The sequence below is a fragment of the Actinomadura craniellae genome, assembly GCF_003289645.1.
Classification (GTDB): domain Bacteria; phylum Actinomycetota; class Actinomycetes; order Streptosporangiales; family Streptosporangiaceae; genus Actinomadura_D; species Actinomadura_D craniellae.
Window position 1 is genome coordinate 57,672 of record NZ_QLYX01000004.1, and the last position, 56,380, is coordinate 114,051.

Annotated in this window: 55 protein-coding genes and 2 tRNA genes (2 of these 57 only partly in view); 24 read left to right on the forward strand and 33 right to left on the reverse strand. The window is 69.9% G+C overall.

Features of this window, described 5'->3' with window-relative positions:
* The 4 genes in view from pglX to DPM19_RS09760 are tightly spaced (each overlapping or abutting the next) and all read left to right on the forward strand, a layout consistent with a single transcriptional unit that may run on beyond the window.
* Positions 1-2,459, forward strand: the 3' portion of a protein-coding gene (pglX, locus tag DPM19_RS09745) for a BREX-6 system adenine-specific DNA-methyltransferase PglX (protein ID WP_199484968.1). It extends 1,825 nt beyond the left edge of the window; only the last 2,459 of its 4,284 coding nucleotides appear in the window; its start codon lies beyond the left edge, outside the window; the stop codon is at positions 2,457-2,459.
* Entirely contained in the window at positions 2,456-5,380 is a 2,925-nt protein-coding gene (gene pglZ / locus DPM19_RS09750) for a BREX-6 system phosphatase PglZ (protein WP_158566746.1), read from the forward strand. Before pglX ends, pglZ begins: the two co-directional genes overlap by 4 nt.
* Entirely contained in the window at positions 5,377-6,714 is a 1,338-nt protein-coding gene (brxD, locus tag DPM19_RS09755; protein WP_111865233.1) for a BREX system ATP-binding protein BrxD, read from the forward strand. Before pglZ ends, brxD begins: the two co-directional genes overlap by 4 nt.
* Positions 6,711-9,464, forward strand: a complete 2,754-nt coding sequence (locus DPM19_RS09760) for a DEAD/DEAH box helicase (protein ID WP_199484969.1) — start codon at positions 6,711-6,713, stop codon at positions 9,462-9,464. Before brxD ends, DPM19_RS09760 begins: the two co-directional genes overlap by 4 nt.
* Positions 9,465-9,552: 88 nt before the next feature.
* Here the strand turns inward: DPM19_RS09760 and DPM19_RS09765 are convergent, their stop codons facing one another.
* Positions 9,553-10,119: an ImmA/IrrE family metallo-endopeptidase gene (locus tag DPM19_RS09765; protein WP_111865238.1), complete on the reverse strand. Its 567-nt coding sequence runs from the start codon at positions 10,117-10,119 to the stop codon at positions 9,553-9,555.
* Positions 10,120-10,123: 4 nt separating this feature from the next.
* Entirely contained in the window at positions 10,124-10,501 is a 378-nt protein-coding gene (locus DPM19_RS09770; protein ID WP_111865241.1) for a helix-turn-helix transcriptional regulator, read from the reverse strand.
* Between the two features lie 214 nt (positions 10,502-10,715).
* Here DPM19_RS09770 and DPM19_RS09775 point away from each other — a divergent pair, with 214 nt between their 5' ends.
* From DPM19_RS09775 to DPM19_RS09785, 3 genes are read left to right on the forward strand one after another with little or no spacing between them, the layout of a single operon-like run.
* The gene (locus DPM19_RS09775) at positions 10,716-10,982 is read left to right on the forward strand and encodes a hypothetical protein (RefSeq protein WP_111865244.1); all 267 of its coding nucleotides are present in this window, start codon (positions 10,716-10,718) and stop codon (positions 10,980-10,982) included.
* Positions 10,983-10,984: 2 nt separating this feature from the next.
* Complete coding sequence (locus tag DPM19_RS09780) at positions 10,985-11,365, forward strand: hypothetical protein (protein ID WP_199484970.1); 381 nt, start codon at positions 10,985-10,987, stop codon at positions 11,363-11,365.
* Between the two features lie 29 nt (positions 11,366-11,394).
* On the forward strand, positions 11,395-12,753 hold the full coding sequence (locus DPM19_RS09785; protein WP_199484971.1) for a ThiF family adenylyltransferase: 1,359 nt from the start codon (positions 11,395-11,397) through the stop codon (positions 12,751-12,753).
* Between the two features lie 317 nt (positions 12,754-13,070).
* Here the strand turns inward: DPM19_RS09785 and DPM19_RS09790 are convergent.
* The 7 genes from DPM19_RS09790 to galU form a co-directional block, all read right to left on the reverse strand.
* Positions 13,071-13,144, reverse strand: a tRNA-Ala gene (locus tag DPM19_RS09790).
* A gap of 64 nt (positions 13,145-13,208) precedes the next feature.
* Positions 13,209-13,802, reverse strand: a complete 594-nt coding sequence (gene sepX, locus DPM19_RS09795; protein ID WP_111865250.1) for a divisome protein SepX/GlpR — start codon at positions 13,800-13,802, stop codon at positions 13,209-13,211.
* A 177-nt stretch (positions 13,803-13,979) separates the two neighbouring features.
* On the reverse strand, positions 13,980-14,603 hold the full coding sequence (locus tag DPM19_RS09800) for a GNAT family N-acetyltransferase (protein WP_111866301.1): 624 nt from the start codon (positions 14,601-14,603) through the stop codon (positions 13,980-13,982).
* Positions 14,604-14,667: 64 nt separating this feature from the next.
* Complete coding sequence (locus DPM19_RS09805; RefSeq protein ID WP_199485010.1) at positions 14,668-15,162, reverse strand: MogA/MoaB family molybdenum cofactor biosynthesis protein; 495 nt, start codon at positions 15,160-15,162, stop codon at positions 14,668-14,670.
* A complete protein-coding gene (gene moaC, locus DPM19_RS09810; RefSeq protein ID WP_111865256.1) occupies positions 15,147-15,620 on the reverse strand; it encodes a cyclic pyranopterin monophosphate synthase MoaC in 474 nt (157 codons plus the stop codon). The genes DPM19_RS09805 and moaC overlap by 16 nt, the downstream gene beginning before the upstream one ends.
* Entirely contained in the window at positions 15,617-16,798 is a 1,182-nt protein-coding gene (gene glp, locus DPM19_RS09815; RefSeq protein ID WP_111865259.1) for a molybdotransferase-like divisome protein Glp, read from the reverse strand. The genes moaC and glp overlap by 4 nt, the downstream gene beginning before the upstream one ends.
* 11 nt (positions 16,799-16,809) lie before the next feature.
* On the reverse strand, positions 16,810-17,715 hold the full coding sequence (gene galU, locus DPM19_RS09820; protein ID WP_111865261.1) for a UTP--glucose-1-phosphate uridylyltransferase GalU: 906 nt from the start codon (positions 17,713-17,715) through the stop codon (positions 16,810-16,812).
* A gap of 33 nt (positions 17,716-17,748) precedes the next feature.
* On the opposite strand from galU, the gene DPM19_RS09825 reads away from it, so the two are divergent.
* The 8 genes from DPM19_RS09825 to mscL all read left to right on the forward strand — a co-directional run bounded on the left by DPM19_RS09825 (position 17,749) and on the right by mscL (position 26,889).
* On the forward strand, positions 17,749-18,330 hold the full coding sequence (locus tag DPM19_RS09825; protein ID WP_111865264.1) for a 5-formyltetrahydrofolate cyclo-ligase: 582 nt from the start codon (positions 17,749-17,751) through the stop codon (positions 18,328-18,330).
* A 69-nt stretch (positions 18,331-18,399) separates the two neighbouring features.
* Positions 18,400-19,401, forward strand: a complete 1,002-nt coding sequence (locus tag DPM19_RS09830) for an NAD(P)-dependent oxidoreductase (RefSeq protein WP_111865267.1) — start codon at positions 18,400-18,402, stop codon at positions 19,399-19,401.
* 50 nt (positions 19,402-19,451) lie between these two features.
* Positions 19,452-20,933, forward strand: a complete 1,482-nt coding sequence (locus tag DPM19_RS09835; RefSeq protein ID WP_111865269.1) for a potassium/proton antiporter — start codon at positions 19,452-19,454, stop codon at positions 20,931-20,933.
* Positions 20,934-21,019: 86 nt separating this feature from the next.
* Positions 21,020-21,355 carry an FmdB family zinc ribbon protein gene (locus DPM19_RS09840; protein WP_111865272.1) on the forward strand — a complete coding sequence of 112 codons (336 nt, stop codon included), beginning with the start codon at positions 21,020-21,022 and terminating at the stop codon, positions 21,353-21,355.
* A 408-nt stretch (positions 21,356-21,763) separates the two neighbouring features.
* A complete protein-coding gene (locus tag DPM19_RS09845; protein WP_111865275.1) occupies positions 21,764-23,899 on the forward strand; it encodes an MMPL family transporter in 2,136 nt (711 codons plus the stop codon).
* A 124-nt stretch (positions 23,900-24,023) separates the two neighbouring features.
* The gene (locus DPM19_RS09850) at positions 24,024-24,842 is read left to right on the forward strand and encodes an S-methyl-5'-thioadenosine phosphorylase (protein ID WP_111865277.1); all 819 of its coding nucleotides are present in this window, start codon (positions 24,024-24,026) and stop codon (positions 24,840-24,842) included.
* Positions 24,843-25,139: 297 nt separating this feature from the next.
* Entirely contained in the window at positions 25,140-26,309 is a 1,170-nt protein-coding gene (locus DPM19_RS36745) for an SAF domain-containing protein (protein ID WP_199484972.1), read from the forward strand.
* 151 nt (positions 26,310-26,460) lie between these two features.
* The gene (gene mscL, locus DPM19_RS09860) at positions 26,461-26,889 is read left to right on the forward strand and encodes a large conductance mechanosensitive channel protein MscL (protein WP_111866304.1); all 429 of its coding nucleotides are present in this window, start codon (positions 26,461-26,463) and stop codon (positions 26,887-26,889) included.
* Positions 26,890-26,973: 84 nt separating this feature from the next.
* On the opposite strand, the gene DPM19_RS09865 is transcribed toward mscL, so the two are convergent.
* Both DPM19_RS09865 and DPM19_RS09870 read right to left on the reverse strand, forming a co-directional pair.
* On the reverse strand, positions 26,974-28,032 hold the full coding sequence (locus DPM19_RS09865; RefSeq protein WP_111865280.1) for a M15 family metallopeptidase: 1,059 nt from the start codon (positions 28,030-28,032) through the stop codon (positions 26,974-26,976).
* Positions 28,033-28,111: 79 nt separating this feature from the next.
* Positions 28,112-28,402 (reverse strand): hypothetical protein, encoded by a 291-nt coding sequence (locus tag DPM19_RS09870; RefSeq protein WP_146778800.1) that lies wholly within the window; start codon positions 28,400-28,402, stop codon positions 28,112-28,114.
* Between the two features lie 405 nt (positions 28,403-28,807).
* On the opposite strand from DPM19_RS09870, the gene DPM19_RS09875 reads away from it, so the two are divergent.
* The gene (locus tag DPM19_RS09875) at positions 28,808-29,203 is read left to right on the forward strand and encodes a PPOX class F420-dependent oxidoreductase (RefSeq protein WP_111865285.1); all 396 of its coding nucleotides are present in this window, start codon (positions 28,808-28,810) and stop codon (positions 29,201-29,203) included.
* Between the two features lie 58 nt (positions 29,204-29,261).
* On the opposite strand, the gene DPM19_RS09880 is transcribed toward DPM19_RS09875, so the two are convergent.
* Entirely contained in the window at positions 29,262-29,699 is a 438-nt protein-coding gene (locus DPM19_RS09880; protein WP_111865288.1) for a hypothetical protein, read from the reverse strand.
* A 220-nt stretch (positions 29,700-29,919) separates the two neighbouring features.
* Positions 29,920-31,221 (reverse strand): Vps62-related protein, encoded by a 1,302-nt coding sequence (locus DPM19_RS09885; RefSeq protein ID WP_158566747.1) that lies wholly within the window; start codon positions 31,219-31,221, stop codon positions 29,920-29,922.
* Between the two features lie 399 nt (positions 31,222-31,620).
* Between DPM19_RS09885 and DPM19_RS09890 the strand changes: the two genes are divergently transcribed.
* A tRNA-Arg gene (locus DPM19_RS09890) sits at positions 31,621-31,693 on the forward strand.
* 189 nt (positions 31,694-31,882) lie between these two features.
* Here DPM19_RS09890 and DPM19_RS09895 read toward each other — a convergent pair.
* Complete coding sequence (locus DPM19_RS09895) at positions 31,883-32,077, reverse strand: hypothetical protein (RefSeq protein ID WP_146778801.1); 195 nt, start codon at positions 32,075-32,077, stop codon at positions 31,883-31,885.
* Positions 32,074-32,343: a hypothetical protein gene (locus tag DPM19_RS09900; RefSeq protein WP_111865296.1), complete on the reverse strand. Its 270-nt coding sequence runs from the start codon at positions 32,341-32,343 to the stop codon at positions 32,074-32,076. The genes DPM19_RS09895 and DPM19_RS09900 overlap by 4 nt, the downstream gene beginning before the upstream one ends.
* A gap of 273 nt (positions 32,344-32,616) precedes the next feature.
* Here DPM19_RS09900 and DPM19_RS09905 point away from each other — a divergent pair, with 273 nt between their 5' ends.
* Positions 32,617-33,717, forward strand: coding sequence for an XRE family transcriptional regulator (locus DPM19_RS09905; RefSeq protein WP_111865299.1), 1,101 nt, complete (start codon positions 32,617-32,619; stop codon positions 33,715-33,717).
* A gap of 43 nt (positions 33,718-33,760) precedes the next feature.
* Here the strand turns inward: DPM19_RS09905 and DPM19_RS09910 are convergent, their stop codons facing one another.
* Both DPM19_RS09910 and DPM19_RS09915 read right to left on the reverse strand, forming a co-directional pair.
* Entirely contained in the window at positions 33,761-34,480 is a 720-nt protein-coding gene (locus DPM19_RS09910; RefSeq protein WP_111865301.1) for an ABC transporter permease, read from the reverse strand.
* Between the two features lie 29 nt (positions 34,481-34,509).
* Positions 34,510-35,394 (reverse strand): ABC transporter ATP-binding protein, encoded by an 885-nt coding sequence (locus tag DPM19_RS09915; protein ID WP_111865304.1) that lies wholly within the window; start codon positions 35,392-35,394, stop codon positions 34,510-34,512.
* A 162-nt stretch (positions 35,395-35,556) separates the two neighbouring features.
* On the opposite strand from DPM19_RS09915, the gene DPM19_RS09920 reads away from it, so the two are divergent.
* Entirely contained in the window at positions 35,557-36,699 is a 1,143-nt protein-coding gene (locus DPM19_RS09920; protein ID WP_325050207.1) for a histidine kinase, read from the forward strand.
* Positions 36,696-37,298, forward strand: coding sequence for a response regulator transcription factor (locus tag DPM19_RS09925; RefSeq protein WP_111865307.1), 603 nt, complete (start codon positions 36,696-36,698; stop codon positions 37,296-37,298). The genes DPM19_RS09920 and DPM19_RS09925 overlap by 4 nt, the downstream gene beginning before the upstream one ends.
* Before the next feature lie 2 nt (positions 37,299-37,300).
* On the opposite strand, the gene DPM19_RS09930 is transcribed toward DPM19_RS09925, so the two are convergent.
* Positions 37,301-38,170, reverse strand: coding sequence for an NAD(P)-dependent oxidoreductase (locus DPM19_RS09930; RefSeq protein WP_111865310.1), 870 nt, complete (start codon positions 38,168-38,170; stop codon positions 37,301-37,303).
* Positions 38,171-38,311: 141 nt separating this feature from the next.
* Here DPM19_RS09930 and DPM19_RS09935 point away from each other — a divergent pair, with 141 nt between their 5' ends.
* A complete protein-coding gene (locus DPM19_RS09935) occupies positions 38,312-38,692 on the forward strand; it encodes a winged helix-turn-helix transcriptional regulator (RefSeq protein ID WP_111865313.1) in 381 nt (126 codons plus the stop codon).
* A 100-nt stretch (positions 38,693-38,792) separates the two neighbouring features.
* Here DPM19_RS09935 and DPM19_RS09940 read toward each other — a convergent pair whose 3' ends face one another.
* The 4 genes from DPM19_RS09940 to DPM19_RS09955 form a co-directional block, all read right to left on the reverse strand.
* Complete coding sequence (locus DPM19_RS09940; RefSeq protein WP_111865315.1) at positions 38,793-39,323, reverse strand: hypothetical protein; 531 nt, start codon at positions 39,321-39,323, stop codon at positions 38,793-38,795.
* Between the two features lie 189 nt (positions 39,324-39,512).
* Positions 39,513-40,058: a hypothetical protein gene (locus DPM19_RS09945; protein WP_146778802.1), complete on the reverse strand. Its 546-nt coding sequence runs from the start codon at positions 40,056-40,058 to the stop codon at positions 39,513-39,515.
* 303 nt (positions 40,059-40,361) lie between these two features.
* On the reverse strand, positions 40,362-41,210 hold the full coding sequence (locus DPM19_RS09950; protein ID WP_111865321.1) for an LLM class flavin-dependent oxidoreductase: 849 nt from the start codon (positions 41,208-41,210) through the stop codon (positions 40,362-40,364).
* A 128-nt stretch (positions 41,211-41,338) separates the two neighbouring features.
* Positions 41,339-41,677 (reverse strand): hypothetical protein, encoded by a 339-nt coding sequence (locus DPM19_RS09955; protein WP_111865324.1) that lies wholly within the window; start codon positions 41,675-41,677, stop codon positions 41,339-41,341.
* A 381-nt stretch (positions 41,678-42,058) separates the two neighbouring features.
* On the opposite strand from DPM19_RS09955, the gene DPM19_RS09960 reads away from it, so the two are divergent.
* On the forward strand, positions 42,059-42,397 hold the full coding sequence (locus DPM19_RS09960; RefSeq protein ID WP_111865327.1) for a hypothetical protein: 339 nt from the start codon (positions 42,059-42,061) through the stop codon (positions 42,395-42,397).
* A gap of 161 nt (positions 42,398-42,558) precedes the next feature.
* Here the strand turns inward: DPM19_RS09960 and DPM19_RS09965 are convergent, their stop codons facing one another.
* The 8 genes from DPM19_RS09965 to DPM19_RS10000 form a co-directional block, all read right to left on the reverse strand.
* On the reverse strand, positions 42,559-43,374 hold the full coding sequence (locus DPM19_RS09965) for a sulfurtransferase (protein ID WP_111865331.1): 816 nt from the start codon (positions 43,372-43,374) through the stop codon (positions 42,559-42,561).
* A gap of 121 nt (positions 43,375-43,495) precedes the next feature.
* Complete coding sequence (locus DPM19_RS09970; protein WP_111865334.1) at positions 43,496-44,821, reverse strand: ABC transporter permease; 1,326 nt, start codon at positions 44,819-44,821, stop codon at positions 43,496-43,498.
* On the reverse strand, positions 44,818-46,080 hold the full coding sequence (locus DPM19_RS09975; protein WP_233510016.1) for an ABC transporter permease: 1,263 nt from the start codon (positions 46,078-46,080) through the stop codon (positions 44,818-44,820). The genes DPM19_RS09970 and DPM19_RS09975 overlap by 4 nt, the downstream gene beginning before the upstream one ends.
* On the reverse strand, positions 46,077-47,609 hold the full coding sequence (locus DPM19_RS09980) for an ABC transporter ATP-binding protein (protein ID WP_111865336.1): 1,533 nt from the start codon (positions 47,607-47,609) through the stop codon (positions 46,077-46,079). The genes DPM19_RS09975 and DPM19_RS09980 overlap by 4 nt, the downstream gene beginning before the upstream one ends.
* 81 nt (positions 47,610-47,690) lie before the next feature.
* Positions 47,691-48,746, reverse strand: coding sequence for a BMP family lipoprotein (locus DPM19_RS09985; RefSeq protein WP_233510017.1), 1,056 nt, complete (start codon positions 48,744-48,746; stop codon positions 47,691-47,693).
* A gap of 167 nt (positions 48,747-48,913) precedes the next feature.
* The gene (locus DPM19_RS09990) at positions 48,914-50,218 is read right to left on the reverse strand and encodes an amidohydrolase (RefSeq protein ID WP_111866312.1); all 1,305 of its coding nucleotides are present in this window, start codon (positions 50,216-50,218) and stop codon (positions 48,914-48,916) included.
* Positions 50,219-50,342: 124 nt separating this feature from the next.
* A complete protein-coding gene (locus DPM19_RS09995; protein ID WP_111866315.1) occupies positions 50,343-51,509 on the reverse strand; it encodes a glutamate--cysteine ligase in 1,167 nt (388 codons plus the stop codon).
* Positions 51,510-52,061: 552 nt separating this feature from the next.
* The gene (locus DPM19_RS10000) at positions 52,062-52,274 is read right to left on the reverse strand and encodes an SCO4848 family membrane protein (protein WP_111865340.1); all 213 of its coding nucleotides are present in this window, start codon (positions 52,272-52,274) and stop codon (positions 52,062-52,064) included.
* 65 nt (positions 52,275-52,339) lie between these two features.
* On the opposite strand from DPM19_RS10000, the gene DPM19_RS10005 reads away from it, so the two are divergent.
* Positions 52,340-53,578, forward strand: coding sequence for a D-alanyl-D-alanine carboxypeptidase family protein (locus DPM19_RS10005; RefSeq protein WP_111865343.1), 1,239 nt, complete (start codon positions 52,340-52,342; stop codon positions 53,576-53,578).
* Here DPM19_RS10005 and DPM19_RS10010 read toward each other — a convergent pair.
* Genes DPM19_RS10010 through trpS form a run of 3 tightly spaced genes read right to left on the reverse strand, consistent with a single transcriptional unit; the run spans position 53,575 to position 56,141 of the window.
* The gene (locus DPM19_RS10010) at positions 53,575-54,525 is read right to left on the reverse strand and encodes a YihY/virulence factor BrkB family protein (RefSeq protein WP_233510018.1); all 951 of its coding nucleotides are present in this window, start codon (positions 54,523-54,525) and stop codon (positions 53,575-53,577) included. The two genes, DPM19_RS10005 and DPM19_RS10010, sit on opposite strands and share 4 nt — an antisense overlap.
* A 52-nt stretch (positions 54,526-54,577) precedes the next feature.
* Positions 54,578-55,111 (reverse strand): 2'-5' RNA ligase family protein, encoded by a 534-nt coding sequence (locus tag DPM19_RS10015; RefSeq protein ID WP_233510019.1) that lies wholly within the window; start codon positions 55,109-55,111, stop codon positions 54,578-54,580.
* Positions 55,101-56,141 carry a tryptophan--tRNA ligase gene (gene trpS, locus DPM19_RS10020; protein WP_111865345.1) on the reverse strand — a complete coding sequence of 347 codons (1,041 nt, stop codon included), beginning with the start codon at positions 56,139-56,141 and terminating at the stop codon, positions 55,101-55,103. The genes DPM19_RS10015 and trpS overlap by 11 nt, the downstream gene beginning before the upstream one ends.
* 192 nt (positions 56,142-56,333) lie before the next feature.
* On the opposite strand from trpS, the gene galE reads away from it, so the two are divergent.
* Positions 56,334-56,380, forward strand: the start of a protein-coding gene (galE, locus tag DPM19_RS10025; RefSeq protein ID WP_111865347.1) for a UDP-glucose 4-epimerase GalE. Its footprint extends 904 nt past the window's final position; only the first 47 of its 951 coding nucleotides appear in the window; the start codon lies at positions 56,334-56,336; its stop codon lies beyond the right edge, outside the window.

Below are 56,380 nucleotides of genomic sequence, written 5' to 3' on the forward strand. Positions count from 1 at the left end.
GCGGCTTGGAACTGGTCCGCCACGGCGGCGTATCGGCGATGCTCACGATGCGAAACTGGATGTTTATTAAGCAGTACTCGGAACTGCGTGAGTATCTCTTGGGGAACTTTGACCTGCGCGGGCTGGGCGACTTCGCAGTGGGAGCTTTCGACGAGGTGCCGAATGACGTCCTGAGCGTGACCGTGAGCGTCCTCCACCGATCGCCCCACAGGTCAGAGCCAAGCATGGCTCACCAACCCACGCCACCAGGAGACAACTCCTACGATCGTGCGCGAACTCGACGCAAGCACGCCGCAACCCTCTGCCAAGAGGGGCGCTACACCTTCGACCCGGCCGCGCTCAAGGTCGTACCGGAGTGGCCTCTGGTTTATTGGTGGAGCAACGAACTGCTTGGACTAGCGGCAAATGGGAAACTAATTGGAAAAGTCGGCTCCCTGCCAATCGGGCTGCAGACAGGGAACAACGACCGATTTCTGCGTCGCCCTTGGGAGGTGCAACCATCTACGATAGACACAAATCGCAAATTCCAAGCCTGCATTAACGACCAAAAGCCTTGGAAGGCATACGTCAAGGGCGCAGCCGGCACCCGCTGGCTTGAACCACTATCTTTCGTAATATGGTTCGCCAGGTCATCACATCCCGCTTATGGGACCCTGCCAAGCGCTCGCTACGGGCAAGGTTCGACCTACTACTACCATGAAGGTGTCGCATATAACACAAAGGGCAATACCTTCTCTGCACGGGCAATCCGTTTCGCTTCAGTTTTTGACGTGGAGGGCCGAGCACTATTTGGCATGCCCCAAGCTCAGGCACTTGCACTACTCAACTCTCCCATTGCACGATACGTCGCCACGTCTCTCAATCCCACCATTCATTTCACTGCAGGCGACGTTGCCCGCATTCCTACCCTGGATATTGATGGCGCTCAAGTCATCTTTAGCCATCTGGATAGCGCGTTCACCCTGCACGAATCTCACCGTGAACAGTCCATCGAGTTCCTGCGCCCCGGGCCCTCCCCATGGCGCCACGCCCAGGACTGGGCCCAGGCTGCCGTTGACCGCCCCGAAGGGGCACCACTTCCCGAGTACACCGAGCAGCTAGACCCTGAGCGCGGCAACGACCACCTGAGCTTTGCTCTCGGTGTCGCTCTTGGTCGCTTCGGCCTGGCCGATACTCCCGCCGAGGGCATCCTCAACCCCGCCACCGCGGACCTCTCACACGCGCTCCCGCATGGGATCCTCTTTCTCGACACCACTCTTGACTCCGGGGATCACAGCGACAGCCTTGGCCATCCCGCGGCCAAACCGCTGCATGCCGCCTGGGCAGAACACGCGCCAGCGACCGGCACCAGGCGGAGTCTGCGCAACTGGCTGGCCCTCGATTTCTTCAAGGATGTCCACAAGGGCACGTACGGGAACCGGCCCATTCACTGGCCGCTCTCCTCGTCGGGCAAGACCTTCGTGGCCTGGGTAAACATTCACCGGATGAACGACCAGACTCTGCGGGTGCTGCTCGCCGACCACCTCGCGCGGACGCTCATCCGTCTTGACGGCGAACTGGCGGACCTGCGCGCCACCCGTGACAGCGCTGACAAGAAGGCCGCGCGGGACGCCGAGCGGCAGTATGATCGGGTGCTGAAGGCTCGAAGTGAGCTGCAGGAGTTCATCGCTAACGTCGAGCAGTGCGCCGACCGAGGGGCGCCGCCAACTGACGGCAAGTGTCCTGCGCGCGAGCGGGACGCCCGCTACGCTCCCAACCTCGACGACGGCGTGATGATCAACTCCGCCGCGCTCTGGCCGCTGCTCGACCCGCAGTGGAAAGACCCGAAGAAGTGGTGGAAGGAACTCGCCACCGCGAGCGGTCGGAAGGACTACGACTGGTCCCACCTGGCGATGCTCTACTGGCCGGGCCGGGTCGACCGGAAATGCCAGCAGGACCCGAGCCTTGGCGTCGCGCACGGCTGCTTCTGGCGGTACCACCCCAAGCACGCCTGGACCTGGGAGCTGCGGCTCCAGGACGAAATCGGTCCTGACTTCCGCATCGAGGAGCCGCCCTACCGCCCCGGCGGCCGTCACGTGGACGACATTGGCGATGGACCCCACCGCGATGCTTTCCTGCGTGACCAGCCCAAGGCCGCTCTCGCCGCCATCGAGCAGGAGGCCACGCGGCGCATGGGCCGCAGCAAGAACCGGCGGGTCGTGCCCGAGATCCGCATCCTTGAGACGGGTCTCTGGTCGGCCCACGCCGAGGCCATCTGGGAGATGGAGCTGTGCCTGGCCGAGCAGCAGGGCGCAGAGATCCGCGTCCTCGCACCCGATGAGGCCACGGCCCGTGCGACGTTCGAGGCGGCGCATCCCAAGCGGGTGCAGTACCGCAAGAGCTTCCTGGCCAGCCTCGTCCCGCCCGTCGAGCTATTCGACGACGAAAACGCGGACGAGAGCGAGGAGGACGACGCGTGACGACCACAGTTACCTCCCCGCCATCGTCGGGGCTCAGCGGCCCCGTGTCCGCGGTCCTGGAAGCGGACCTGCGCTCGCGGGTGCGTCGACATGGCATCGTTGTCTGGCTCGACCAGGCCGGGACCTACAGTGAGTTCGTCGAGCGCCTCCAGGCGCTGCGTGCCGACGGTGCCTTGCCCTACCAGGTCGAGGCCTTCCGGGGCAGCCACCTGGCGCTCATGATGGCGCTTGACGGCGTGGCCGCCGGCACGGAGAAGGCACCTCTTGTCATCCACCTGCCGGGGTTCACCGAGGAAACCGTGCGGCAGACGCCGCTCTTCGAGCTCTACGCGGCCGGCGTGCGGTACCGCAAGGCGCTCGACACCCTCGTCACTGAGGCCGCCTCGGGACAGGTGCGCCCCGACCAGATCAACTCCTTCCGGGCCCAGCCCGGCATGACGCTCGCTGGTGCCGACGCCTGGCTGGGCACGCTCCTCGACGGCGCAGAGGGCAGCATCGGGACACAGCTCCGGGCTAAGAGCCCAACGGCCGTCCTCGATGACCTGCTCACTGGGGGAATCATCGCCGGGCAGATCAGCGAACTCGATGTCGAGGACGCGCTCTGGGAGCGGTTCGCCGCCTGGATCGGCCTCCCCCCCTCCTGGCGCGATGCCACGCTCCCTCCCTCTCAGCCCCGCGCCGGGGACGTGGCGTTCGCCGCGGCAAGCTGGGCGCTGTGTGTGGAGTACACGAATGATCTGAGGCGTGCACCGGCTAGCGACCATCTGTCGTCCGCTGCTGCCCTGCCGACCCCGGTTATCGATACCTGCCGCACCGTGGCTGCTCATCTCCGGGAGTACCACGCGGGCTTCTACCAGCGGACGGCCGACGAGACGGAGGCGCTGCTCGCCGATGAGGTCGAGCAGGCCCAGGCCGAGGACCTCGGCGCCATCGACACGTTCCGGTTCGAGGAGGACAAGGTTCTCAAGGCGGCGCTGGCTGCGCTGGGCCGCGCGGCCTACGACCAGGCTGCCGAATGGGCTGACCCACGCGTGGAACCCACGTCGGCTGACACATCCTTCTGGCTCCGCGATGACCCCGCACGGCAGTCCGCCTGGCAACTCGTCCACGAGGCGGCTCGTCTCGGCCAGGAGATCACTCGTGCAGGGATGCGGATCGGCGTAAGCACGAGCGCCGACGCAGCCATTGAGACTGCCATGGCGGCCTATGCCGAGCGTGGCGCCACAGTCGATCAGGCGCACCGGCTGCTGGAGCAGCGGCGGGTGGCTCTGCTCTACCCGCTGCTTCCCGAGTTCGAGACCCTGCGGGCGCGCCTCGACGGAATGCGCCGCGCCTGGCGTGAGTGGGCCGATGCCTGGGCTCGCGAGTTCAACGCGCTCTGCACAGCCCATGGCTTCCTGCCAGGCACCTCGCACCAACAGCGGACGCTCTTCGACGAGGTGGTCCGGCCATTGGCCCAGGAACCCGGCGCTACCGCGTACTTCGTTGTCGATGCCCTGCGGTTCGAGATGGGCGAGGAGCTCTATCGCCAGATAGCGGGCACCCCGGCCACCACTGCGGCGCTGCGGCCCCGGCTCGCTGAGCTCCCCACCGTGACAGAGGTGGGGATGAACGTGCTCGCACCCGTCGCGCGCAACGGCCGCCTGCAGGTCTCGCTGGCCAGCGACGCCGGCGGGATTAAAGGCTTCCAGACGGGTGAGTTCCGGGTCTGCAACCCCGAGACGCGCAAGCGGGCAATGCACGACCGGGTCGGCGGCGCGACCTGCTCGTGGCTCACCCTTGAGGAGGTTGTCAGCCGCGACACTGCTTCGCTCAAGCGGTCGGTCTCTCAGGCGCGGCTGGTCGTGGTGCACAGCCGGGAGATCGACGAAGCCGGCGAGAAGGGCATTGGCCCTGCCGTGTTCGACATCGCCCTGCAGAAGCTTCGCGCTGCTTGGCGCGTGCTGCGCGAAGCGGGCGTGCGCCGGTTCGTGTTCACTAGCGACCACGGGTTCCTCCTGCTGGACGGCGACACCGCAGCCGCTCAGGCTTATGGCCGCCGGATCGACCCGCAGCGGCGGCACGTCTTCTCGCCGGTGGCGGCCGACCATGCGGGCCAGGTCAGGGTCGCGCTGGCGGACCTCAGGTACGAGGGCACAGGCACGAGCGTCGTCTTCCCGGAGAGCACGGCGGTCTTCGACACCGGCCGGCGGCCGGTGGACTTCGCGCACGGTGGTAACAGCTTGCAGGAGCGTGTCATCCCGGTACTTACCGTGGTGCACCGCACGGCGGCCGGCGGGAGCGGCATCAGGTACGGCGTTACCGCCGAGGCCCGCGAGGGCGTGGCGGGGATGCACTGCATCGAAGCCAGGGTCGAGGTCCTCGAGCAACAGTCCCTGGACTTCGGAAGTCTGCAGGAAATCGAACTTGCCGTTCGCGTCCCTGACGCCGAGGACGTGCAGGTCGAGCTCTGCCAGACTCGTGGCAGGGCGCGGATTGCGGGCAGCGCAGTCGTCGCCGCCGTCGGCGAGCCCTTCGAGCTCTTCTTCCGGCTTTCCGGAGCCACGGACACACGCACACTCATCGAGATCCTCCATCCGAGCGCCGTCGCGGACGTGGTGCCGTGCGTGCCGGACGCCCGCTTCCCTGTCACCACGATGCGGGCACCCGCGTCACCGGCCGCCACCCCGCCGACGACCAGCCCGGTAGCCAGCACGAGATGGCTGGAGCAATTCTCCGACCCTGGGATCCGGCAGGTGTTCGAGCATCTGGCGGTGCATGGCGCAGTCACGGAGAACGAGGCCGCCGCTATGCTGGGAGGCCCCCGCGGCCTGCGCCGCTTTGCCCTCCAGTTCGAGTCCTACGCCCAGAAGGCCCCCTTTGTCGTGCGCATCGACGTCGTGGCCGGGGTGAAGCGATACGTACGGGAGGGAAGCGGATGAGCACACTGACCCAGAAGGACGTCACGCACATCTTCGAGGCACTGCGCAAGGGCCTCGTGCCAGAACGGGGACTCGATGCGTTCGCGGTCGGCATCGAGAAGCAACTCGGGGAACTGCACCGGCAGTTCAACCTCGTGGAGGACGGCGAGGGCACTGTCAAGTTCCTGCGCGGGGGCTACGGCTGCGGGAAGACCTTCATGGCACGCCTCGCCGTGCTCGACGCGCAGGCCCAGGGGTTCGCGACCAGCTTTGTTGTCGTCTCCGACAATGACCTTAAGTTCCACCGATTCGACGACGTGTACCGCAAGGTGCTGACTGAACTGGGCACCGCGTCGTGCCCGCGCGGGGCCCTGGGCGATGTTCTCGACCGTTGGATCGGACAAGTGGAAGAAGCGCTCATCGCGGCCGGGGAGGACGACGCAGACCCAGCGTTCGATGCCACGGTGGCGAAGCGCCTCGACGAGGACCTTGCGGCTATGACGGGCGGCCGGGCGCCTCAGGACTTCGTCCGCGTCATCCAGGCTATCTTCGAGCTGAAGCAGCAAGGAAACGTGGCGGAGGCGGGAGCTCTCATCTCCTGGTTGTGCGGCAGCGGCAACGTCGCCGCCTCGGTCAAGCGAGCCGCGGGCATCAAGGGGGACATCGAGAGCCGCGATGCCCTTGACTACCTGCGGGGAGTCCTGGAAATTGTGAAGGCCGCCGGGTACAAGGGGCTGATCGTCGTCATCGACGAAGCCGAGACCATCCTCCGGATGCGTTCGGACTCGCGGCACAAGTCCCTCAACGGGATCCGGCAGATCGCCGACGCCTCGGGCTCCTATCCGGGCATGCTCTGGGTCTTCACCGGCACCCCAGAGTTCTTCGACACGAGGCAGGGAGTCGCCGGCCTCGCCCCGCTCCACGACCGGATCCGGTTTCTGAAGCAAGGCCGCTTCGCCAGCCTGCGCCAAGCCCAGCTCGAACTTGTCCCCTTCAACGCCGAGCGGCTCCGCTCCGTCGCGCTCCGCCTGCGTGAGCTGTTTCCCACCGCTGACCACGGCCGCCTCGACCAGAAGATCAGTACAGCCTTCGTGGAGCGTCTCGTCGCGGAGGTGTCAGCTGGCTTCAAGGGCGACGTTGGCGTGGTACCACGCCAGTTCCTGCGTGAGTTCGTCACGCAACTCGATCTAGTCGAGGAGCACGCAGACTACGAACCCATGTCCGAGTATGGCTTCCAGGCCACGGACCTCAGCCCCGAGGAGCAACACGTGCTCTCCGGGACCGCACTCGTCGGCCTTGACCCTGCCCTCAACGACGAAGCAGACGGGTTGGTGCCGGCCGAGGACGTGTGGTGAGTGTCTTCGCCCGTTTCGCCCCACGCCTACAGCAGGCGATCGTGTCCCGGCTCGGCTGGTCGAGCCTGCGCCCCGTACAGGAAGAGGCAGGAGCGGCGCTGCTCGCCGGCGACAACGCGATCATCCTGGCCCCCACCGCTGGCGGCAAGACCGAGGCGGCGGTCTTCCCGGTCCTCTCGCAACTCGCCGATGACGAGCCGGACGGAATAGGCGCACTGTACGTCGCTCCGATCAAAGCGCTGCTGAACAACCAGGCGGACCGGCTTGGGCTCTACACCGAGATGATCGGCCTGCGGAGCTTCGCTTGGCATGGTGATACGCCGAACCACTCCCGGCGCCAGTTCCTCGGAGAACCCGCCCAGCTCCTGATGACGACACCGGAGTCACTTGAGGTGATGCTCCTCTCGGCGCGGGTGGATGAGAGCAAGCTCTTCGCCGACCTACGGACCGTGATCATCGACGAGATCCACGCGCTGGCCGGATCCGACCGCGGCGCCCACTTGATGAGCGTGATCGAACGTCTGGCGCGCATTTCCCGGCATGACGTCCAGCGGGTCGGGCTGTCCGCGACCGTGGGCAATCCCAAGGCCATCCTTACCTGGATGCAGGGCACGTCCAGCCGGAGCGGGCGCGTCGTCAGCCCGCCGAGCCAGCCAAGGCCCCGGCAGATCCTCGTCGTCCACCGCCGGGACCTCCCTGAGCTCTCCCACGACGCGGCGCGGGTCGCGGCGGGCCGCAAGAGCCTGCTCTTCTGCCAGTCCCGGTCCACGACGGAGGCCGTCGCCGAGCACATGCGGCGCGCTGGCATCGCCGTGTTCGTCCATCACAGTGCCGTATCCCGGGAAGAGCGCCAGCTCGCAGAGGAACGCTTTCATCACAGCGGCGACGCCTGCATCGTGTGCACCTCAACGCTGGAGCTGGGAATCGACGTCGGCGACCTCGACCGGATCCTGCAGGCTGAGGCGCCAGACACCGTGAGCTCGTTCTTGCAGCGCATGGGGCGAACGGGGCGGCGACCGGGGCAGGCGTCTAACACCACGTTTCTCTGCGAGACAACCGAGGGAGTGCTGCAAGCTATCGCCTTGGTCGAACTGGCCAAGGCTGGCTGGGTCGAGTCAGTTGAACTCGACCACCGCTGCTGGCCGGTGCTCATCCACCAAGTGCTTGCCATGGCACTTGCAGGGGACGGGATCACCGGCGAAGATGCCTGGGAGCACCTGGCGCGCGTGCCTGACTTCCAGGGCATCCACCGGGCCGAATACGACCGCCTTCTGGCGTGGATGGTACGAGATGGCTCGCTCCGGCTCGCCGGCGGGCGGCTGGTCCTAGGGCCGAAGGCGGAACGCCGGTTCGGCCGCAAAAACTTCATGGAGCTCTTCGCGGTCTTCTCCAGCCCGCAGACCTACACGGTACAGGCCGCCAATGGCCGCCCCCTGGGCTCGCTCAGCCAGGCGTTCGTCGACCGACTCGTCGATGGGATCAGCAGCTTCCTGCTTGGCGGGCGTGCATGGGCCGTCCTCCACGTACGGCACAATGACCGCCGCGTCATCGTCGAGGCGGCACCCCGCGGTCGCCAGCCCACGTGGGGAGGGTTCCTCCCCCAGTTCCTCGGCCTCGACCTCTGCCAGCACATTCGGTCGGTGCTGCTCAGCGAGACGCACTACCCGTACCTCGATGACGCCGCATGGGAGGTCCTCACCGATCAGCGTGCTTTCATGCGTGAAGTAATCAGCTCCGAGCGCGGCAACGCGGAGTTCGATAACGGGGAGATCCGCTGGTGGACCTTCGCGGGCGGGCGCATCAACGCGACCCTCCGGTATGCGCTCGAAGCGGTCGCAGGAGACTGGCAGGTCAGCTCCGACAACTTCCTGGTCAAAATACGCGGCGCGGCCGTTGGCAGAGACCGCTTCCGTAACGCGCTCGGCAGGCTAAGGGAACCCGAGTTCTGGGAGGATGAGCGCCTCTGGGCGCAGGTCGCCGAGTCTCTCCCGGGCTACCGCCTCAGCAAGTTCCAGCCGCTGATGCCGCCGTGGATCGAGCGCGAGGTAGTCGCGAGCTACCTGCTTGACGTCGGCGGAGCCTGGCGGTGGCTCTCGAAGGGCGAGACCCACCTCCCACGGCTGCCCGACAGCATCCGGACTCTGACGGTAAGCGATGCGGAGCGAATCACCCAGCTTCCGGAGGCACCAGCGGAGCTGCCCCTCCTACGCCGCGAGGAAGACCGGCCGCTGATCTGGGTCCGGACGCCGTCGCAGCTCACGGAGGCGGTCGCTGCCCTGGCATCCGAGTCCGTCGTCGGCCTTGATGTCGAGACAACGCTGGCGAGGCGCACCCTCTGCCTGATTCAGATAGCAGGCCGCGAGGCAACCTATCTCATCGATGCGCTTGAGCTACCCGACCTAGAGCCCCTCAGCCAGCTGCTCGCGAGCGGCGAGACGACGAAGCTGATCCACTACGCTTCGTTCGAACGTGAGGTCCTCGGCCGGCAGGGCTTCGTGCTGGACGGCGTGGTTGACACTCGCGAAGTATCGATCCGGCTCCGGCGCGGCGCGAGCGGACACAGCCTACGCGAAGTCTGCGCACGCGAGCTTGGCGTGGAACTCGACAAGAGGGAGCAGACCGGCGACTGGACCCGGCGGCCTCTTGCCGAGAGCCAGGTAACCTACGCCGCCCTAGACGCCGAGGTGCTACTCCGCTTGTTCGCGCACTTCGAGGAGGTCACGCATACCCTTCCGACTGCCAGCCCCTAAGCCGGATAGTCGAGTCCCGCCATTCTATAGAGGCGAACACCCAGATGACCATAGGATTCACCAGCGTCGAGCTACCACCGAGCAGACCTTATCTACCCTTTTTAGCCCGATAGCGCTGTACGACCTTCCGAGGGCCCATCATGCACATCTGAGCAAATTGAACACTTACTCCGAAGTGCTCCGCGACAGCCTCATTGGGTTGATCACGAAAGGCCATCTTGAATGCTGCATCCTCGGGGACAAGTAGTTCCTGAGCGAGATAGGTTGCCTGTTTTTCTAGGGTCGCGTTGAACATCGCGCACCCATCGTCGCCTAGTACAATCTCTTGAAACTCATGCTCAAGCAGGTGATGACCGAGCTCATGAGCCATGTTGGAGCGCTGCCTCACGAGCTCGTGGCCCGTGTTGACGAGCATGAACCTGGCACTACCGACTGGCATAAGGGCCGCCGACCAGACCTTTGGTCGGATGACTTCGAAGTGCTTCACAGCATCGGGTGAACAGCCGCTGGCTATGAGTTCACCGATCGGGTAAACACTGATCCCGTGTTCTTTGGCGAGCATATAGGGATCAAAGCGCTGCATCGGGGTTAACCCGAGGGCCGCTCGTTCCTCGGCAGCCACTTCCTTCATCGCCGGTTTGGTCCAACGAGCCATGCGGCTAAGCGTCTCGCCTTCCCCGCTCATCCGCAAACCGGCGCATGGCGGAACCAATGAGTTCTTCTAGGTACTTCTTATCTTCGCTGTTCAAGTCTTTGCGAGCCCTCAGAAGGGGCACGAACTCCACCATTAGGTCAGGCTGCTCACGATCATCTGCTTCACCAGATTGGATCATGAAGCGCTCGGCAGGGACCCTGAGCCAGCTCACCATCTTCAAGAAGGCGTCGACATCGGGCTTCTGGTGGTTACCCATACGGGAGAACGTAGACGGGCTAACTCCGACCTCCCTCGCCATCTGGCGCCACGAGATGTCCCGGCTGACGCGCGCGGCATCCAAGGCCGCATACAGAGCAGCCAGATTGATCTTGGTCTCGGCCATACCCCCCCCCTCCGCCTTACCTATTTCTATCACTGTTTTACTTTTCGAACGCTTCATCGTGCAGCACTGGCCAGCTTCGGCCCTCACTCCGACCTTGATCCCCTGGCTCCGACTGTTCTTCCCAGCCGTCACACGCGTGTGCTAGCGTCCAAGTGTTCGAGATGCAAAACACTGATCCGAGCACGTCACACTCGTGTCCGAAAGGAAGATCCAGATGACCGAGATGGTCGAGACCGCAGCCGCCCAGCGGCCGAACCCGGTGCGCATCACCGTCAACCACCAGCCCGTGGTCCTGCCCGACCGCGCGACGACCGGCATGGGCATCAAGCTCGAAGCGATCCGGCAGGGCGTTCTGATCGAGCCGAACTTCGTGCTGTCGGTCCGGCAGGGCAACCACTTCGTTCCGGTCGGGGACGACGAGGCGATCAACGTGCACCGCGACGAGGACTTCCTCGCCGTCGCCCCGGACGACAACTCCTGACCTTGATTAACCCCAAGGTCATCGAGGCCATTGACGCCGTCCGGGCGCACTTCACCGGCAAGCCGGTCGAGGTCGTCCCGGACGGCGCCGGGGGCGCCCACGTCATCATCAAGGAGATCGAGGTCGGTCCCGTCTACACGCCCAACAGCACGTGGCTGGGCTTCCAGATCAACTCCGCCCATCCGCACTCCGACGTATACCCGCACTACGTCGGGCGCCTGACACGTACCGACGGCGCGCCCCTCGGCGAAGCGATCAGCGAGTGCGAATACCAGGCCCATCCGGCCCTCCAGCTGTCTCGCAGGTCGAACAGGCGGGACCCGGCAATCGACACTCCGGCCAATAAGGCAGAAAGGATCCTCAGATGGCTTCTCGACCGATGAACCCGCCCGCAAGCGGGTGGAGCCTCACCATGACCCACGATCAGTGGGAAACCCTGTCCGGACACCTCTTCGGAGACAGCGACGCGCACGGCGCGGTCCTCCTCGCCGGGACCGCGCCCGGGCCCCGCGGTCTGCGGCTCCTCGGCCGGGAACTGCTCCTGGCCCAGGACGGCAAGGACTACGTGACCAGCATCCACGGGCGTCACGCACTCGACGCGGCGTTCGTACGGGACGCGGCCGAGCGCGCCCACCAAAAGGGACTGGCGTACCTCTCCGTCCACAACCACGGCGGACGCTCCCGAGTCGCCTTCTCTCAAGTCGACCTCGCCTCCCACCAGCGGGGCTACCCAGCCCTCGCCCAGCTCACCGGCCAGACCGTCGGGGGGCTCGTCTTCACGCCTTATGCCGCCGCCGGAGACCTGTGGTTCCCCGATGGAAGCCGGAGCGACCTCGCGGAGGTCAACATCCTGTCCTCCAACCTCCTACGGCTGCGGCCCACCCCCGCCCGAGCGTCCTGCGGTCACGAAGACGGGCGCTACGACCGGCAGGCCCGGCTCTTCGGCGACGCCGGACAGGAGACCCTCGGCCAGCTCCGGGTCGCCGTCGTTGGCCTCGGCGGTGTCGGCAGTGTCCTGGTCGAACTCCTCGCCCGCAACGGCGTCGGTCGCCTCGTCCTCATCGACAACGACCTCGTCGACGTGACGAACTTGCCCCGTCTCATCTCGGCCGAGCTGTCCGACATCGGCAAGCCCAAAACCGAACTAGCGGTTCGCAACGCCCGGCGTGCCAACCCCGACATCAAGCTCACCACCATCAACGAGCGTGCCGAGCACCCGACAGCGAAGGACGAGCTCGCGCTCGTCGACTGGATCTTCCTCGCCGCCGACGGCCCGGCCGCCCGCTACACCGCCACCGAGGTCGGAAGCCGTTTCCTCGTCCCCGTCACCCAGATGGGTGTGAAGATCCCAGTCGATCCCGACAGCGGAGACGTCGGCCTGATCCACGTGGCTACCCGGCCGCTCCTGCCCGGCCGCGGGTGCTTGTGGTGCAGCGGTTTCATCGACCCGACCGACCTCGCCGTCGACCTGCACCCCGATCGCGAAAGGCAGACCGCCCGCTACGTCGCAGGAGTCCCGGCCGCCAGCGTGATCGGTTTCAACACCATCGCCGCAGCCGAGGCCCTCAACCACTTCACGCTCGCCGCCACTGGCCTACACGACGAGTCCAACGGACCGCCGGCCTGGATCCTCCACCGACCTCGCACCAACGAGCGCGACCATATCCTCCCCCGGCCGCGCCCCGACTGCGACTTCTGCAACCCACACGAGCTGCTCGGCCAAGGCCGCACCACCGCGCCTCAACTTGCGGCGCAGCGGGTCGTTAGATGAGTGGTGTCCATCGCCCCCGACGATGGACACCACCGATCCGATGAACCGCCGCACGGCAGATCGACAGCTCCTCCTCCGAAGGACGCTGCGGGCGAGACACACCGCTGACGCATTTTGCGGTACGCAGCCAGTCACCAGCCCGCCGAGCAAGACGTTCAGACCCACCGCCGAGTTCCTGGCCTTACTCTCCGCTGGAGCCAGAGGTGGCCGGATCGTGCCACCGGGTGCCGTACAGTTTCGGTGGCAAGCCGGTGGCAAACGATCAAAAGCCCTCTCGGAGTGATCTCCGAGAGGGCCTGTGACCTGCGGTTCCTGGGTGGAGATGAGGGGATTTGAACCCCTGACCCCCTCGATGCGAACGAGGTGCGCTACCGGACTGCGCTACATCCCCAAGGACTCCGCAAGGTTAGCAAACTTCTCGGGGTGCTCGCGCCGGGGTTTCCGTCCGGTGGGGGTCAGTCGCCGACGGCGCGGCGGTCGTCGGCGTACTGGTCGAAGACCTCGCGGGTGCGCAGGACGAAGTCGAGGACTTCGGCCTCGCGGGCGCGTTCGGCCTCCTCTTGGGCGGCGGCGCGGGCTTGGGCGCGGGCTTCGGCGCGGGCGGCGAGGGCGGCGCGGCGGCGGGCGGTGTCGATGCCGGCCGCGACGCGGAGCAGGGCGAGGTGGGCGGTGAAGAGGACGATCGACGGCGCGATGGCCCACCAGGGGATCAGTCGGGTGAGTACCGCGGCCAGGGAGCCGCACAGCAGCAGGAGCAGGCCGAAGGTGCGCCGGCGGCGGCGGGCGATGACGGTGGCCCGGCTGACCCGGCGGCGGGGCCGGTCGGTGGGGTCCTCGTACGGTTCGGCGTGGAAGGTCGTGGTCTGCTCGACCGTCTCGGGGAGGGTCGTCTGCTCGGCCGTCCCGGGGAGGGTGGCGTCCGGGTCGGGGGTGCGGCGGGCGCGCAGCCGGGAGAAGCCGGTGACCTCGGTGTCGCGGCGGAGCCACATGGGGACGAGGACGACGGCCCAGACCGCGACAATCGCGAGATAGAGGAGTGTGCTGCTCACTCAGCCCCCCTCCGGCAAGGCACGCGAAGGTCGCCCGCTGACCTTAAGCGTGCGCATGCTCACGTCCCGCACGGTAGGACCCGCTGTCAGCGGTTGACGAGCATACGGGGCGGTGTGTCGCAAGATCGCGCGTAACGCAACCCACTGTTTACTCAATCTTTCGAGATAACTGATCCGTTACGCGGTTGACTGGCCGAACGCCCGTTTTCCGTGTGTGCGCCAGCGGGCGCGCAGTCCGCCGGGCACATCCTCGGTGGTGAGGGCGTAACAGATATGGTCTCGCCAGGCCCCGTCGATGTGCAGATACCGGCGGCGAATTCCCTCTTCCCGGAAGCCGAGTTTTTCGACGACTCGGCGGCTGGCGGAGTTCTCCGGCCGGATATTCGCCTCCAGCCGGTGCAGCCCGACGGTGAAGAGGCAGTGGTCGACGGCGAGCGCCACGGCGGTGGGGATGACCCCCTGCCCGGCGGCGGCCCGGTCGATCCAGTAGCCGATCTGCGCCGACCGGGCGGAGCCCCACACGATGGCGCCCACGGTGAGCTGGCCGACGAATTCGCCCTGGTAGGTGACGACCCAGGGCAGGGAGAGCCCCTGCCGGGCCTCGCGGCGCATGGTGTGCACCATGCTGACGTACGGCCCGATCCCGCTGCGGAACAGCGGGGTCTCGGGGTTGGTCGGCTCCCACGGGCGCAGCCAGTCGGCATTTCGCACGCGCAGCTCGCGCCAGGTGGCCGCGTCCCGGTGCCGCAGGGGGCGCAGTGCGACCGGGCCCTCGGTCAGTGTGACCGGCCATCCCTGCATGCGTTCCACAACACCAATGATTCCCTGCTCGACAGCACGAACGCCATCAATTGTCAGGCACAACTCAGGAAACGCGTGGGTGGTCTCCGCCGCGAATCTGGTCGATCGCGTGAATAAGTACCGGGCCAAGTACCGCCATACCGTCGCGCACCCCTCCGGTGGAGCCCGGGAGATTGACGATGAGCGTCCGTCCGGCGATTCCGGCGACCCCGCGGGAGAGGATCGCGGTGGGCACCTTGTCGCGCCCCGCCAGCCGGACGGCTTCGGCGATTCCGGGCACTTCACGCTCGATCACCCGCCGGGTCATCTCGGGGGTGAGGTCGAGCGGGGTGAGGCCGGTACCGCCGGTGGTGACCACCACGTCGTAGCCGTCCGCCACCGCCGCGGTGAGCGCCTCGGCGACCGGTTCGCCGTCGGGGACGACCCGGGGGCCGGACACCTCGCAGCCCGCGTCCGCCAGCAGCGCCGCCAGGACGGGGCCGGACCGGTCCTCGTACACCCCGGCCGCGGCCCGGTTGGACACGGTGACCGCCAGCGCCCGGATCACGGCCGCCGCCAGACACCGGTCTTGCCGCCGGTCTTCTCCTCGACCCGGATCTCGGTGACGACCGCGGCCGGGTCGATCGCCTTGACCATGTCGACGAGGGCCAGCCCGGCGACCGAGACGGCGGTGAGCGCCTCCATCTCCACCCCGGTGCGGTCGGCGGTGCGGACCCGGGCCTGCACCGCCACCCCGGCGTCCTCGACGGCCAGGGTCACCTCGACGCCGTGCAGCGCGATCGGGTGGCACAGCGGCACCAGGTCGGGGGTGCGCTTGGCGCCCTGGATGCCGGCGATGCGGGCCACCGCCAGGGCGTCGCCCTTGGGGACGTCGCCGGACCGCAGCGCCGCCACGCACCCGGCCGACAGCCGGACGAAGCCGGTGGCGGTGGCGGTCCGCACGGTGACGTCCTTGGCGGAGACGTCGACCATGCGGGCCGCGCCGGAGGGGTCCAGGTGGGTGAACTCGGAGTTCATGGCAGTGCGAGCACCTCCACGGGGTCGCCGGCGGCGAGCGAGGTCACGTTCTCGGGCACCACGATCAGCCCGGAGGCGCGGGCCAGCGACCCGAGCTGGTGCGAGCCCTGCCCCTCGGTCGGTGTGACGGTGCCGTCCCGGAGCACGGCGCGCAGGTAGTGCCGCAGGCCAGGCGGCGAGCTGACCGGTTCGGTGAGGGTCGCGGTGACGGTGGGCAGCGGTTCGGGCGGCAGGCCCTGCATGGCGCGCAGCGCGGGCCGGACGAACACCTGGAAGGAAACGTAGGCGCTGACCGGGTTGCCGGGCAGGGTGAAGATGGGCACCCCGCGCAGCAGGCCGAACCCCTGGGGTTTGCCGGGCCGCATCGCCACCTTGTCGAAGCGGACCGTGCCGACCCCGGTCAGCACCTCCTTGACCACGTCCCGGGCGCCCATCGACACCCCGCCCGAGGTGATCAGGGCGTCGGCCCGGCCGAGCTGGTCCAGCAGGGTGTCCAGCAGGCGGCGGGGGTCGTCGTCGACGGTGGGCTGCCGGTAGCCGACCGCCCCGGCCTCGGTGACGGCGGCGGTGAGCATGAAGCTGTTGGAGTCCCAGATCTGGCCGGGGGCGAGCTCGCCGCCGGGTTCCCGCAGTTCGCTGCCGGTGGACAGCACCACCACCCGGGGCCGGGGCCGGGCGCGGACCCGGTCGCGGCCGACCGCGGCGAGCATGCCGATGCGGGCGGCGGTGAGCCGGGCCCCGGCCGGCAGCACCTCCTGCCCGGCGTGGACGTCCTCGCCGGCCCGCCGGATGTGGTTGCCGGGCGGCGCGCTGCGGCGGATCTCCACCGTCACCGTGCCGCCGTCGGTCCACTCCACCGGGACGACGGCGTCGGCGCCGGCGGGCAGCGGTGCCCCCGTCATGATGCGGGTGCACAGGCCGGGCCGGATGGCCGAGACGCCCTCGTCGCCGGCGGAGATGTCACCGACGACCGGCAGCTTGACCGGCACGTCCGCCAGGTCGGACGCGCACACCGCGTACCCGTCCATGGCCGAGTTGTCGAAGGGCGGCAGCGGGACGGGCGCGGTCACCGGCTCGGTCAGGACCGCCCCCGCCGCCTCCGACACGGCGAGGTCCAGTGACGGCTGTACGGGCACCGCCGCCAGGATCTCCGCCAGGTGCTGTTCCACCGAACGCATGGGTCCCCCGTTCACGCGTCGTACTTGCCCACGAACTCCCGCAGCCAGGGCACGAACTCGTCGGCCAGGTCGGGCCGCTCGGCGGCGAACTGGACGACGGTGCGCAGGTACTCCAGCTTGTTGCCGGTGTCGTAGCGGCGTCCGCGGAACAGTACTCCGTGCACCGGGCCGCCGTCCTCGGGCGGGGTGGCGGCCAGGGTCCGCAGCGCGTCGGTGAGCTGGATCTCGCCGCCGCGGCCGGGCGGGGTCTTCTCCAGGACGTCGAAGACCGCCGGGTCGCAGACGTACCGGCCGATGATGATCCAGTTGCTGGGCGCCTCGCCGGCGGCGGGCTTCTCGACCAGGTCGGTGATGCGGACGACGTCGTCCTCGGCGGTGGCCTCGATCGCGGCGCAGCCGTAGGAGGACACCTGGTCGGGCTCGACCTCCATCAGCGCGATGACGCTGCCGCCGTGCCGCTGCCGGACGTCGATCATCCGGGTGAGCAGCGCGTCACGCTCGTCGATCATGTCGTCGCCGAGCAGGACCGCGAACGGCTCGTCGCCGACGTGCTGGCGGGCGCAGTGCACGGCGTGGCCGAGTCCCTTGGGGTCGCCCTGCCGGACGTAGTGCATGATCGCAAGGTCGCTGGACTCGCGGACGGCGGCCAGGCGGCCGTCGTCGCCCTTGGCGCGCAGCGCCTCCTCCAGCTCGTAGGCGCGATCGAAGTGGTCCTCGATGGACCGCTTGCTCCGTCCAGTGATCATCAGTACGTCGGTGAGGCCGGCGGAGACCGCCTCCTCCACCACGTACTGAATCGCCGGCTTGTCGACGATGGGCAGCATTTCCTTGGGGGTCGCCTTGGTGGCGGGCAAGAATCGGGTTCCGAGCCCGGCGGCCGGAACGACCGCCTTGGAAACCGGTGTGAAGTCGGCCATGAAGAGACCCTAACCACCTGGGAGGAACCGAGCGTGCAGGACATCGGCTTTAAACAGAAGCTTCGCACCCGCGTCATCAGGGATCGGGCGGGTCTCCACGAAAAGGACCGTGCCAGCGCGGGAAGGGCGATCCGCGAGACGTTGCTCACCTTGCCGGAACTGGAAATGGCGTCCTCCATAGCGGCATACGTCTCGATCGATACCGAACCGGACACCCGGGCGTTGATCTTCGGGTTGTGGAAGCGGGGGGCGTACGTGCTGCTGCCGCGCCTGCTGCCCGACAACGATCTCGACTGGGCCACCTACGAGGGGCCGGACTCCCTGGCCCCGGGGCGGCACGGGCTGCCGGAGCCGACCTCGCCCGGCCGGGGGCCGGGTGCGGTCAAGGCGGCGGACGTGGTCATCGTCCCGGCGCTGGCGATCGACCGTACGGGGATGCGGCTGGGGCGGGGCGGGGGTTCCTACGACCGGGTGCTGGACCGGGTGGGGCCCGGGATCCTGACGGTGGGGCTGGTGTACGACGGCGAGCTGGTCGAGGAGGTGCCGGCCGAGCCGCACGACCGGCGGGTGCGGGCCGCGATCACCCCGTCGGAAGGATTGATACGGTTCGACTGATTGATCACACCTTGTGCGGATATATCGGCAGTTCAGGCGCGCTACGTGCCCAGATGATGGGAGGACGCCATGGAGAACGACCGTCCCTGGCGCGTGCTGTCGATGCTGCCGCTGCCCGAGGAACTGGTCCGCAGGATCTTCGCGTCCCTCGGTGGCACCGCCGAGCTGACGTTCCCGGCCACCCGCGACCAGGCCGCCCTGCACGCCGCGCTGGCCGACGCCGACGTGGTGATCGGGGACTACACCGGGGAGCTGCCCCTGGACGCGGCGGCGGTGGCCGCGGCGCCCAGGCTGGCGTTCGTGCAGATGCCGCAGGTGGGGGTGGACAGCTGCGACCTGCCCGCGCTGACCGCGGCGCGCGTCCCGGTGGCCAACACCGCGGGGGCCAACGCCCGGTCCGTGGCCGAGTGGGCGGTGGCGGCCGCGTTCGCCCTCTGCCGCGACCTCGCCCCGGCCGACCGGCGGATGCGGGCCGGGGAGTGGCCGCAGGCGGAGATGCTGGCCCGCAACCCGCGCGAGATCCACACCCAGCGGGTCGGGGTGCTCGGCCTGGGCGCGATCGGCGCCGAGGCGGCCCGGCTGTTCGCCGCGCTGGGCTGCGACGTGGCCTACTGGTCGCGGACGCCCAAGCCCGAGGCGTCCGCCCGCTACCTCGAACTCGACGCGCTGCTGGCCCGCTCGGACATCCTGGTGCCGGCGCTGCCGCTCACCGCCGAGACGCGCGGCCTGCTGGACTCCGGCCGGCTGGCGCTGCTGCCGCAGGGGGCGCTGCTGGTGAACGTGGCGCGGGGCGGCATCGCCCCGGACGACGACGTGCTGGCCGCGCTGGACTCGGGCCGGCTCGCCGGGGCGGCGCTCGACGTGTTCGAGAACGAGCCACCCGCCCCGGATCACCCGATTCGGCGCCATGAGAACATACTGCTGTCACCGCACGTCGCAGGAGCCACCGGGCAGGCGCAGCTCAACATCATGGCCCAGGTGCGCGACAACGTCACCGCCGCCGTGACCGGCCGGCCGGTGGTCAACGTGGTGAACGGCCTGGGACCGATGATCACTCGCGTGGCGGCCTGACCTTGCGGCACAGGCACCCGCCGAACGTCGCGTACGGAGGGTGCTGACACGTGCGGCTCGATGTGTGGCTACTGCTGGGCTCCGCCCTGGTACTGTCCGCGATCGTCGCCGTACGGCTGTCCTACTGGGCCGGCCTGCCCAGCCTGCTGGCGTATCTGGGGATCGGCCTGCTGATCGGCGAGGCCGGGTTCGGCATCCAGTTCGACGACGTGCTGGCCGCCGAGATCCTGGGGCTGGCCGCGCTGGTGCTCATCCTCGCCGAGGGCGGAATCACCACGCCCTGGCGGACGGTACGCCCGGCGGTACCGGTGGCCATCGCGCTGGCGACCGTGGGCACGGTGATCAGCATCCTGGTCATCGCCGCCTCGGCGCACTGGCTGCTGGGCATCGACTGGCGGCCGGCCCTGCTGCTCGGCGCGATCCTGTCGCCCACCGACGCCGCCGCGGTGTTCTCGCTGCTGCGCCGGCTGCCGCTGCCCGGCCGGCTGAGCGGCGCGCTGGAGGCCGAGTCGGGCATCAACGACGCCCCGGTGATCATCGTCGTCATCCTGCTCAGCACCGAGACGCACCTGCCCGGGCCGGCGATGCTCCTCGGGCTGATGGTCTTCGAACTCCTCGCCGGGGCCGCGGTGGGGCTGCTGATCGGCTGGCTGGGCGCGTACGCGCTGCGCCGGATGGCGCTGCCCGCGTCCGGCCTCTACCCGATCGCGGTGATGGCGCTGGCGGTGGGCGCGTACGGGGCGGCGGCGCTGATGCACGCCAGCGGGTTCCTGGCCACCTACGTCGCCGGGGTGGTGCTGGGCAACGCCCGGCTGCCGCACCGCCCGGCCACCCGGGGGTTCGCCGAGGGGGTGGCCTGGCTCGCCCAGATCGGGTTGTTCATCATGCTGGGGCTGCTGGCCTCGCCGTCCGAGCTGCCCGGTCAGGTGCTGCCCGCGCTGATCGTGGGTTCGGTGCTGGTGCTGGTGGCCCGGCCGCTGTCGGTGGTGCTCTCGACTCCGGGTTTCGGGCTCTCCTGGGGCGAGAAGGTCTTCATCTCCTGGGCCGGGCTGCGCGGTGCGGTGCCCATCGTGCTGGCGACGATCCCGATGGTCGAGGACGTGCCCGGGTCCGACCGGCTGTTCGCGCTGGTCTTCGTGATCGTGGTGATCTTCACCCTGTTGCAGGGGCCCACGCTGCCGTTCGTCGCCCGCCGGTGCGGGGTCGCCACCGGCGAGGAGGCGCGGGAGCTGGACGTGGAGGCCGCCCCGCTGGGCGAGCTGCACGCCGATCTGCTGGAGATCACCATCCCGTCCGACTCGCGGCTGAACGGGGTGGAGATCTTCGAGTTGCGGCTGCCCGCCAAGGCGTCGATCACGCTGGTGGTGCGGAACGGCCACAGCTTCGTGCCGGGGCCCACGACGGCCCTGCGGGCGGGCGACAAACTGCTGGTCGTCGCCGCCGCGGAGGCCCGCCACCCGGCCGAGCGCAGGCTGCGGGCGGTCAGCCGGCAGGGCAAGCTGGCCGGGTGGTTCGGTGAAACCGGCGAGTGACCAGTACCCTTAGCAGTCGAATATGGTGAGTGCCAGCCCCCCGCCCGCCCGGCGCGGTGTGGCACAGCGCTAACGAGGAGGTCCCCGTGCCGACTTATCAGTACGCCTGCACCGCGTGCGACGAGCGGCTCGAGATCGTGCAGAAGTTCAGCGACGATCCGCTGACCGAGTGCGCCGCGTGCGGCGGACGGCTGCGCAAGGTTTTCTCGGCCGCCGGCATCATCTTCAAGGGCAGCGGTTTCTACCGCACCGACAGCCGCGGTTCGAGCAAGTCGTCCACGACGAGTTCCCCTTCCCCCGCCTCCGGCAACGGTTCTTCGACCGACTCCTCGTCCACGACGAAGTCTGAGTCGTCGGGTTCCTCCTCGAGTGACTCCTCCGCCGGTAGCACCTCGTCCTCCTCCTCCGAAAAGGTGGCGTAGGGCCGTTCCGCAGCCGAACCCCGCCGCCCCGGCCTGATCGGGGCGGCTTTTCGGCGTGCCCGCAATCCGGGCACCCCTCCGGGACCGGCACCCGGGGAGGGGAACGGGCTACCGCGCAGGAAGTAGCCACCGGGTCTTTCCTCACCCCGCCGGGGTAGCCGCAGAGACCTCTGTGGCAGGACGCGCCTCCGATGCGCTTCGGGCGACCATCGTCTCGGACGGACCGAGGGGTTCCTCTCGGGGACGAATTCAGGGCCGCCTCGGGGGCAGGCCCTGATACCGCGGGACGTCGGGTGAGGGGAAGCTGGCTTCGAACGCACGAAACTCGCGATAGTACTTGACATTCCTCCGGGTCCCGCGTCATCGTCCAGAACACGACATATCTTGAAATACGACAGGAGAGGAACCATGAGCGGACCGGCCCAGGCTCCCCCCGGGGCGAAACCGCCCCGCCTCGCCGGACTGACCTCCGGCAGACGGACGAAATGGGCCGTACTGGCCCTGTGGATCGTGCTGCTGGCGGCCCTGGGCCCGCTGGCCGGCAAACTCGGCGAGGTCGAGGAGAACGACGCCGCCGCCTGGCTGCCCGCCGGCGCCGAGTCCACCCAGGTCGTCGAGTTGCAGAAGCAATTCCGCGCCGAAGAGCTCGCGCCCATGATCGTCGTCTACGAGCGCGGCACCGGCGTCACCGCCGCCGACCAGGCCAAGGCCCGGGCCGACCTGGGCCCGCTCTCCCAGCTCCCCGGCGCCGAGGCACCGCAGGGGCCGTTCCCGTCCAAGGACGGCAAGGCGCTCCAGACGGTCGTCCCGCTGCACGACGAGGACATGATCAAGGCCGTCGACGACGCCCGCGCCCTCGCCAAGCGAGGCCCGCCCGGGCTGGACGCGCACGTCACCGGCCCCGCCGGCGGCGGCGCCGACATGATCAAGGTGTTCGAGACGATCGACGGCTTCCTGCTGATGGCCGCCGGATCCGTCGTCATCGTCCTCCTGCTGCTCATCTACCGCAGCCCGGTGCTCTGGCTGATCCCCGTGATCTGCGCGGTCGTCGCGCTGGCCATGGCGCAGTCGATGGTCTACCTGCTGGCCAAACACGCGGACCTGACCGTGAACGGGCAGAGCGCCGGAATCCTGACCGTGCTCGTCTTCGGGGTCGCCACCGACTACGCCCTGCTGCTGGTGGCCCGCTACCGGGAGGAACTGCACCGGCACGAGGACCGGCACGAAGCCATGGCGTTCGCCCTGCACCGGGCCGGGCCGGCGATCCTCGCCTCCGCGGGCACCGTCGCCCTCGGCCTGCTCTGCCTGCTGGCCGCCGACCTCAACTCGACCCGGGGCCTGGGCCCGGTGGCCGCCGCCGGCGTCGTCACCGCCCTGCTCGCCATGACCACCCTGCTGCCCGCGCTGCTGGTGATCATCGGCCGGTGGGCGTTCTGGCCGCTGGTCCCCCGCTACGACGCCAAGTACCTGGAGCCCGGCTCCCACGACGCCGAACACGGCGTCTGGGCCCGGATCTCGCGCCTGGTCAGCGCCCGGCCGCGGCTGCTGTGGATCGCCACCTCGGTCGTCCTGGTCGCGATGTGCTTCGGCCTCACCTCGCTGAAGGCCGACGGGCTGTCGGACGCCGGCCAGTTCGTCGACAAGCCCGACTCGATCGCAGGGGGCGAGATCCTGGCCAAGCACTTCCCGGCCGGCTCCGGATCGCCCGCCGTAGTGATCGGCAAGGCCGGTTCGGCAGAGCCGCTGAAGGCCGCGATCACCGGCACGTCCGGCATCGCCGAGGTGGGTCCCCCCGCCACCGCCGGCGGGCTGGTGATGTACGAGGCCACCCTGACCGACCGGGCCGACAGCAAAGCCGCCCAGCGCACCATCGAACGGCTCCGGACCACCGTGGACGCCGCGCCCGGGGCGGACGCCAAGGTGGGCGGCACCACCGCCACCACCATGGACATCAACCAGGCCGCTGTCCGCGACAACAAGGTGATCATCCCGATCGTGCTGGGCGTGGTGCTGCTGATCCTGATCGCGCTGCTGCGGGCGCTGGTCGCCCCGCTGCTGATGATCGCCACCGTGGTGCTGTCCTTCGCCGCCTCGCTCGGCGCCAGCGGGCTGATCTTCCAGCACGTGTTCGGGTTCGAGGGGACGGACGCCGGGTTCCCGCTGCTGGCGTTCATCTTCCTGGTGGCGCTCGGCGTGGACTACAACATCTTCCTCATGCACCGGGTGCGCGAGGAGTCGCAGAGCCTGGGCACCCGGCGCGGCGTGCTGCGCGGGCTGACCGTCACCGGCGGTGTGATCACCTCGGCCGGGCTGGTGCTGGCGGCGACGTTCGCCGCGCTGGTCACGCTGCCGCTGGTGACCATGGTCGAGATGGGCTTCGTGGTGGCCTTCGGGGTGCTCCTCGACACCATCATCGTCCGCTCGCTGCTGCTGCCGGCGCTCTCGTTCGACGTGGGGCCGCGGATCTGGGCGCCGGGCCGGCTCGCCCGCCGGCACGGCGCGGACTCCGCGGACGAGTCCAAGGTGCTCCAGCCCGTGGGCTGACGCACCTTCCCCCGACCGGGGCCCGGCATCCCCTCGCCGGGCCCCGGTCCCTGTTCGCGGCAGGTTTTCCACAGTCCCGCCCGGGGGTCCCGAGGACGGCCGCACGGTGAATAGGGTCGGCGCCATGTCCACACCTGCACAGCCCGCCGCCGAGATCGGGGTCATCGGCGGCTCCGGCTTCTACTCGTTCCTGCACGACACCGAGGAGGTCGACGTCCAGACGCCGTACGGCCCGCCGTCCGCGCCCCCGACGGTCGGCGAGCTCGACGGCCGCCGGGTGGCGTTCATCCCCCGGCACGGGCCCGACCACCGCTACCCGCCGCACCGCATCCCCTACCGCGCCAACCTCTGGGCGCTGCGCTCCCTGGGCGTGCGGCAGGTGGTGGCGCCGAGCGCGGTGGGCTCCCTGACCACCGCGTACCCCGCGGGCACGCTCGTGGTGCCCGACCAACTCGTCGACCGCACCTCCGGCCGGGCGCAGACCTTCTTCGACGAGAACGGCGCCGTGCACGTGTCGTTCGCCGACCCCTACTGCCCCGCCGGCCGGCGAGCCGCACTGACCACGACCACCCGGGCCGGCTGGCAGCCGATCGACGGCGGAACGCTGGTCGTCATCGAGGGGCCGCGCTTCTCCACCCGCGCCGAGTCGCAGTGGTACGCGGCCCAGGGGTGGACGATCGTCGGCATGACCGGGCACCCCGAAGCCGTCCTCGCCCGCGAGCTGGCCCTGTGCTACACGCCCCTCTGCCTGGTCACCGACCTCGACGCGGGCATCGAAGAGGGCGAGGGCGTCACCATGGAGGAGGTCTTCCGGGTGTTCGGCGAGAACGTCGACCGGCTGCGCGCCGCCGTCTCCGAACTGATCACCGCCCTCCCCGCCGACCGCACCTGCTCCTGCCCGAACTCCCTCGACGGCATGTCCCTCCCCTTCGACCTGCCCTGACCGCCGCGCCCTGCACAACGCTGTCCGGACGGGCAGCCAACCGCCGTACGGCCGCCCGGACCGGCACCCAGCCACCATGTAGCCGCTCGGCCGAGGCCGGTTCCGGCGGCCCTGCCCTCCCAGGTGAGCCGGCCGGGCTCCGATCCGCGGTCGTCTCCGCAACGGCCTGGTCCTTCCCGCCGCGGAAGCGGCCGGCCGAACGGAGAAACGGCGACCGGGGTGCCGGACATCGCCCGGCACCCCGGCTCACCGGCCGCCAACGACCAGATCCGACCCCATGTGAAAGGCAGGACGAACATGACCCGGAAGGCACGCATCCGGCTGTGGGCCTCGCGGCACCGGCGGGCGATCGCCGCCCTGTTCGCGGCGGCGGCCGTCGGATTCGGGCTCGCCGCGCTGCGCCCGGCGACCGCTTCCGGGGTCCCGGTGCTGGCCGCGGCCCGTGACCTGCCGGGCGGCGCCCCACTACGACCTCAAGACCTACGGACCGTGGCGTTACCCCCGGCTGCCGTGCCCGACGGAGCACTGCGCGCCGGGGCGATCGGCCGGACACTCGCCGCCCCCGTGCGCAGAGGCGAGCCGATCACCGACGCCCGGCTGCTGGGTCCCGGCCTGCTGCAGGGGTCCGCCCCGCACCTGGTCGCCACCCCGATCCGCATCGCCGACGCCGGGACCGCCCGCCTGCTCCGCCCCGGCGACCTGATCGACGTCCTGACCACGGCCCCACCCGATCCCTCCCCCGACCCGGCAGACGCCCTCCCACCCGACACCGCTCCTTCCGAGCCACCCGGCATCGCTCCTTCCAGACCGGCCACTGCTCCTCTCAAACCACCCGGCATGGTTCCTACCGAGCCACCCGGAACCGCCCCTTCCAGACCGGCCGCCACTTCGCCCAAGCCGCTCGACGTGGTTCCTGCCGGTCCGCCCGGCGCCGCTCAGGCCGGCAGCACCCCGAACGACGACCGCACGGCCGCCGGCTACCTGATCGATGTGCACGCAGCCAATGACCACGCGACCAATGTTCATCCGGTCAGTACGCACTCGCCCGATGCACGCTCACCGCACACCGCCATCGCCCACCCGCCCTGCGCCGGGCGTTCCGGTATCCCCATCGGCATCAGAACAGCCGGAGACGGTGCACCCGCCGGGCGGTGGCGGTGCGCTCACCGAGGTGGCTCGGGAAGCGGCCACGCACCGGTCTTCGCCGGTGCGCGCGGCACACAGAAGGCCGGCCGGAGCCGGATACCGCAGGCCCTCACGGATTCACCGGGCAGATCCCGCGACCCCGGGACCGGCCGGGTGCGGGTGGTGGCGGCGGGGGTCCGGGTCGTCGCGGTGCCCCGGGAACCGGCCGGGTCCCTGGAGCAGGGTGCGCTGGTGGTGCTCGCCACCGACCGCGGGCAGGCCACGGCGCTGGCGGGAGCCACCGGACGGCTTTCGGTGGTTCTCACCTCCCCGCCAGCGTGAGCCGGTAGTGTCCGAGCGCCGGCGGCCGCGTGGATCGGTGGCCGGGAGAGATGTACGGTCCACGGAAGTGGGTAAAGGAAGCGCCATGAAACGTCCCCCGCTCCCCAGCAGCGCGGCCGTGGGAGGCCTCCGCAAGTCCGGTGCCGAGACCCTGGGTGGCTTCCGCACCTTCCTGATCCGTGGCAATCTCGTCGATCTGGCCGTGGCGTTCGTGGTCGGCGCGGCGTTCGCGAGCCTGGTGAAAGACTTCGCGACCTCGTTCATCGCCCCGCTGCTCGCATTGTTCGGCGGCAAGCAGGACTTCACCCGGCTGGCGTTCACGATCAACGACACCCGCTTCCCCTACGGGGTGTTCCTGACGTCCGCGGTGGCGTTCTTCATCACCGCCGTGATCGTGTACTTCCTCGTCGTGCTCCCGACCAGCAAGCTGCTGGAGCGGCTGGACCGGGGGCAGCAGGAGACCGAACGCGAATGCCCGCAGTGCCTCAGCGAGATCCCGCTGGAGGCCCGGCGGTGCCGCTTCTGCACCTCCGAGGTCGTCCCGGTCAGCGAGGCCCCAGCTCCTGACCCGGCCTCCTGACCGCCGCGAGGCCCGGGGGCAGCCGTACTCGGAGGGGTCAGCCGTACTCGCTGCCCGTGCCATCGGCCATGGTCATCTCCCGGGTCAGCCGTACTCGGAGCCGAACTCCCAGTGCCAGGGTTCGAAGGGGCTGCTGTACGCCCAGCGGGGGTGGAACCACCCGTACCGGCGGGAGTTGGCCTCCAGCCAGTTGAACTGGGCCGACCCCTGGATCTGCACCCCGCCGCACAGGTCCAGGGCGGTGCCCAGGCCGTGGTTGCTGCGGCCGGGCACCGCGGCGAACCCGGGGCGCCGGTAGTAGACGCTCTGCTGCTCGCCCAGGCTGCGGTAGGCGTCGGTCACGCACATGTCGCGGCCGAAGCGCTGCTTGTAGGCGGAGTTCAGCTTGTAGAAGCCCAGCGCGGCGTCGGCCCGCAGGGTGTGCCCGCGCTGCGGCAGGTCGCACAGGTACTTGTCCGGGATGAGCCCGTTGGGGAACCGGCGCGCGTCGGCGACCAGATCACGGTCGCAGGCAAGCGCGAGCCTGCGGTCACGGCTGATGCGCATCCGGTCGAGCAGTTCCGTGAGGTCCTTGGTGAGCTGCGCGGACCGCTGCTTCAGCGCGTTGATCTGCTGGAGCAGCCGGGTCTGCTCGACCGCGTTGCGCGACTGCAACTCCTGCACGGTGGTGGCCAGTCGCTGCCGCCGGTCCTGCAGCACCGTGGCCTGCTTGATCAGGGCCTCCTGCGCGTTGGCCAGATGGGTGACGTCGGCGGCGGCGCGCAGCGTGCTCTCCGTCGAACCGGGCCCGAAGATCGCCATGGAGCCGAGCGCGCCCGGTTGCTGGTAGGTGGCGTTGGCCAGCCGGGCCAGCGGTTCGCGGATCCGGTTCCACTCGGCCTCGGCCTTGGCGAGTTCCCGGAGCGCCTCCCGCAACTTCACCTGCGACCGGGCGAGTTCCGTCCGGCGGCTCTCCCACTGCTTGGTCGCCTTCTCAAGGTCGGTGCGCGCTTTGGTCGCCTGCCTGCGCAGCGTTTCGATCGGGTCGGCGGCTTGCTGCGCGGCCTGTCCGAGTGAGACGTAACCCGGTGGCGCACTGGTCAACACGAGCAACGCCATCACCGAGAAGACCGCGACCAGCGAAGCTGATCGAGGAGTCGGCACTTACGTGTCCTCCGATGGCGGGAGAGATACGGCCGACCGAACGCTACTACAAGGAGAGGGTTTGTGACGCGCTGTTGGGTCACTCGCCCCAGGGCCGGTACCCGTTGCGCTCGCACCAACTGGGCAGGAAAGGCAGCGGGCACGCCCGCCGGGTCTCCGCCGGGCGGGGCCGGGGCGGCGCGGTGGTGCGCTTCGGCCGGGCGCTGGGCTTGGGGGTCCGGGTGGGCTTGGGCGGAACGAACTCGTCGTTGGTGGGCCCCTCCAGCGGTTTGACCTTGGGCGCCTGGGCGACCGGCACGGTCGTCCCCGGGTCGCTCGGCAGCCCCCGCCCCGCGTCGGCAGAATCAGGCCCCAGGAGCACCACGGTCACGAACGCCACGATCAACGGAAACGCCAGCCCCGCCGCGATCAACGCAAGCCGCTTGCGTCCCGCGCCGGCACGCGCCGACTTCCCCGCGCCCGGTTCGAAAATCGACTGCGGCGCGGGTCCTCCCCGATGGCGACCGCTCACGTCCTGGAGCGTAGCGGCGCTATCCCCCACGCTCCAGTCTCAAACCCCACAGTGGCGACAAAATCATTGTCACCCGGATGTACATCACGCACCGCACCAGTACGGAACGATGCCCACAAACCTCCCCGAACCACAGGTGAGCAGTGACCTGCTCGGGTACACCGGTGTTCCAGCGTGACACAAAAGTGCCCTCTTCCGCCGACCGGCAGAGCCGCGAATCATGGACGACGTCCTGACTACACAACCTCGGGGAGAACCGAACTTATGGGCGCCGCGCTCGACGAAGAGACACGCAAACTGCTCGACGGCAGAAACTTCGCCACCGTCGCGACCGTCAACCCCGACGGCGGGCCACAATCTTCGGTGGTGTGGATCCTGCGCGAGGACGACACAGTGCTGTTCTCCGTCACCGCCACCAAGCAGAAGGCGCTCAACCTCGCCCGGGACCCACGAATCAGCCTCACCGTCTACGCGACCGAGAACCCCTACCGCTCGGTGGAGATCCGCGGCACCGCCGAACTGACCGAGGACCCGGACAAGACCCTGCCGCCCAGGCTCTCCCACAAATACCTCGGCGAAGACCCGCCTCCCGAGTCCACCGACGTCTTCCGCCTGATCGTCCGCGTGACCCCGCAGAAGGTCAACGCGTTCTCCATCTGACGGCGCCGGCCAGGCAGAGCACCCGACGCCCCGGCAAGGCGCGGGCGCCTTCAGGCGGTCAGCAATGGCAGTCGATGGCCACGACCATTCGGTGGCGGTGTTCCGCCAGCAACGAACCGACTTCGTCCGACCACGCCTGATCCGGCTTGCCGGCACAATCGGACCACTGACCGTCCGGCGTGACGATCGCATAAGGAATGACTCCGGGAACGAGTTCCGACACCGGCCGCAAATTGTCCTCGGGACGCACCACGTCCAGCCCGTACCTGCGTCGGTACTGGTCAGGCGTGAGGTCGTAGTGCTGCTCCTTGCCCCAGATGACGCCGTCGTACCTGCCGCCGACCACGAATCCATCACACCGAACGTTCGGGCGCCTCTCACCTGTTTCTTCGTCAAAGAAATCAGGAGCCCAGAAATTCTCCATCACCTGCTCGGCCCGCGCGATCGGATCCTGGACACTCCGGTCCACGAGAACAAGGGCGAGGAAATGCGCCATTCAATCAAAGTAGCAGGTGGTTCCAGGAAGGCGGGCGATTCGCCGTCCGAAGCAGATCTACGTCTCGGCCGTCCACCGGCGGCTCGCGGGTTGGCGGTGCTGCCCGAGGGCCATCCCGTACAGGACTGGCACCTCGCAAGCTCCCGCCGGGCGCTTCCCCCGCTGCGTTCCACCGACCGGCCCCGCACCCAGGGCGGTGCGGGGCCGTGAGCGGTCAGGGTCAGTCGTCGGGGTACTGGTCGTAGGCGAACAGTTCGGTGTCGCAGGAGAGGGTGCTACCGACGATGGTGTTGTCGGCACGGACGATGCGGAGTTTCTCGTGACCGACCCACATGGCACCGGCATGGTTGCTGGGGACGGTGAAAGTACGGCTCTTGGTGTGGGACGAGCTTTCCTTGGCAGAGTAGGAACCGGTCGCACCGAATGCGGCGGTGAACTTGAAGGTCGTGGAAGCGCTCACCGGCCCCGTACCGAGCGAGTTGGTGGTGGAGATCTCGAAACCGACGTTCACGCTCCACCCATGGGTCTGCCCCTTCTCCCACCCGACGGTGACCACGTCGGAGAGGGGCTGGTCACGGCCGGTGTCGTTGTTGAGATACTGCAGGCGCCGCCAAGCCGCGGTGCGCTGCACCTGGTAGAAGGGCGAATTGGCGAACTTCCAGGCATCGGTTCGCGCGGTGTCCTTCACAGCCGTGTAGGGCATCCATACCGAGGCCACGATGATCTCGTCCGTGGTGGGCGGCGGAGGATTGCGGTCGGTCAGCGCGGGCGGCTTGCCGAGGACGGCCTCATCGATGGGCATCGCCAGGCGCAGCACCCGGGTCTCCCGTTGCGGGTCCGGCCGCCGGCTGTGGTTGGGGACGGCGGTGAAAGTCCCGGCGGCGATAAGGCCGAGAGTGTCGTCGGTGGCGGCGTAGTCGGACGGGGTGACGTTGAGCCAGGTCGAAAGGTCCTCCGTGGCTCCGGTACCCCTGTCGGAGTAGGACGCCGACAGGTCGGCGAGATAGGTGAGATCCTCGCGAACGCACATGATCGCCGATGTGGGCGGTTCATCGTAGGTATTGGGCGACGCGACGCAGCCGAGCGGAACGTAGCCGGCCGGGGCGATGGGACGCCAGATACAGCCGTAGTACTTCCCGCCTGATTTGGCGTCCTTCCAGATCCGCTCGTACCCGGTCGGGGCGGCCAGCTGCGGTTTGGCCTTACCCGACTTGACCGCCTTCTCACCGGCCGCCGACGGCTTCACGCACAACGCGGTGGTGTACTCCTTGAGCCGGCCGGCGGATCCCCCGTCGAGCTGCTGGATGTTGTCGGTGCCCCACCCCTTGCGCACGATCGAGCCGAGCGCGAAGAACCCCTCCGGTGGCTGCGGGTGCCAGAAGCCGCCGTAGTCGCTGCCACCGGTGCTCCGGTCGTTCCAGCAGAAGGTGAACTGGTCGGTGAAGGCGAGCGTGAGCTCACCGAAATCCTTGGAGATCACCGAGGCCCGGGAGGCCACGGAGTCCTTGGAGATGGTCGTCAAGGTCGACCCCTTCCATTGAAGTAACAACCAGTATCTATCCGACTACAGAAAGGAAAAACCGGGCAGGTGGGTGCCACCGTCCGCGACAGCGTGCTGCTCGGTGACCGGCGAAGGACCACACCCGCGTCGCCGGGAGTCGGTCCCACGCGGCGGGCGAGCCGAAGCACCGCGGTGACGTCCAGGTCCCGGCGATCGCCCGGGGCTCGGCCGAGAACACACGTTCCCGTCCCTGCCGGACGATCCGGCAGGCGCGAATCAAGGAGCGTCGGCCGGCCCTTAGCCGCTAGGCTGGCATCGGCCGCAGGAATCCCACCGGAGCGCGAGTGCGGGACATACGCGGAAGGACCACCAGCCGCACAGGACTACCAGATCGCCTCCAGTAGGCTCTACCTGCATCAGGCCCTCGTAGCTCAGGGGATAGAGCAACGGTTTCCTAAACCGTGTGCCGCAGGTTCGAATCCTGCCGGGGGCACCCTCTTGACCTGGCGTTTCGTACGGCTAACAGCCCTATTCGAGGTGCCCCACGGGCCTGAAAGCCCGTTGGGAGCCCAGCCGTCCCGGGGGTGAGGCCGCGCGCGACCCCGGACCCCGCCAAGGGGCTTCCCCGGGGCCACGGCGTACGGTGCGGGCACGACGAGGGGTTACGTCGCGCCCGCAGCCTCTACCGGACCGGTGGCCACGGCCAGGACGCCGACGTCCGCATCGCCCGGCCGAGCTCGCCTGGCGACACGGCCTCGACCAGCCGCCCACCGGCCAGCGCCCACCACCGGCCGGTGCGCCACCCGTACCAGATCCACGGCGTGCCGTACCGCTTCCGTAACGCGGCCTGCTCCGCGTGGATCTCCGCTTCCGTCACGTCCACGTCACCCCGTCGGCGGTGACCTCCGCCTGCGCGACCTGGTGCCCGTGCCGGTACCCGACACCACCGCCGGCGTAGTGCGCCCGGTGCACGCTCCCAGACGACCCCGGCGCGGCATCGGCCAACGCTTCGGCGAGATGCTCGACCGCCCGCTGCTCGTCGTCGGTGACGCCGCTCGCGCCCTGGTCATCGCCGAGACAGGCGGTCCACTCGAACAGGCGTAGCGGGCCGCTGTGGTAGTTCGTGGGGGCGCCGTGCACCATGCGGCCGGCCTCCTTCGCAGGGTAGCGGTTCGGTAACTCCAAGCGAACTGCTGCGATGGGCCGCGTACCAGGGGCACACTGGCGATGAGACACCCGATCACACCGCAGTGATCGGATATTCGGACCGGCGAATTGGTGCGCGCCATGACCGAACGATCCCGCCCTGCGTGGGCCGTACGACTCCAGACCGAACGCGAAACCCGCCGCTGGTCAAAGGCCGAGCTGGGTCGCCGGCTCCGGGCTGAGACCGGCTCACACCGCGCCCTGGAGTCCATGACGTCCCAGATCCGCGCGTGGGAACGAGGGGACCACTTCCCCCGCGACTACGTCGCCACCCTCGCCGCCGTCTTCGGCCTCGACCCGGACGACCTGTTCCCGCCTGAGGAAACAGCCGCGGGGCAACTGGCCGACACGGGGCCGCCCGCCGGGCGGGGCGTTGCGCTCGACCTCGTCTCGGCCGTCACCACCGACGGCCCTGAGGCCGACGCCGCCTACGTGCAGGGCCTACGTGAGACCAGTCAGGCGCTGGTGCGGCTGGACACCCTGCATGGCGGGGACGACGTCCTACCCTTGGCCCTGCGCGTCTTCCGCGCCGGGTCGCATCGTCTCGGCACCGGCGCCTACCGACCGGGGGTGCAGCGCGACTTGGAAGCCGCCGTAGGTGAGGCCGGGGAGGTCGCCGCGTGGATGGCCTATGACGCCGACCAGCAGCCGGTCTCACGGCAGATCATCCAAGAGGCGATGATGCTGTCTCGGCTCGCCGGTGACCGCCATATGGAGCTTTTCCAGCTCTCGCATTTGGCGATGCAGTCGGTGTACCTGCACCGCCCGGCCGAGGCGCTGCGCATCGCGTTGAGCCTCACAGACGAGGCGTTGCCGCCGCGGATCAGCGCGCTGTTCGACATCCGGCGAGGCCGCGCCCTCGCCCAGCTTGGCGACACGGCCGGCGCCGACGACGCGTTCGCCCGCGCATCGGTGATCCTGGCCGACGGGATCGGGCCGAGTGACCCGTACTGGACATGGTGGATGACCGACGCCGAACTGATGTGGCACCGGGGAGCGGCCGCCGCCGACAGGGGCGACTGGGTCCGCGCCGCGACGCTGCTGCACGCTTCGGCCGAGGCCCGCGCCACCGCCCGGCGGGCCCGGTACAACGACCTGACGCATCTGCTGAACGCCCTCGTCCGGGCGCGGGCATGGGCGGACGCCGAACCGGTGATCGGTGAAGTCGCCGCGCATCTCGGCGAGGTCGAGTCGACCCGGACAACGAACCTGCTGCGGCGGGTGGTCGAACGGATCGTCCGGGACGGGGGGGCGTCCTCGACGGTGGCGGATACCGCGGCGAGCCTGCGCGGGGCGCTGGCCGGACCGTAGGCGGCCGGGCAGCGCACCGAACGCCGGCGACGTCCCCTGGCGTTCATCGGCGTGGTTCCCAGCGGAACAGGCGGGCGGCGAGTGCGGCGGCCACGACGACCCAGGCCAGCGTCGGGGCCAGCAGGAGCAGTGAGTCCGTCATCGCGGTACCGCCGTTCCAGGCGTTCACGACCAGTTCGGTCGCTGAGCCGCCGGGCAGCAGCCGTTTGAGCAGCGTCAGGTCGTCGGTGCCGCTGATTCCCACCCAGCTCGCGACGGCGATGACGCCGAGTGTGACGGGCAGTGTCGTGACCTGGGCGTGCTCGGGCGAGTTCGTCAGCCCGGCGGTGGCCAGTGCCAGGCCGACCATCATGACCACGGTCGCGAGGACCGCGACCACCAGGAGGACGACGTTCTTCGGCGCCGTCGTGACCATGGCGAACGCGGTCAGGATCGTGGTCACCTGGACCAGCGCGACCACGGTGACCGGCAGTACGAGGCCGGTCAGGATGCCCGCGTCGCCGGCCGCCGTGGAGCGCAGCCGCTTGAGGAACAGGTTCTGCCGCCGGGAGGCCAGGGTGGTCACCGAGCCGGCGTAGAGGCCGAACGCGCAGACCGTGAACGTCACGATCGCCGCGATGTAGCCCAGGCTGGCGGTCTCGGCGAAGACGTCGTGCTGGTAGACGAAGTACGCGCTGACCACGACGGGGATCACGAAGCTGGTGACCAGCACCAGCCGGTTCCGGAAGACCTGGATCAGCTCGCTGAGCGCGATCGAGAGCATGGTGAAAGTCCTTTCTGGACAGGAGGGGGTCAGGCGTCGCCGAGGGCGCGGAAGACGTCGTCGAGGCCGGTCGGCCCGGCCGCCAGTTCCCGCAGTTCCAGCCCGTGGTCCTCGGCCCAGCGGAGCAGTGTGTACAGGTCCTTCTGCAGGCCGAAGGTCTCAACGAGGTACCGGCCGTCGCGTTCCCGCATGGCCGGCAGCGGCAGCGCGGGCGCTGGGGCCGGGAGGCCGAAGCGGATCACCGCCGGCAGCGCCCGGGTCAGCTCGGCGACCGTGCCCTCCCGGTGGAAGGTGCCGCGGTGCATGAGCCCGATGCGGTCCGCGTACTGCTGTGCCTCCTCCAGGTAGTGCGTCGTCAGCACGACCGTGGTGCCGTTCTCCCGCAGCCTGTCCACGGTGGACCACAGGGCGTCGCGGGACTGGATGTCCAGGCCGGTGGTCGGCTCGTCCAGGAAGAGCAGTTCGGGCCCGCCGTACACGGCGGTGGCGAAGTCCAGGCGGCGCTTCTCGCCACCGGACAGCTGTGACACCTTCGTGCCCGCCTTGCCGGTGAGGCCGACGATGTCGAGCACGCGCTCGACCCGGTCGGTGCGCCGGGTGAGCGTCCCGATGAGCCGGACGGATTCCGTGACCGTCAGGTCCGGGGTGAACCCGCTCTCCTGCAGCATGATCCCTGTGCGGGGTCGCACGGCACGCCGGTTCCGCGGGCTCTGCCCGAAGACCCGCACGGTGCCCGAGGTCTGGGTGCGGTGCCCCTCGACGGTCTCCAGGGTCGAGGTCTTCCCGGCCCCGTTCGTGCCGAGCAGCGCGTACAGCTCACCGCGCCGCACCTGGAAGGACAGGTCCCGGACGGCGTGGAAGTCGCCGTAGGTGACGTTCAGCTGTTCGACTTCGATGACTGGTGTGGTCGACATGCCACAGATTCCACCGGCCGGGGGGTTCGTCCGGCAGTGCGACCACGTCACGACCTCGGGATGACGTTTTTCCAGCCCAGGACATGACGTAGCGTCACTGGTGCCGTCATCCGCCCGGCAGAACACTGGAGCGGAACCACCGCCGATCCCGGAAGGGCCACAGTGGACACCAGACCGCCGCGCCGGCCCCGCGCGGTGTCCGAGCGCGCCGAGATGGCACGCGGCCGGATGCGCCGGCTGAACATCACCACGCAGCTCGCGGTGCTCATCCCGGTCGGTGCGCTGCTGGTCGTGGTCGACTCCCGGTCCTGGTGGGAGGCGGTCGTCCTGATCGTCGGCGTGCTCGTGGCCATCGTCGCGGCCGTGCGGTGGGCGGGGGACGACCTCTCCTCCGTCGCGCTGCCGTGCCTGGGGGTCAGCGCGGCCGTGTGGGTCTTCGGTGTGCTGGTCGGCGATAGCAGCACGGCGTTCTACAGCGTCACGGTCGTCGGCCCGCTCGTCGTGCCGCAGCTGCCGCGGCACCGGGTGCCGGCCGCCGTGGGGCTCGTCGTGTTCGTCGCCGCGGTGGGTGCGGCGCGGCTGCTGGTGTCGGACGAGGACCCCGGCCGGATCCTCGTCCAGTACGCGCTCACCCCGGGCGGCGTCGCCGTGTTCACCCTCGGCCTCATGTTCTCCAGCCAGGCCTTCTACAACCACATGGCGGAGCTGGAGGAGGCGCGCGAGCACGAGGCGGAGCTGGCCGTCGCGCGGGAACGGATCCGGTTCGCCAGCGAGTTGCACGACATCCAGGGCCACACGCTGCACGTGGTGAAGCTGAAGACCGCGCTGGCCGGGAAGCTGGTGCGGGCGGACGCCGGCCGGGCGGAGGAGGAGCTGCGCGAGATCACCGCCCTGGTCGGCGACACCATCAAGCAGACCAGGGAACTCGCCTACGCGCAGCGGCGGCTCAACCTCTCCGGCGAGCTGGAGAACGCGAAGAACCTGTTCGAGGCCGCCGGCATCCACGTGCGGATCGTGCGTGCGGCGGAAGTCGGCGAGCACGCGAGCCGGCTGCTCGGCCAGGTCCTCCGCGAGACGACCACCAACATCCTCCGGCACGCGCAGGCCGGGCAGGTGCGGATCACGCTGTCGGAGTCCGGCATCACCATCGTCAACGACGGCGCGCACGGCGACGACCCGCCGGAACTGCGCGGGCTGTCCACGCTCCGGGAACGGCTGGCGGACGAGGGGGGCGAGCTGACGGTGGCGCGGGACGGCGGCGAATTCGTGACGGCCGCGGTCTTCCCGGCGGGAGGGCCTCGATGATCACCGTGGTGCTCGCCGACGACGAGGCCCTCCTGCGCAAGGCGATGGCCGCGCTGCTCCCGCTGGAAGGCGACATCACCGTTCTCGCCGAGGCGGAGAACGGTGAGCAGGCCGTCGCGGTCACGCTCGAACACCGTCCGGACGTGCTCGTGATCGACCTGGAGATGCCCCAGGTGGACGGCCTGGGCGCGGTCACGGAGATCCGCCGGGCGCGACCCGACCAGGTGATCCTCATGCTGACCCGGCACGCGCGCCCCGGCGTGCTGCGCAAGGCGCTCAGGCTCGGCGTGCAGGGGTTCGTCAGCAAGTCCGCGGAGCCGGCCCACATCACGTCGGTGATCGCGGCTCTGCACGGCGGCAAGCGGTGGATCGACCCGGACGTCTCGGCGCTCGCGGTGATCGACGACTGCCCCCTCACCGACCGCGAGATCGACGTGCTGCGCGCCACCGGTGAGGGGTACTCGGTCGCCGACATCGCGGGCCGGCTCCATCTCGCGGCGGGCACGGTCCGCAACTACCTGTCGAACGCGATGCAGAAGACCCAGACCAGAACCCGGCACGAAGCCGCCCGCTACGCACGGGAACACGACTGGCTGTAAGGTCAGGCCGGGCGCATGCCCTCGATGATCCGGTCGAAGCCCTCGGACCCGTGCCCCTGGTCGATCTGCTGCCGGACGAGTGCCGTGACCATGTCGACGGGGATCGGGGCGACGCCCTGCTCGCGGCCGGCGCGGGCGATGGTCTCCAGCGCGGTGATGGTCCAGTCCAGGCTCTGCACGGGAGCGCTGTAGTCGCCACGGTCCACGAGCTGTGCGGTGTGGGCGAAGGAACCGGTCATCGCGGCGAGGAAGGGCGCGGCGCGCTCGGCGAACTCCGCAGCCGTGACGCCCGCGGTCCGGACCATCGCGGCGCCCTGCAGGAACCCGCTGAACAGCGGATACATGCCCGACAGGATGGCCAGGTCGAACAGCGAGGCCAGCCCGGCGTCCGCGCCGTCGTAGGTACTGGCCGCCCACAGGTCGAACAGGTCGCGGTACCGGTCGAACACCTCGCGGTCACCGCTGTAGAGGATCTGTGCCCCGGGAGCACCGATCATCGGCGGTATCGCCATGATCGCCCCGTCGAGGTAGGCGACGCCGCGCTCCTCCGCCCAGGCCGCCAGTTCCCGCGCCTCGCCGGGGGTCGTGGTCGTGAGGTTGACGACCGTGCGGCCACGCAACGCGTCGGCCACCGGGGTGAGGGTCTGGCGCACCGAGGCGTGGTCGTAGAGGCAGACCACCACCGGACCGCCCGCGGTCACGGCTTCGTGGACCGTCCCGGCTTCGACGGCGCCCCGTTCGATCAGTTCGCCCGCCCGGCCCGGCGTCCGGTTCCACACCGTGACCGGGTGTCCCGCCTTGAGCAGCGCCGCCACCAGCGCCCGTCCCATCGCGCCTAGGCCGAGCATGGTGGTTCCGGTTGCCGTCGTCATGATGTTCGTTCCTTCCGGAGGTGTCGTCACGGAGCACCTCGGTGAATGTCGAGCACGTGCTCCCAGATTCGACCCCGGCTTAAGATTTGGGAAGTACGTACCTTTTTCTGCGGTACCCACCTAGAGGTAAGTGAGGGCGCGATGGTGAAGTCTCCGGGGCAGGGCCCGTACATCTGCGGGATCGACGCCGCTCTGGACGTGGTCAGCGGCAAGTGGAAGGGCTTGATCCTCTGGGAACTCGACGAGCACGGCACGAGGCGCTTCGCGGAGTTGCGCCGTGGGCTGCCGGGCGTGAGCGAGAAAATGCTGACCCAGCATCTGCGCGAGATGGAGCGGGACGGCCTGGTGATCCGCACCGTCTACGCCGAGGTGCCGCCGCGGGTGGAGTACACCCTCACCGAACACGGCCGCATGCTCAACAAGGCGCTCGAACCGCTGGGCGAGTGGGGTCGCGAACGGATCCGCCGTGAGGCCCTCGGGATGGTCGACCATCCGGATGCGCCCGTGATGCCGCGCCCGTAACTCCGGGCGGTGGTGCGAACCCGGCCCTCCCGCAGGACCACCAACCGGTCGGCGGCGGCCTGGTCCAGATCGTGCGGGGCACGGCCGGCAGGCCGGATGCCTACATCAGCCGGACCAGGCAACGCCCCACGGACGTGTCACGGAAGGTCTCCCGCAGATCGCCGGTCCCGGTCGGGGAGTGATGGCCGATCAGCCAGTGCGCTTCGATGTCGGTGCCCTTCCACAGCGGCACCATCCCTTTGAACGAAGGGACCTGCCGGATCTGCGGCTCCCGGCCGCCCGCCAGCCGAGCGGCGTCATCGCCGCAGCAGGTCACCGCGCGAGGTGCCGAGCCGGGGGGCGTCCACAGGGCACGCGTCCCGGCGGCGCCGTGATACGGGTCGAAGGGGCATGGCCGGTATCCGGTACCGAAATGGCCCAGCCGGGCCACGGCGAGCATGGCGGTGAACAGCTCCACCTGCCTCGCGTCCACGAACAGATCACCCGGCTCACCGGCGCGCCACCCGTCCCGCAGCCGGCGGGCCTCTTCCACCCGCCCCTCGGTGAGGGCCTCTGCCTGCGCCAGTTCCTCGTCGAGCCCGTCCATGATCCGCAGCGCCAGCGCACGCCCGCGGGCCAGGTCCCGGTTCACGCCGCGCTCCTGATCACCTGGGCATCGTAGACCTGGCTCGCGGCTCGCTGGTGCCCTTGGGCCGGAGAGCCACGATCTTCTGGCTTCGGGCAAAGGCGATCGGGCTTTCTCGCCAGGGGCCGGTGGGCAGGTGGATGGCGCGGCCCGGCGGTCACCACCCGTGCTTTTGAGGTGGGCGGAGGCGCCGGGTCAGCGGGAGCGGGTGGGAACGTGGCGGCGCCTGATCACCCTGGTGACCGAGATGGTCAGGGCGCCGAGGAGGCCGAGCGTGACGAAGCCGGCGAGGACGCCCTGGTTCAGCAGCCTGGGCAGGAACGGCGGCCTGCCGATCGCGAACCGGGTGCCGGCCGGGGCGGTGCAGCGCACCTGGTGCTCGACCCGCACGGCCGCCTCGGGTGACACGGTGTAAATGAAGTACCAGGCGCTGTCCCCCTCGGCGATGCGGTGGACGCGTTTCGCGCGCAGGTGGATCGGCTGCCAGCTCCCGGTATGGGTGAGGTACTGGCAGGTGGCGGGGGTCGGGGCGCGGTCGGCGGGACCGCGCTGGTAGATCGCGGCGGGGCGCCCGCCGAGGACGGGGCCTTTCTCGTAGGAGATCGCGGTGACGATCTCTCCCTGGCCGAACTCCCGCTCCAGGTCGATGGACATGGCGGTGATCCGGCTGCCGGCGGCCGCCGCTCCGACGCCGAGGCCGAGGCAGACCACCAGGAACAGCATGGCGACTGGGTGGTTCATGCGGTCACGCCGGTGGCGGGGGACGGGGTTCATCGCAACTCCCAGGGTCGGCGGGGGGAATCACTGGGGTCAGATGACCGCCTCGTCCGGAATGTTCCGCCTCCTGCGGGAGGGCTGCCCGCCCGGCGGGCGGAACTGCCCTATCGGGCAGCCGCCAGTTACCGGTCGTGTTCGTTTTCGTCGTCCACCACGCCCGGACGGCCGCCTGACCACGGGACGGCCACGGCGGTCGCGGGCGCGGTGTTCAACACCCTGACGTGGAACCTCGGCACGCTGGACGGCCACGGCGGTCGCGGGCGCGGTTCACCGCGGCGGGCCCGCCTCGATCCGGCGCAGGGCGGCGTCGTGCTCTCCCGGCTGCGGGCGGAAGCCCTCCAGCCACCAGGTCGCACCGGCCGCGGCGATGGACCCCACCGTGTCCTGGGCCGCCGCCGTGTCCTCCGGCGGGGTGCGACCGGTGATCACCACGTCGAACGGGCCGGTGCCGGTGCGGTGCTCGGCGACGGTGGCGACGATCTCGGCGACCACCTCGGGGGTCGGCTCCCAGGACCCGTCCTGCGGGTTGAACACCATCGGCGCCACACCGTCCCACCGGGCCGCCCGGCGCAGCGGCGGCCGGTTGGGCCAGTTACAGCCGATCCAGACGGGCGGGCGCGGCCGCTGCACCGGGGTCGGGTGGAACGTGACGTCCGCGGCGGTCAGATGCTCGCCGTGGAAGTCCACCCGCTCCCCGGACCACAGCCCGGCCAGCACCGCCAGGCCCTCGTCCAGCCGCTGGGCGACCTCCCGCGGTCGCACCGGCTCGCCCCAGGTGCCGTACTCGGCCTCCAGCGTGAACCCCAGCCCCGCCCCGAACACCAGCCGCCCGCCCGACAGCCGGTCCAGGGACGTGGTCTGCCGGGCCAGCGTTCCGGGCCGCCGCCGGGCCACCGCGGTGACCAGCGGGCCGAGCCTGATCCGCTCGGTCGCCGTGGCCGCCACGGTCAGCAGCACCCAGGGGTCGCCCACCTCGACCTCGCCGTAGGGGAACACCACGTGGTCCCAGACGAAGAGCCCGTCCCACCCGGCCGCCTCGGCCCGGCGCGCCACCTCGGCGAACTGGAGCGGATCCGCGAACTCGCCGAGGTTGGGTACAGAAATTCCATATTTCATATCCAGCAGCTAACTATGGACGCAACGATCATGGCTAGAGGCAAGGGCCACAACGCGCACCCGCCACCGGGACCACGCCCACACCAGGCGGGCGGTACGGTGGCCGCCGCCCCGACGAGGGCCCGGCCCTACGCCGCCGAGAACCTCGCCGCGAGTTCGCGATGCCCGGCCGCGGCCCGCCTCGCATCGGCGGCACCGATGACCGACCCGGGCATGCGGCTCAGGCGCTCGACCTCCTCCGCCAGGCGCAGGTGCTCGCGGTGCGCGTGCTCCCGGCAGGCGAGGCAGGTGACCCTGTCCGGACGCGGAGAGGTCATCGCATACGGCGCCCGCACCCCGCACCCGGTGGTGACGACGCCCGGCAGGTCACCGGCCAGGCCGAACGTGGACGCCAGCATGTCGCGGACGGCGGCGTCGCCGTGAATCACCTTCACCTCGACGTGGATGTGCGGATCGCTCCCGCCCATGCGCCCTCCCTGCTCCGGCCGGAGGCTCTCCTGCCCGCGGACCGCAGGGCGAGTCTGCCACCCGCTCCCGGCGGAGGACGCGCGGTCCGGCGCCGGTGGTGCTTGACCGTCCCGTGGCCGGGGTGCCGGGTTCCGTCAGGTGCGGGCATCGAGTCAACTCGCGCCGGGCCCGCGGAAATGACTTTTAAGTCAAACAATTCCGGGGACCGGTAAATCCAATACTCGCATAGCGACCATTGTCGGCAACTTGCCGTAAATAGCCTTGACGCTCATCTTCCGAGGGTGAAATGTACGAAGAGCCAGCGCCTATCCGCATTCCCCGGATAGGCGGCCATCGGGTGGCCGAGAGGCCGCCCAGGCGCTCTGAAAAGAGGAGGCACCATGCAGAACAGGCACCGCATGATGCTGGTCGGTTCGGCTCTTCTCACATCCCTCGCGCTTTTCCCGGCCGGCGCGGCCCAGGCGGCGACCGCACCGGTTCCCGCCCAGACGGTCGTCACCGCGGGCCAGGTGAGCGCACCCGGCGCCCCGGCCGCGCTGCAACGGTCACTCACGTACTGGCGGGGTTACCGGAACGGGTACCGGCGCGGCGTCCGGGACGGTTACCGGGACTGCCGGCGCAAGCGCGTCGGCGCCCATGGCCATCGCGGCGGGCGCCAGTACACGCGCGGATGGGCCGCCGGCTACCTCAGGGGATACCGCCGAGTCTGCGGACGCTGAAACCGAATTCACCGGATGAGCGGTGACCGCGGGCGCCGGGGCGTTCCGTTGCCCGAGGGCCCCGCCCCGCGGTCGCGCGTCGACGCGCCTTTCCTCCGGGTGGGAAACGGCAAGGCGGCTTCCCCGGCAGCCGGGAAGCCGCCTTTCCCCTGCCCGGAAAATCAGCCCTCCGGGGTTTCGGCCGCCACCGGACGGCTCGGGTCGGTGATCCAGTGGCTCCACGAACCGACGTACAGCGCGGCGCGCTCGTACCCGGCGACATGCATCGCCCAGACCGTGTGCGCCGCCGTGACCCCGGACCCGCAGTACGCGCCGGCCGAGGCCCCCGCCCCCGCCGCGGTGAAGACCTCGCGCAGTTCGCCGGCCGGGCGCAGCCGCCCGTCCGCCGTGACGAGCCGGTCGGCGGGCAGGTTGACCGCGCCGGGGATGTGGCCGGCGACCGGATCGACCGGCTCGTCGTGACCGGCGTAGCGGACGGCTGTCCGGGCGTCCAGCAGCACCCCGTCCCGGGCCAGGGCCGCGGCCTCCGCGGCGCCGAGGACGGGCAGACCGCCGGGCCGGACGGTGAAGTCCCCGGGCTCGACCTCCGGTTCCCCGCTCTCGACCGGCAGTCCCGCCGCGGTCCACGCCTGGTAGCCGCCGTCGAGGACGCTGACATCCCTGTGGCCGGCCCAGGTCAGCGTCCACCAGGCGCGGGCGGCGGCGTGCCCCGGGCCGTCGTCGTAGACGACCACCGGCCGGGCCGCGCGAACGCCGGCCCGGCGCAGCGCCGCCTGGAGCCGGGTGGGGTCGGGCAACGGGTGCCGTCCCCCGGCGCCCGGCGGACCGCACAGATCCTCGTCGAGGTCGAGGAAGACCGCGCCCGGCACATGGCCCGCCCGGTGCTCGGGCCGGCACGAGGGCGCGCCCAGCCGCCAGCGCACGTCCAGCACGGTGCAGGCCGCCGGGTCGAGTTTCCGCACGTCGATGATGGTCATACCTCGATGATCCCCGATCGGGCGAGCGCCGGGTCCAGGGACGGTCCCCGGACCCGACGGCACCGCCTTCCGGACGGCCCGCCCGGGACGAACTCCCGGGCGGGCCACCGGAGTGTTCCGATCAGCGGGCCTCGCCGCGCCGGTAGATCTCGCCGTCGGCCGCCGGCATCCGCAGCCGCTGGCTGGCCAGCGCCAGGACGAGCAGCGTGGTCAGGTGCGGGGTGAAGGAGACCAGCTCGCCGGGCACCGCGTCGGTGCGGAAGAACCAGACGAGCAGGCCCGCCGCGGCCACCAGCGCCACGGCCGCCGACAGCCGGGCGTTGCGCCGCGCCGTGCCGGCGAGCTCGCCGGGCACCACGGGCGCCCGGGTGGACCGCACGAGCTGCCAGACCGCGACCCCGACCAGCAGGATCGCCACGAACAGCAGCAGCGCGTGCACCGAGTCGCCGCCGCCGCGGACGTTCATCGCGTCGGTGTAGCCGAACAGCAGCGAGCCGGTGCCCAGCCCGACCGGACGCCAGTTACCGAAGATCATCGCGGCCAGGCCGATGTAGCCCCGGCCGCCGGTCAGCCCGTCCTGGTAGACCGTGGCGTGCGCGGTCACCAGGAACGCGCCGCCCAGCCCGGCGAACGCACCCGACATGACCACCGCCGCGTACTTCATCCGGATGACGTTCACGCCCAGCGACTCGGCGGCGTAGGGGTCCTCGCCGCAGGAGCGGATGCGCAGCCCGAACGGGGTCCGCCACAGCACCAGGTAGGTCAGCGGCACGAGCAGGATGGCCACCAGCGTCAGCACCGACATCCCGGCGGTCAGCCCGCGCAGGATGCCCGCCACGTCCGACACCAGGAACCAGTGGTGCCGTTCCAGCGCGCCCAGCGCGTCGGGGCTCTTCCAGCCGAAGAGTTCGCCGCCCGACAGCACCGGCAGCGTCAGCGTGTTGATCAGTTCGACGGGTGGTGACTGCCGTTCCCCGCCGCCCAGCGCCTTGGCGGCCTCGGTGGTGAACAGCAGCCCGGACAGGAACTGGGTGAGGCCCAGCCCGAGGATGTTGATGGCCACACCGGAGACGATGTGGTCCACCCCGAACGTCACGGTGGCGACGGCGTGCACCAGCCCGCCCAGCGCCCCGCCGAGGATGCCGACCAGCACGCCGATCCACGGACCCCACTGGTAGCCGGCCCAGGCGCCGGTCCAGGTACCGAGGATCATCATGCCCTCGAGGCCGATGTTGACCACGCCCGCGCGCTCGGCCCACAGCCCGCCCAGCCCGGCCAGGAAGATCGGCACGGCCAGCCGCAGCGCCGCGCCGACGGTGCCGCTGGAGGTGACGTCGTCGGCACCGGTCAGCGTGCGCACCAGCGACAGCAGGACCAGCAGCCCGGCCGCGCCCATCAGGATGTACGGCAGGCGGAGCCTCCGCCGCACCGTGCTCACCGCGGTCATGAGGTCTCCCGAGCGAGTTCGGCGGCCACCGCGCGCTGTTGCAATCGGATCTCCCAGCGCCGGACGAGTTCGTACACGATCACGACGGTCAGCACGACGACGCCCTGCATCACGCCGACGATCTCCTTGGGCACGTCGACCTCCTGGAGCACGTCCGAGGACTGGTCGAGGAAGGAGAACAGCAGCGCGGCGAACGCGATCCCCAGCGGGTGGTTACGGCCGAGCAGCGCGATCGTGATGCCGGTGAAGCCGAGCCCCGCCGGGAAGTTCAGCGAGTACTCGTAGGACGCGCCGAGCAGTTCGGGCATCCCGACCAGCCCGGCCACCATGCCCGACAGCACCATGGTGATCACGATCATGCGCCCGCTGCTCACCCCGCTGGCCTGGGCCGCGGTGGGCGACAGGCCCGAGATGCGCAGGTCGAAGCCGAACCGGGTGCGGTTGAGCACCACGTAGTAGACGACGCCGATGACGATCGCCAGTGGCAGCAGCCCGTACAGCCGGCCGGGCAGGTCGATGCCGATCGCCGACAGCACCCCGTTGAGCTCGCCGACCCGGCCCGACTCGGGGATCGGCGGGGTGGCGACGTTGTTGCTGCCCGGGCGGACCTCGGCCAGCCGCTTGTCGTTGAGCAGGTACGCGATGATCCCGGTGGCGATCGCGTTGAGCATGATCGTCGAGATGACCTCGCTGACGCCGCGGGTCACCCGGAGGATGCCGGCGATCGAGGCCCACAGGCCGCCGATCAGCATGGCCGCGACGATCACCAGGAGCTGGCCGAACGGGGCGGGCAGCGCGATCGCCCCGCCCAGCGCCGCCGCCAGCATGGCCGCCATCCGGTACTGGCCGTCCACACCGATGTTGAACAGCGCCATCCGGAAGCCGATGGCGACCGCGATGGCCGACAGGTAGTAGCGGGTGCTCCGGTTGAGGATGTCCACGATCGAGTTCGGCTCGGTGCCGTACTCGACCATCGCGGTGATGGAGCTGAACGGGTCGGCGCCGGTCAGCCGGAGCAGGACCATGGTGATGGCCAGCGCGATGGCCAGGGCCAGCACCGGTGCGCCGACCTTCAGCGCCAGCCGCTGCGGCCCGAGCCCCTGGAGGATCGCGCGCCAGGCCGGCACCTTGTCGGGCTCGCCCGCCGGAGGCTTGGCCTCGGGCGCGACCGGCGGCTTCTCGGGCTCGCCTGCCGGGGACCCGTCCCCGGATACCGGCGGCTTCTCGGGTTCGCCCGCGGGGGGCTTCTCCTCGGTCACGGTCCCTCCGCCCCGGTCATCGCGGACCCGAGTTCCTCGGGCGTCACCGTGCCCGGGTCGACCTCGGCGACGAGCCGGCCGCGCAGGATCACGTGCAGCGTGTCGGACATTCCGATGAGTTCCTCGAGATCCGCGCTGATCAGCAGTACCGCCAGCCCCGCCGCGCGGGCCTGGCGCAGGTAGTCCCAGATCGCGGCCTGGGCGCCGACGTCGATGCCCCGGGTGGGATGGGCGGCGATCAGCAACCTGGGCTCGCCCGACATCTCGCGGCCGACGATCAGCTTCTGCTGGTTACCGCCGGACAGCGCCGCGGCGGGGACGTCGATGCCGGGGGTGCGGACGTCGTATTCGTCGACGATCCGCGCAGTGTCCCGGCGGGCGCCCCGCCGGTCGATCCACGGGCCCCGGACGTTGGGCCGCTCGGTCTGGTGGCCGAGCATCCGGTTCTCCCAGAGCGGGCCCTCCAGCACCAGCCCGTGCCGGTGCCGGTCCTCGGGGATGTAGCCGATGCCGGCCTCCCGGCGGCGCCGGGTCGGCCAGCCGGTGATGTCGCTCAGGTCGTCGCCGGAGCGGTACCGGATCCGGCCCGTCCCGGCATGCCGGATGCCCATGATCGCTTCGATCAGCTCGCCCTGCCCGTTGCCCTCGACCCCGGCCAGGCCGACGATCTCGCCGCGCCGGATGCGCAGCGACACACCGTCCACCACCGCCCGTCCCTCGGCGGTGCGGACGGTCAGGTCGTCGACCTCCAGCTGGACGTCCTCGGTCACGGTGGATTCGCGCAGTTCGGGGGTGGGCAGCTCGGAGCCGACCATCAGCTCGGCCAGCTGCCGGGCGGTGACCTCGGCCGGGTCCAGGCACTTGGCCACCGTGCTGCCGCGCCGGATCACCGTGATGGCGTCGGCGACCTGCAGCACCTCGTCGAGCTTGTGCGAGATGAACATGACGGTCAGGCCCTCGGAGCGCAGCTCGCGCAGGTTGTCGAACAGCTCCTCGACCTCCTGCGGGACGAGGACCGCGGTGGGCTCGTCCAGGATCAGGATGCGGGCGCCCCGGTAGAGCACCTTGAGGATCTCCACCCGCTGCCGGTCGCCGACGCCGAGCGTCTCCACCAGCGCGTCCGGCTCGACCCGCAGCCCGTACCGCCGCGACATCTCCTCGATGCGCGCCCGGGCGGCGGCGAAGTCGATGCGCCAGCGGCGGCGCGGTTCGGCGCCGAGGATGACGTTCTCCAGCACGGTCAGGTTGTCGGCCAGCTTGAAGTGCTGGTGGACCATGCCGATGCCGCGGGCGATGGCGTCGGCCGGCGACTTGAAATGCACCGGCTCGCCGTTGATCTCGATGGTGCCCTCGTCCGGCCGTTGCATGCCGTAGAGGATCTTCATCAGCGTGGACTTGCCCGCGCCGTTCTCACCGCACAGGGCGTGGACCTCGCCCTGGTCGACGGAGAGGTTGATGTCGCGGTTGGCGACCACACCGGGAAACCGTTTGGTGATCGCCGTAAGCCGTACCGCGGGTGCGTCGGGCATCCGGGCCTCTTTCCTGCAGATCGCGACGCGTCCCGCCGCGCCCCCGCACGAGGGCGGGGGCGGGCGGGACGGGTTGCCGGGTCAGGGCGCGGTCGGAACCGTGATCTTGCCCGAGGCGATGTCCGCCTTGAACGCGTCGAGCTTCGCCTTGATGTCGTCAACCTTGCCGCCGCTGGTGGAGTAGCCCACCCCGTCGTTGGTCAGGTTGTAGGCCTTCGTCCCGGCCTTGAAGGTGCCGTCCGAAGTGCTCTTGACGAAGTCGAAGACCGCGAGGTCGACCCGCTTGATCATCGAGGTGAGGATGAACTCCTTCACCCCCGACAGCGCGGGCTGGTTGTACTGGTCGGAGTCCACGCCGATGGCGAACTTCTTGGCCCCGCCCATGGTGTTGATCACGCCGATGCCCGCGCCGCCCGCCGCGTGGTAGACCACGTCGGCGTTCTTGTCGAGCATGCCCTTGGCCGCGTCGGTGCCCAGCGCGGGGTTCTTGAAGCCGTCGAAGTTCGGCGGCTGGGTCAGGTACTTGGCCGGCAGGATCTTGATGTCCGGCTTGGCGGCCTTGGCGCCCGCCGCGAACCCGGCCTCGAACTTCTTGATCAGCGGCACGTTGACGCCGCCGATGAACCCGATGGTCCCGGTGGTGGACTTGAGCGCCGCCGCGGCGCCCACCAGGAACGAGCCCTGCTCCTCGGAGAAGCAGGCGCCCAGCACGTTGGCGCCCTCGACCTTGCACTGGTCGGCGTCGACGACCAGGAACTTGACGTTCGGGAACTCCTTCGAAACCTTGGTCACCGGGTTGGTGTAGGCGAAGCCCACTCCGATGATCGGGTTGTAGCCCCGGTTGGCCAGCAGCTTGAGCCGCGCCTCCTTGTCGGCGTCGGGCTCGTCGGGCTTGGCCGAGATCTCCTCGGTCTGGATGTTCAGTTCGGTCTTGGCCCTGTCCAGGCCGGCCGCTGCGGCGTCGTTGAACGACTGGTCGCCCCGGCCACCGATGTCGAACGCCAAGCCGACCTTCACGGTCTTCTTGTCGCCGCCACCGTCACCGCTCTCGACTTTGTCGCCACCACAGGCCGCGGCACTCAGTGCGAGCGCGGCCCCCGTCAGCGTTACGGCCGCCAACTTCAATCCACGGCGCAAGGTAGCTCCTCCCTCGTCCCCCGGAAAAAGTGCCTATATCAGCACGAAACGATCGGACGCTACCTGCTTTGCGGAGTGCTACTGAACAAGTCGTACCGTTTCGCAACGGGTCCGTTATCAAGGTGGAAGCACGTCGTCACAGGTCAGAGGGGTGTTACCAGAGCGTTTCAGGCGAGCGCGGCGCCCTCGACGGCGCCCGCCGACGGGCGCTGCCCCTCCCACAGCGCGGTCAGCGCGGTCGCGGCCATCACCCGGACCCCCACCGCGATGCACCGCTCGTCGACGTCGAAGTCGCCCCGGTGCAGGTCATACTCGTCCTTGGAGCCCGGGGCGCGGACGCCGAGCCGGGCCAGCGCGCCGGGGATCGACTCCAGGTACCAGCCGAAGTCCTCGCCGCCCAGGCTCTGCGGGGTGGGCAGCGCGGCCTGCTCCCCCAGCACCTGGACGATCGCGTCGTGGAACATCTGCACGCTGGTGGCCTCGTTCACGGTGGGTGGCACGTTCCGGACGTACTCCAGCGACGCCTCCACGTCGTAGGCGCCGGCCACCGACTCCAGCAGCGACCGCACCATCTCGGGCGCCTTGTGCCAGGCCTCGTCGTCCAGGCAGCGCACGGTGCCCTCGGCAATGCCGTCGTCGGGGATCGCGTTCGCCACCGACCCCGCCGACACCCGGCCCCACACCAGGCTGAGGCTGGAACGCGGGTCGACCCGCCGCGACAGCGCCGCCGGCAACTCGGTCACGATCTTGGCCAGCGCGTACACCAGGTCGGCCGTCAGGTGCGGCCGGGCGGTGTGCCCGCCGGGCCCGGCGACCTTCACGAACACCTGGTCGCAGGCGGCGGTGATCGGCCCGGTCCGCAGGCCCAGCTCGCCGACCTCCAGCCGCGGGTCGCAGTGCAGCGCGAACACCCGGTCGACCCCGGTGATGCCGCCCGCCGCCATCACGTCGAGCGCCCCGCCGGCGGTCTCCTCGGCGGGCTGGAAGAGCAGCCGGACCCGGCCGGGCAGCAGGCCCGCCGCCGCCTGCTGGGCCAGGAAGAGGCCGGCGCCCAGCGCCATGGTGGTGTGCACGTCGTGCCCGCAGGCGTGCGCCACGCCCGGCACGGTGGAGCGGTACTCCACGCTCCGCTTCTCGTCCATCAACGGCAGCGCGTCGATGTCGGCGCGCAGCGCCACCGTGGGCCCCTCCTCGGGGCCGATGTCGCAGATCACGCCGGTGCCCTTGGGCAGGACCCGCGGGCGCAGCCCGGCCTCGGTCAGCCGCCGGACGATCTGCTCGGTCGTCCGGTACTCGGCGAAGCCCAGCTCGGGATGCATGTGCAGGTCACGGCGGAAGGCGATCAGCTCTTCCTCGTGACCGGACAGGAAGGCGTCCAGTTGCAGCTGGAGGGCGAGTTGCTGGGCCTCGTCGCCCAGGCCCGCGGTCCCGCGCTCGAACTGGGGCACCACCTCGTGTGCCGGCTGCGCCATATACGCCCCCTGCGGCATGACGGCGCCCATCTCGGGCGCCCGCTGTGAATCGTCTGTGGACTGGTCGCGGACGTTCCGGCCGTCCGCCGCCGATGAACTGTGCCCGGCGGATCTGGCGAAGCCGTCAGGTTCCGGCATTGGCCACCTCCCGGGGGTTGACGAACCTGTCGTCACGGAGCTCGATGATCGCCGCGTCGATCACGTTCTCCAGCGTGCCGCCCTCGGTACGGATCGCGCGCTGGCGTTCGTACGGGGCCCCGTGTTCCAGCACCTCGCTGGCGATCTTCAGTTCCTCCGCGCAGCCCAGCCGATCGGCCAAGGGTTCGAGTTCGCGGATCAGTTCGTAGAGTTCGTCGCGGAGCGGGGCCGTGCCACCGTGATCGTCGGTGATGACGATGGCGTCGAGGCCGTAGCGCGTGGCCCGCCATTTGTTGTCCCGCACCACCCATGCTGCGGGTCGGGGAAGAGTGTATCCCCGATCGAGCTGCTGATCGAAGAGCGTGACCAGGCTCTGGCACAGCGCGGCCGCCATGCCGACCTCGCGCAGCGTCGGGATGCCGTCGAACATCCGGATCTCGATCGTGCCGAAGTCGGGGTGCGGGCGGATGTCCCACCACACCTCCTTGATGCTGCGGATGGTGCCGGCGCGCAGCAGGGTGTCCATGTAATCCTCGAACTCCGCCCAGTCGGCCAGGCGGTGCGGCGGGCCCGCGGTCGGCAGCGAGCCCCACACGATCGCGCGGCTGGACGCCAGCCCGGTGTCGTGCCCGTTCCAGTACGGGCTCGACGCGGTCAGCGCGAGGAAGTGCGGCAGGTAGGCCGAGAGGGCGTTGACGATCGGGATCGCCTTGTCGACGTTGCGGACCCCCACGTGGACGTGCACCCCGAAGGTCTGGATCCGGCGGGCCAGCCACTGCATCTGCTCGACGAGCTCGGCGTAGCGCTGGATCGGCGCCATCACCGCGTCCCGCCAGTTGCTGATCGGATGGGTGCCGGTGCATGCCAGCGCGATGCCGCGGCCCTCGGTGACCGCGCGCAGCCCGGACACCGAGGCGGCCAGGTCGGCCTTCGCCTCGCCGACCGTGTGGCAGACGCCCGTCACGACCTCGACGGTCGACTCCATCAGCTCGTGACGAATCTTCGGGTCGCCGCCGCCCTCGCCGAACCCGGGCAGCGCCGCCAGCACCCCGCGCGCGTCCTGGCGCAGGTGCCTGGTCGAGGTGTCGATGAGCTGGAGCTCCCACTCGACCCCGAGCGTCGCGCCCTTGGACGCGTTGAATGCAATGGCCACGGCCAACCTCCGTCACTCAATCCTTGCAGGTCGATGCGTGGCACGTGACACAATTCAGCCAGCGCGTCCCTACGGCTGGAGAAACGCCGTTCGAAGCGTCTTCGACCCATCATGCCGCCGCGCGCCCGCTGCCTCCCAGGCTCCATGCCCGTCGGCGAACAGTTGACTCTTTAGGGCGGTCGGCAGCCCGCGGCACCTGCTCGTTTCAGCCATGCCCCGACATCCGGTCACCACCCAATCGGACTAGTTCCCTGACCTAAACCCCCTCGACACCGTCAGCACGGGGGTGCGCACACAAGATCGCTCACAGTGCGCACCCTGATGATCACTTAATGTGCACGCGGGGATCGTCCCGCCGGGACCGTTCCATGGACTTCGGCGAGAATCCCGGCCGCAAGAATTACACAACCCCGCTACCGACCAGAATTCACCGTCGCAATATTCCGCCGTCGAGACCACGGTCTCGGAAAATCATATTCGCGAGTCGTGAAAATGGCGTCCGCGGTCCCCCGCAAAGCCCGCCGCGAACCGGAGAATTCCTCGCGTCCGAGCTCAGCGGCGGGACCCGCGCCAGCCGCGCCAGCCGATGGCGGCCAGGGCAAGGGCCAAGATCACGTTCACTCCGACGAGGACGCCGTGCACCACATAGAAGGCGGTGCTGCGGCGCGGCCCGCTGCCGAGGTTGGTGGCCAGCATAATCCACTCAAAGACCATGAAAGCGGACAAACAGAGCAGAAATATCGAAACACCCCGAGAGATCTTCACACGCGTCAGAGTAGTCGGCCACGGGTACCCGTTTCGCGGAGCCTTCCTCTAGTGTGCGAGAAGCCATGGGATCTGTACGCCGCGCGGTCGCCGCGCTCACAACGCCGCTGGTCGCGGTCACTCTGGTCACACCCGTCACGCCCGCGCACGCCGCCCTGGAGCCGGTCGGCGGCCCCCGGCTCGGCGCCCGGGGGCTGGTGGTCGACCTGGCCGCCGGGGCCCCCAAGCCGCCCAACATCAAGGCCTCGTCCTGGATCGTCGCCGACGGCGACACCGGCGAGGTGCTGGGCGCCCGCGACCCGCACGGGCACTACCTGCCGGCCAGCGCGCTCAAAACCCTGACCGCGGTGGCGCTCATCCCCAAGCTCGACCCGGCGGCGCTCATCCGGCCGACCCGGCAGACCTGCGACGTCGAGGGCACCAAGGTCGGCATGACGCCGAAGATGCAGTACAAGGTGTCCGACCTGATGCACGCCCTGATGATGGTCTCGGGCAACGACGCCGCGCTGGCGCTCGCCCAGGCCGGCGGCGGGCTGCGCCCCACGCTGGACACCATGAACGCCGAGGCCAAGCGGCTGCGCGCCGGGGACACCCTGGCCGGCTCGACCAACGGCCTCGACGTCGACCTCAAACTGAACGTCAGGACCCAGCACACCTCCTCCTACGACCTGGCCCTGATCATGCGGCAGGGGCTCAAGCTGCCCGCCTTCCGGCAGTACGTGGGCGCGATCGACGCCCGCTGGCCCGCCCCGCTCACCAAGGAGCAGCGCAAGGAGGGCATCAAGGTCGGCGGCTACCCGATCTACACCCACAACAAGCTGCTGCGCCCGGGCACCTACCGGTACCCCGGGATGATCGGCGGTAAGAACGGCTACACCAACGCCGCCCAGCAGACCTTCGTGGGCGCCGCCCGCCGCGACGGGCGCACGATCATCATCGCGCTGATGCGCTCGCCGACGCTCTGGCCGTACGCCACCGAACTGTTCGACTGGGGGTTCGCGGCCCACGGCAAGACCCGCCCGGTCGGCACGCTGGTCGATCCGGTGCCGCCGCCGAAGCCGCCCGGCGCCGACGACTCGGTCCTGCCGCCGATCCCGCTGACCGGTGGTGACTCGCCCGGCGGCTGGGGCCTGGTCGCCACCGCCGCCGGCGGCATCGCGCTGATGGTGGCCGCCGTGGTCATCCTGGCCCGGCGGCGCCGCCCGGCGGCCGCGCCGCGCCCCCCGGCGGAACGCCAGACCGCCGGGTCCGGCGGTCCCCCGCCCTCCTTCGGCGGCCCGGCCGAGGAGGAGTCCCCCCGCTAGCCCGCCGCGACGACCGGAGGCCGGTCCGGGTCGTCGAGGTGCTCGGCGTCCGCGGACAGGACGACCCGGCGGGTCGCCGTCCACGCCGCCGTGAACAGCATGAACCGCGACACGACGTCGATCCAGACCAGCATGCCCGCGACGACCGCGAACGAGGCGTACACCGGGTTGTGCGTGGTCAGCGTGATCAGGAACGTCCCGATCATCTTGAGGATCTCCAAGCCCACCGCGCCGAACAGGGCGCCGCGCACGATCCGCCGCCACGGCGCCCGGGTGCCGGTCATCCGCGAGAACAGCACCAGGAAGATCAGCATGTTGCAGCCGATCGCCACCGCCAGCGTGGCCAGCCGCAGCAGCACGCCCATGCCGACCAGCCCGCCCAGCCCCAGCCAGTCGAGCACCGTGCGCCCGGCGTGCGTGGTCAGCGTCGAGACCGCCACCGACGCCATCAGCACCGTCCCGAGGAACACCAGCGTCCCCACGTCCCACAGCCGCTTGACCAGGAAATGGCCGCCCCCGGACGGGTCGTTGCCCCAGATGTCGCGCAGCGACTCGCGCAGCGCGTTCACCCAGCCGAGCCCGGTGTACAGCAGGCCGACCAGACCGATGATCCCGGCGGTGGTCTTGGCCCGCGCGATCTGCTCCACCGGCAGGCTGACCTGCCCTGGGAGCAACGAGCCCATGGCGTCCACCAGGTAGACGCGGGCCGGCTCGCTCACCCCCACCACGTAGCCGAGCAGCGAGTACCCCAGCGCCAGCAGCGGGAAGAACGACAGGAAGCCGAAGTAGGTCATCGCGGCGGCCAGCCGGTCGCCGTGCCGCTCGGAGTAGCGCCCGTAGGCCCGTACCAGGTGCTCCAGCCAGGGCCACCTGTTCCGCGCGCTCCGCACGGCGCCGGTGGCGCGGTCCCATCCCGAACCGGCCCTGCGCTTCACACCGGCGATCACCCAGGCTCTTTACCCCGGGGTTCCCCGGCGATGCCGCCCGCGGGGAAACGGTTCAGCCGAACGGGAAGTCGTGCTGCGGCCGCCAGACGCAGTCCGCGCCGTGCTCGTACAGCGAGAAGCCCCAGACCTGGAACGCCGCCTCGTAGGAGGCCAGTTCCTTGAACGCCCGGTCCAGCACCTCCTCCGGGAGGTGGTGGGCGACGGTCACGTGCGGGTGGTAGGCGAACGGCAGTTCCCGGGCCAGCGGCCCGCCACGCACCGCCCGTTCGAGCCGCTCGCAGGCGCCCATGCCCTCGGCGATCGCCACGAACACCACCGGGGAGATCGGCCGGAAGGTGGCGGTGCCGCGCAGCCGCATCGGGAAGGGGCGCCCGCTCGCAGCGACCGCCCGCAGATGCTCCTCGATCGCGTCCAGTTCGGCCCCGGTGACCACGGTCGGCGGCAGCAGCGTGACATGGGTCGGGATCGACCGGGCCAGCGGGTCGCCGAACGACGCGCGCCAGCGCTGGAGTTCGGCCCCGTAGGGGTCGGGGATCGGGATGGCCACCCCGATCGTGCGCGTGCCGCCCGCGGCGTCAGGCACCACGTCCGAGGAACCCCACGCGATCGCGTACGACGTCCATGGTGCCTCTGGCGACCTCGCCCGCCCGGGCCGCTCCCCGGGCCAGGATGCGGTCGAGGTCGCGCTCGTCGGCCAGCAGCTTCTCGGTGCGCTCGCGGATCGGGGTGAACGTGTCGATCACCAGCGCGGCCAGGTCCTTCTTGAACTGGCCGTAACCGGACCCCGCGTAGCGCTGCTCCAGGTCGGTGACCGGGGTCTGCGCCAGGGCGGAGTAGATGCGCAGCAGGTTGGTCACCCCGGGCTTCTCCTCGGGGTCGTACCGCACCTCGGTGCCGGTGTCGGTGACGCTCCGCATGATCTTCTTGCGCAGCGGGCCGGACTCTTCGAGCACGTCGAGGATGCCCTGCGGGGACGACGAGGACTTGCTCATCTTCGACAGCGGCTCCTGCAGATCGGCGATCTTCGCCGCGCCCTGCGGGATGTACGCCTCCGGAACCACGAACGTCGTCCCGAACCGGTGGTTGAAGCGCTGGGCCAGGGTCCGGGTGAGCTCCAGGTGCTGCCGCTGGTCCTCGCCGACCGGGACCTGGAAGTCGCGCTCGCCCTCGCCCGGCTCGGGCGTGTACAGCAGGATGTCGGCCGCCTGCAGGATCGGGTAGGTGAACAGCCCGACGCTGGCCGCGGACGCCCCCTGCTTGGCGGACTTGTCCTTGAACTGGGTCATCCGGCCCGCCTCGCCGAAGCCGGTGATGCTGCCCAGCACCCAGGCCAGCTCGGCGTGCTCGGGCACCTGGCTCTGCACGAACAGGGTCGAGCGGTCGGGGTCGACGCCCATCGCGAGCAGCTGGGCCGCGGCGACCTTGCACCGCCGGCGCAGCACCGCGGGCTCGTAGTCGACCGTGATGGCGTGCAGGTCGACCACGCAGTAGAAGGCCTCGTGCGTGTCCTGGAGCGCGACCCACTGACGCAGCGCGCCCAGGTAGTTGCCGAGATGGAACGAGTCGGCGGTGGGCTGGATCCCGGACAGGACACGCGGGCTGGCTGCGGAGGACATGAGCAAGGACCACTTCTGTCTGGCCTCGGCCGAGGCGACGTGATCTGGCGTGAGCTGACGGGCCGGCTGGCGACCACCCGCCCATCATATTCTCCCCGACAGCCCCCATCGGTGTACCCGGTCGTTACACCGGACGCACCTCCCGGCCCGCGGGTAGCCTGATCACCCCACCCGGCTCAGATGGAGGTTCACGTGAAGCTGCTCGTCACCGGAGGCGCCGGCTACATCGGCAGCGTGGT

Excerpts from the sequence above, each read along its gene's own strand:
- DPM19_RS09955 (WP_111865324.1), bottom strand. The coding sequence starts at position 41,677 with ATGGGCGGGAGCGATCCGCACATCCACGTCGAGGTGAAGGTGATTCAC.
- DPM19_RS09935 (WP_111865313.1), top strand. The coding sequence starts at position 38,312 with ATGGTGAAGTCTCCGGGGCAGGGCCCGTACATCTGCGGGATCGACGCC.
- DPM19_RS09960 (WP_111865327.1), top strand. The coding sequence starts at position 42,059 with ATGCAGAACAGGCACCGCATGATGCTGGTCGGTTCGGCTCTTCTCACA.
- DPM19_RS09875 (WP_111865285.1), top strand. The coding sequence starts at position 28,808 with ATGGGCGCCGCGCTCGACGAAGAGACACGCAAACTGCTCGACGGCAGA.
- glp (WP_111865259.1), bottom strand. The coding sequence starts at position 16,798 with ATGCGTTCGGTGGAACAGCACCTGGCGGAGATCCTGGCGGCGGTGCCC.
- brxD (WP_111865233.1), top strand. The coding sequence starts at position 5,377 with ATGAGCACACTGACCCAGAAGGACGTCACGCACATCTTCGAGGCACTG.
- DPM19_RS09770 (WP_111865241.1), bottom strand. The coding sequence starts at position 10,501 with ATGGCCGAGACCAAGATCAATCTGGCTGCTCTGTATGCGGCCTTGGAT.
- DPM19_RS09925 (WP_111865307.1), top strand. The coding sequence starts at position 36,696 with ATGATCACCGTGGTGCTCGCCGACGACGAGGCCCTCCTGCGCAAGGCG.
- DPM19_RS09980 (WP_111865336.1), bottom strand. The coding sequence starts at position 47,609 with ATGCCCGACGCACCCGCGGTACGGCTTACGGCGATCACCAAACGGTTT.
- DPM19_RS10005 (WP_111865343.1), top strand. The coding sequence starts at position 52,340 with ATGGGATCTGTACGCCGCGCGGTCGCCGCGCTCACAACGCCGCTGGTC.
- DPM19_RS09915 (WP_111865304.1), bottom strand. The coding sequence starts at position 35,394 with ATGTCGACCACACCAGTCATCGAAGTCGAACAGCTGAACGTCACCTAC.
- DPM19_RS09845 (WP_111865275.1), top strand. The coding sequence starts at position 21,764 with ATGAGCGGACCGGCCCAGGCTCCCCCCGGGGCGAAACCGCCCCGCCTC.
- DPM19_RS09930 (WP_111865310.1), bottom strand. The coding sequence starts at position 38,170 with ATGACGACGGCAACCGGAACCACCATGCTCGGCCTAGGCGCGATGGGA.
- DPM19_RS09800 (WP_111866301.1), bottom strand. The coding sequence starts at position 14,603 with ATGCAGGGATGGCCGGTCACACTGACCGAGGGCCCGGTCGCACTGCGC.
- DPM19_RS09965 (WP_111865331.1), bottom strand. The coding sequence starts at position 43,374 with ATGACCATCATCGACGTGCGGAAACTCGACCCGGCGGCCTGCACCGTG.
- DPM19_RS09785 (WP_199484971.1), top strand. The coding sequence starts at position 11,395 with ATGACCCACGATCAGTGGGAAACCCTGTCCGGACACCTCTTCGGAGAC.
- trpS (WP_111865345.1), bottom strand. The coding sequence starts at position 56,141 with ATGTCCTCCGCAGCCAGCCCGCGTGTCCTGTCCGGGATCCAGCCCACC.
- DPM19_RS09950 (WP_111865321.1), bottom strand. The coding sequence starts at position 41,210 with ATGAAATATGGAATTTCTGTACCCAACCTCGGCGAGTTCGCGGATCCG.
- DPM19_RS09830 (WP_111865267.1), top strand. The coding sequence starts at position 18,400 with ATGGAGAACGACCGTCCCTGGCGCGTGCTGTCGATGCTGCCGCTGCCC.
- DPM19_RS36745 (WP_199484972.1), top strand. The coding sequence starts at position 25,140 with ATGACCCGGAAGGCACGCATCCGGCTGTGGGCCTCGCGGCACCGGCGG.
- galU (WP_111865261.1), bottom strand. The coding sequence starts at position 17,715 with ATGGCCGACTTCACACCGGTTTCCAAGGCGGTCGTTCCGGCCGCCGGG.
- DPM19_RS09850 (WP_111865277.1), top strand. The coding sequence starts at position 24,024 with ATGTCCACACCTGCACAGCCCGCCGCCGAGATCGGGGTCATCGGCGGC.
- DPM19_RS09765 (WP_111865238.1), bottom strand. The coding sequence starts at position 10,119 with ATGGCTCGTTGGACCAAACCGGCGATGAAGGAAGTGGCTGCCGAGGAA.
- DPM19_RS09880 (WP_111865288.1), bottom strand. The coding sequence starts at position 29,699 with ATGGCGCATTTCCTCGCCCTTGTTCTCGTGGACCGGAGTGTCCAGGAT.
- DPM19_RS09900 (WP_111865296.1), bottom strand. The coding sequence starts at position 32,343 with ATGGTGCACGGCGCCCCCACGAACTACCACAGCGGCCCGCTACGCCTG.
- DPM19_RS09910 (WP_111865301.1), bottom strand. The coding sequence starts at position 34,480 with ATGCTCTCGATCGCGCTCAGCGAGCTGATCCAGGTCTTCCGGAACCGG.
- DPM19_RS09945 (WP_146778802.1), bottom strand. The coding sequence starts at position 40,058 with ATGAACCACCCAGTCGCCATGCTGTTCCTGGTGGTCTGCCTCGGCCTC.
- moaC (WP_111865256.1), bottom strand. The coding sequence starts at position 15,620 with ATGAACTCCGAGTTCACCCACCTGGACCCCTCCGGCGCGGCCCGCATG.
- DPM19_RS09775 (WP_111865244.1), top strand. The coding sequence starts at position 10,716 with ATGACCGAGATGGTCGAGACCGCAGCCGCCCAGCGGCCGAACCCGGTG.
- DPM19_RS09970 (WP_111865334.1), bottom strand. The coding sequence starts at position 44,821 with ATGACCGCGGTGAGCACGGTGCGGCGGAGGCTCCGCCTGCCGTACATC.
- DPM19_RS09905 (WP_111865299.1), top strand. The coding sequence starts at position 32,617 with ATGACGTCCCAGATCCGCGCGTGGGAACGAGGGGACCACTTCCCCCGC.
- DPM19_RS09990 (WP_111866312.1), bottom strand. The coding sequence starts at position 50,218 with ATGGCGCAGCCGGCACACGAGGTGGTGCCCCAGTTCGAGCGCGGGACC.